Origin of the sequence: Polynucleobacter sp. AM-25C3 (genome assembly GCF_018882335.1) — a bacterium.
Taxonomy (GTDB): domain Bacteria; phylum Pseudomonadota; class Gammaproteobacteria; order Burkholderiales; family Burkholderiaceae; genus Polynucleobacter.
This window is the reverse complement of record NZ_JACVOS010000005.1, coordinates 115343-170285: the sequence shown is the minus strand read 5'-3', so window position 1 is coordinate 170285 and position 54943 is coordinate 115343. Positions and strand designations below refer to the sequence as shown.

At 45.9% G+C, this 54943-nt stretch carries 69 protein-coding genes (2 of these 69 cut by a window edge); 26 read left to right on the top strand and 43 right to left on the bottom strand.

Annotated features, from left to right (window positions below; all coding sequences use genetic code 11):
- From ICN12_RS05220 to ICN12_RS05210, 3 genes are all read right to left on the bottom strand, one after another.
- Window positions 1–1006: the 5' portion of a class I SAM-dependent methyltransferase gene (locus ICN12_RS05220; RefSeq protein WP_216271223.1), read on the bottom strand. 233 nt of this gene lie to the left of the window's left edge; the window shows 1006 of its 1239 coding nt (coding positions 1–1006); its start codon is at window positions 1004–1006; the stop codon falls past the left edge of the window.
- Window positions 1007–1030: 24 nt separating this feature from the next.
- Window positions 1031–1972, bottom strand: coding sequence for a GDP-L-fucose synthase family protein (locus ICN12_RS05215; RefSeq protein WP_216271221.1), 942 nt, complete (start codon window positions 1970–1972; stop codon window positions 1031–1033).
- A gap of 135 nt (window positions 1973–2107) precedes the next feature.
- Window positions 2108–3253 carry a hypothetical protein gene (locus tag ICN12_RS05210; protein WP_216271219.1) on the bottom strand — a complete coding sequence of 382 codons (1146 nt, stop codon included), beginning with the start codon at window positions 3251–3253 and terminating at the stop codon, window positions 2108–2110.
- A gap of 328 nt (window positions 3254–3581) precedes the next feature.
- Between ICN12_RS05210 and ICN12_RS05205 the strand changes: the two genes are divergently transcribed.
- Entirely contained in the window at window positions 3582–4514 is a 933-nt protein-coding gene (locus ICN12_RS05205) for a glycoside hydrolase family protein (RefSeq protein ID WP_216271217.1), read from the top strand.
- A gap of 19 nt (window positions 4515–4533) precedes the next feature.
- On the opposite strand, the gene ICN12_RS05200 is transcribed toward ICN12_RS05205, so the two are convergent.
- The 13 genes from ICN12_RS05200 to plsY form a co-directional block, all read right to left on the bottom strand.
- Window positions 4534–5337 (bottom strand): FkbM family methyltransferase, encoded by an 804-nt coding sequence (locus ICN12_RS05200; RefSeq protein ID WP_216271216.1) that lies wholly within the window; start codon window positions 5335–5337, stop codon window positions 4534–4536.
- A gap of 5 nt (window positions 5338–5342) precedes the next feature.
- The gene (locus ICN12_RS05195; RefSeq protein ID WP_216271214.1) at window positions 5343–6809 is read right to left on the bottom strand and encodes a hypothetical protein; all 1467 of its coding nucleotides are present in this window, start codon (window positions 6807–6809) and stop codon (window positions 5343–5345) included.
- Window positions 6806–7693 (bottom strand): hypothetical protein, encoded by an 888-nt coding sequence (locus ICN12_RS05190; RefSeq protein ID WP_216271211.1) that lies wholly within the window; start codon window positions 7691–7693, stop codon window positions 6806–6808. The genes ICN12_RS05195 and ICN12_RS05190 overlap by 4 nt, the downstream gene beginning before the upstream one ends.
- Before the next feature lie 55 nt (window positions 7694–7748).
- Window positions 7749–8627, bottom strand: a complete 879-nt coding sequence (locus ICN12_RS05185) for a DUF6492 family protein (protein ID WP_216271204.1) — start codon at window positions 8625–8627, stop codon at window positions 7749–7751.
- Entirely contained in the window at window positions 8620–9594 is a 975-nt protein-coding gene (fcl, locus tag ICN12_RS05180; RefSeq protein WP_216271203.1) for a GDP-L-fucose synthase, read from the bottom strand. Before fcl ends, ICN12_RS05185 begins: the two co-directional genes overlap by 8 nt.
- Window positions 9595–9634: 40 nt before the next feature.
- Window positions 9635–10765: a GDP-mannose 4,6-dehydratase gene (gmd, locus tag ICN12_RS05175; RefSeq protein ID WP_216271200.1), complete on the bottom strand. Its 1131-nt coding sequence runs from the start codon at window positions 10763–10765 to the stop codon at window positions 9635–9637.
- Window positions 10766–10822: 57 nt separating this feature from the next.
- Window positions 10823–11803, bottom strand: a complete 981-nt coding sequence (locus ICN12_RS05170; RefSeq protein ID WP_216271198.1) for a GDP-mannose 4,6-dehydratase — start codon at window positions 11801–11803, stop codon at window positions 10823–10825.
- A 20-nt stretch (window positions 11804–11823) separates the two neighbouring features.
- Window positions 11824–13353: a mannose-1-phosphate guanylyltransferase/mannose-6-phosphate isomerase gene (locus ICN12_RS05165; protein ID WP_216271196.1), complete on the bottom strand. Its 1530-nt coding sequence runs from the start codon at window positions 13351–13353 to the stop codon at window positions 11824–11826.
- Window positions 13354–13724: 371 nt separating this feature from the next.
- Entirely contained in the window at window positions 13725–14033 is a 309-nt protein-coding gene (locus ICN12_RS05160; RefSeq protein ID WP_216225898.1) for a high-potential iron-sulfur protein, read from the bottom strand.
- Between the two features lie 148 nt (window positions 14034–14181).
- The gene (locus ICN12_RS05155) at window positions 14182–14415 is read right to left on the bottom strand and encodes a hypothetical protein (protein WP_216271195.1); all 234 of its coding nucleotides are present in this window, start codon (window positions 14413–14415) and stop codon (window positions 14182–14184) included.
- 10 nt (window positions 14416–14425) lie between these two features.
- Entirely contained in the window at window positions 14426–15229 is an 804-nt protein-coding gene (folE, locus tag ICN12_RS05150; RefSeq protein WP_216271193.1) for a GTP cyclohydrolase I, read from the bottom strand.
- A 57-nt stretch (window positions 15230–15286) separates the two neighbouring features.
- Window positions 15287–15664 (bottom strand): MAPEG family protein, encoded by a 378-nt coding sequence (locus ICN12_RS05145; protein ID WP_216271191.1) that lies wholly within the window; start codon window positions 15662–15664, stop codon window positions 15287–15289.
- Window positions 15661–16329, bottom strand: coding sequence for a glycerol-3-phosphate 1-O-acyltransferase PlsY (gene plsY / locus ICN12_RS05140; RefSeq protein ID WP_216271189.1), 669 nt, complete (start codon window positions 16327–16329; stop codon window positions 15661–15663). Before plsY ends, ICN12_RS05145 begins: the two co-directional genes overlap by 4 nt.
- Window positions 16330–16424: 95 nt before the next feature.
- Between plsY and vapB the strand changes: the two genes are divergently transcribed.
- Together vapB and vapC are read left to right on the top strand one after the other, a co-directional pair.
- Entirely contained in the window at window positions 16425–16664 is a 240-nt protein-coding gene (gene vapB / locus ICN12_RS05135) for a type II toxin-antitoxin system VapB family antitoxin (protein WP_216271187.1), read from the top strand.
- Entirely contained in the window at window positions 16664–17068 is a 405-nt protein-coding gene (vapC, locus tag ICN12_RS05130) for a type II toxin-antitoxin system tRNA(fMet)-specific endonuclease VapC (RefSeq protein ID WP_216271185.1), read from the top strand. Before vapB ends, vapC begins: the two co-directional genes overlap by 1 nt.
- Before the next feature lie 190 nt (window positions 17069–17258).
- Here vapC and ICN12_RS05125 read toward each other — a convergent pair whose 3' ends face one another.
- The 4 genes from ICN12_RS05125 to ICN12_RS05110 all read right to left on the bottom strand — a co-directional run bounded on the left by ICN12_RS05125 (window position 17259) and on the right by ICN12_RS05110 (window position 19653).
- Complete coding sequence (locus ICN12_RS05125) at window positions 17259–17585, bottom strand: type II toxin-antitoxin system HicB family antitoxin (protein ID WP_216271183.1); 327 nt, start codon at window positions 17583–17585, stop codon at window positions 17259–17261.
- A 302-nt stretch (window positions 17586–17887) separates the two neighbouring features.
- On the bottom strand, window positions 17888–18787 hold the full coding sequence (xerD, locus tag ICN12_RS05120) for a site-specific tyrosine recombinase XerD (protein ID WP_216271182.1): 900 nt from the start codon (window positions 18785–18787) through the stop codon (window positions 17888–17890).
- A gap of 1 nt (window position 18788) precedes the next feature.
- Entirely contained in the window at window positions 18789–19064 is a 276-nt protein-coding gene (locus ICN12_RS05115; RefSeq protein ID WP_216271181.1) for a BrnA antitoxin family protein, read from the bottom strand.
- Window positions 19065–19167: 103 nt separating this feature from the next.
- The gene (locus ICN12_RS05110; RefSeq protein WP_216271180.1) at window positions 19168–19653 is read right to left on the bottom strand and encodes a YajQ family cyclic di-GMP-binding protein; all 486 of its coding nucleotides are present in this window, start codon (window positions 19651–19653) and stop codon (window positions 19168–19170) included.
- A gap of 79 nt (window positions 19654–19732) precedes the next feature.
- Here ICN12_RS05110 and murB point away from each other — a divergent pair, with 79 nt between their 5' ends.
- Complete coding sequence (murB, locus tag ICN12_RS05105; protein ID WP_216271179.1) at window positions 19733–20773, top strand: UDP-N-acetylmuramate dehydrogenase; 1041 nt, start codon at window positions 19733–19735, stop codon at window positions 20771–20773.
- A gap of 32 nt (window positions 20774–20805) precedes the next feature.
- On the opposite strand, the gene ICN12_RS05100 is transcribed toward murB, so the two are convergent.
- Together ICN12_RS05100 and xseA are read right to left on the bottom strand one after the other, a co-directional pair.
- Window positions 20806–22824 carry an NHL repeat-containing protein gene (locus tag ICN12_RS05100; protein WP_216271178.1) on the bottom strand — a complete coding sequence of 673 codons (2019 nt, stop codon included), beginning with the start codon at window positions 22822–22824 and terminating at the stop codon, window positions 20806–20808.
- 54 nt (window positions 22825–22878) lie between these two features.
- On the bottom strand, window positions 22879–24090 hold the full coding sequence (gene xseA / locus ICN12_RS05095; protein ID WP_216271177.1) for an exodeoxyribonuclease VII large subunit: 1212 nt from the start codon (window positions 24088–24090) through the stop codon (window positions 22879–22881).
- Window positions 24091–24404: 314 nt separating this feature from the next.
- On the opposite strand from xseA, the gene ICN12_RS05090 reads away from it, so the two are divergent.
- The 6 genes from ICN12_RS05090 (at window position 24405) to adk (ending at window position 28399) form a co-directional block, all read left to right on the top strand.
- On the top strand, window positions 24405–25055 hold the full coding sequence (locus ICN12_RS05090; RefSeq protein WP_216271176.1) for a MotA/TolQ/ExbB proton channel family protein: 651 nt from the start codon (window positions 24405–24407) through the stop codon (window positions 25053–25055).
- Window positions 25052–25498, top strand: a complete 447-nt coding sequence (locus ICN12_RS05085) for an ExbD/TolR family protein (protein ID WP_216271174.1) — start codon at window positions 25052–25054, stop codon at window positions 25496–25498. Before ICN12_RS05090 ends, ICN12_RS05085 begins: the two co-directional genes overlap by 4 nt.
- A gap of 40 nt (window positions 25499–25538) precedes the next feature.
- Window positions 25539–26630, top strand: a complete 1092-nt coding sequence (gene lpxK, locus ICN12_RS05080) for a tetraacyldisaccharide 4'-kinase (protein WP_216271172.1) — start codon at window positions 25539–25541, stop codon at window positions 26628–26630.
- Window positions 26631–26649: 19 nt separating this feature from the next.
- Window positions 26650–26829, top strand: coding sequence for a Trm112 family protein (locus ICN12_RS05075; RefSeq protein WP_216271162.1), 180 nt, complete (start codon window positions 26650–26652; stop codon window positions 26827–26829).
- A gap of 31 nt (window positions 26830–26860) precedes the next feature.
- Window positions 26861–27619 (top strand): 3-deoxy-manno-octulosonate cytidylyltransferase, encoded by a 759-nt coding sequence (gene kdsB, locus ICN12_RS05070; protein ID WP_216271161.1) that lies wholly within the window; start codon window positions 26861–26863, stop codon window positions 27617–27619.
- Window positions 27620–27733: 114 nt separating this feature from the next.
- The gene (gene adk, locus ICN12_RS05065; protein WP_216271159.1) at window positions 27734–28399 is read left to right on the top strand and encodes an adenylate kinase; all 666 of its coding nucleotides are present in this window, start codon (window positions 27734–27736) and stop codon (window positions 28397–28399) included.
- Between the two features lie 69 nt (window positions 28400–28468).
- Here adk and ICN12_RS05060 read toward each other — a convergent pair whose 3' ends face one another.
- On the bottom strand, window positions 28469–28771 hold the full coding sequence (locus ICN12_RS05060; RefSeq protein WP_216271157.1) for an addiction module antidote protein: 303 nt from the start codon (window positions 28769–28771) through the stop codon (window positions 28469–28471).
- Complete coding sequence (locus tag ICN12_RS05055; protein ID WP_216271155.1) at window positions 28772–29074, bottom strand: type II toxin-antitoxin system RelE/ParE family toxin; 303 nt, start codon at window positions 29072–29074, stop codon at window positions 28772–28774.
- A gap of 106 nt (window positions 29075–29180) precedes the next feature.
- Between ICN12_RS05055 and ICN12_RS05050 the strand changes: the two genes are divergently transcribed.
- Together ICN12_RS05050 and relB are read left to right on the top strand one after the other, a co-directional pair.
- Complete coding sequence (locus ICN12_RS05050; RefSeq protein ID WP_216271153.1) at window positions 29181–29354, top strand: hypothetical protein; 174 nt, start codon at window positions 29181–29183, stop codon at window positions 29352–29354.
- A gap of 21 nt (window positions 29355–29375) precedes the next feature.
- Entirely contained in the window at window positions 29376–29537 is a 162-nt protein-coding gene (relB, locus tag ICN12_RS05045) for a type II toxin-antitoxin system RelB family anti-toxin transcriptional regulator (protein ID WP_216271151.1), read from the top strand.
- Window positions 29538–29637: 100 nt separating this feature from the next.
- On the opposite strand, the gene nrdR is transcribed toward relB, so the two are convergent.
- Entirely contained in the window at window positions 29638–30084 is a 447-nt protein-coding gene (gene nrdR / locus ICN12_RS05040) for a transcriptional regulator NrdR (RefSeq protein ID WP_216271149.1), read from the bottom strand.
- 23 nt (window positions 30085–30107) lie between these two features.
- On the bottom strand, window positions 30108–31352 hold the full coding sequence (glyA, locus tag ICN12_RS05035; protein WP_216271147.1) for a serine hydroxymethyltransferase: 1245 nt from the start codon (window positions 31350–31352) through the stop codon (window positions 30108–30110).
- A gap of 76 nt (window positions 31353–31428) precedes the next feature.
- On the opposite strand from glyA, the gene tolQ reads away from it, so the two are divergent.
- Genes tolQ through tolB form a run of 4 tightly spaced genes read left to right on the top strand, consistent with a single transcriptional unit; the run spans window position 31429 to window position 34672 of the window.
- On the top strand, window positions 31429–32085 hold the full coding sequence (tolQ, locus tag ICN12_RS05030) for a protein TolQ (protein ID WP_216271145.1): 657 nt from the start codon (window positions 31429–31431) through the stop codon (window positions 32083–32085).
- Window positions 32086–32087: 2 nt separating this feature from the next.
- On the top strand, window positions 32088–32507 hold the full coding sequence (gene tolR / locus ICN12_RS05025; RefSeq protein ID WP_215305811.1) for a protein TolR: 420 nt from the start codon (window positions 32088–32090) through the stop codon (window positions 32505–32507).
- A 19-nt stretch (window positions 32508–32526) separates the two neighbouring features.
- Window positions 32527–33357, top strand: a complete 831-nt coding sequence (locus ICN12_RS05020; protein WP_216271143.1) for an energy transducer TonB — start codon at window positions 32527–32529, stop codon at window positions 33355–33357.
- 10 nt (window positions 33358–33367) lie between these two features.
- Window positions 33368–34672: a Tol-Pal system beta propeller repeat protein TolB gene (gene tolB / locus ICN12_RS05015; protein ID WP_216271141.1), complete on the top strand. Its 1305-nt coding sequence runs from the start codon at window positions 33368–33370 to the stop codon at window positions 34670–34672.
- A 10-nt stretch (window positions 34673–34682) separates the two neighbouring features.
- Here tolB and ICN12_RS05010 read toward each other — a convergent pair whose 3' ends face one another.
- Together ICN12_RS05010 and ICN12_RS05005 are read right to left on the bottom strand one after the other, a co-directional pair.
- Complete coding sequence (locus ICN12_RS05010) at window positions 34683–35171, bottom strand: RES family NAD+ phosphorylase (RefSeq protein ID WP_216271139.1); 489 nt, start codon at window positions 35169–35171, stop codon at window positions 34683–34685.
- Window positions 35168–35668, bottom strand: coding sequence for an Xre family toxin-antitoxin system antitoxin (locus ICN12_RS05005; protein WP_216271137.1), 501 nt, complete (start codon window positions 35666–35668; stop codon window positions 35168–35170). Before ICN12_RS05005 ends, ICN12_RS05010 begins: the two co-directional genes overlap by 4 nt.
- A 174-nt stretch (window positions 35669–35842) precedes the next feature.
- Here ICN12_RS05005 and pal point away from each other — a divergent pair, with 174 nt between their 5' ends.
- From pal to ICN12_RS04980, 5 genes are all read left to right on the top strand, one after another.
- A complete protein-coding gene (pal, locus tag ICN12_RS05000) occupies window positions 35843–36340 on the top strand; it encodes a peptidoglycan-associated lipoprotein Pal (RefSeq protein ID WP_216271135.1) in 498 nt (165 codons plus the stop codon).
- A complete protein-coding gene (ybgF, locus tag ICN12_RS04995; protein WP_216271133.1) occupies window positions 36340–37071 on the top strand; it encodes a tol-pal system protein YbgF in 732 nt (243 codons plus the stop codon). Before pal ends, ybgF begins: the two co-directional genes overlap by 1 nt.
- 29 nt (window positions 37072–37100) lie before the next feature.
- Window positions 37101–37841, top strand: a complete 741-nt coding sequence (gene queC, locus ICN12_RS04990) for a 7-cyano-7-deazaguanine synthase QueC (protein WP_216271131.1) — start codon at window positions 37101–37103, stop codon at window positions 37839–37841.
- 89 nt (window positions 37842–37930) lie between these two features.
- A complete protein-coding gene (locus ICN12_RS04985) occupies window positions 37931–38185 on the top strand; it encodes a type II toxin-antitoxin system prevent-host-death family antitoxin (RefSeq protein ID WP_216271129.1) in 255 nt (84 codons plus the stop codon).
- Entirely contained in the window at window positions 38172–38462 is a 291-nt protein-coding gene (locus tag ICN12_RS04980; RefSeq protein WP_216271127.1) for a type II toxin-antitoxin system RelE family toxin, read from the top strand. Before ICN12_RS04985 ends, ICN12_RS04980 begins: the two co-directional genes overlap by 14 nt.
- 1 nt (window position 38463) lies before the next feature.
- Here the strand turns inward: ICN12_RS04980 and ICN12_RS04975 are convergent, their stop codons facing one another.
- The 6 genes from ICN12_RS04975 to ICN12_RS04950 form a co-directional block, all read right to left on the bottom strand.
- The gene (locus tag ICN12_RS04975; protein ID WP_216271125.1) at window positions 38464–39084 is read right to left on the bottom strand and encodes a riboflavin synthase; all 621 of its coding nucleotides are present in this window, start codon (window positions 39082–39084) and stop codon (window positions 38464–38466) included.
- Between the two features lie 69 nt (window positions 39085–39153).
- Entirely contained in the window at window positions 39154–40269 is a 1116-nt protein-coding gene (gene ribD, locus ICN12_RS04970) for a bifunctional diaminohydroxyphosphoribosylaminopyrimidine deaminase/5-amino-6-(5-phosphoribosylamino)uracil reductase RibD (RefSeq protein WP_216271123.1), read from the bottom strand.
- A gap of 47 nt (window positions 40270–40316) precedes the next feature.
- Entirely contained in the window at window positions 40317–40865 is a 549-nt protein-coding gene (locus ICN12_RS04965; RefSeq protein ID WP_255537702.1) for a GspH/FimT family pseudopilin, read from the bottom strand.
- Window positions 40858–41187 (bottom strand): hypothetical protein, encoded by a 330-nt coding sequence (locus ICN12_RS04960; RefSeq protein WP_216271121.1) that lies wholly within the window; start codon window positions 41185–41187, stop codon window positions 40858–40860. The genes ICN12_RS04965 and ICN12_RS04960 overlap by 8 nt, the downstream gene beginning before the upstream one ends.
- Complete coding sequence (locus tag ICN12_RS04955) at window positions 41184–41810, bottom strand: hypothetical protein (RefSeq protein WP_255537701.1); 627 nt, start codon at window positions 41808–41810, stop codon at window positions 41184–41186. The genes ICN12_RS04960 and ICN12_RS04955 overlap by 4 nt, the downstream gene beginning before the upstream one ends.
- Window positions 41807–42079, bottom strand: a complete 273-nt coding sequence (locus tag ICN12_RS04950; RefSeq protein WP_216271118.1) for a hypothetical protein — start codon at window positions 42077–42079, stop codon at window positions 41807–41809. The genes ICN12_RS04955 and ICN12_RS04950 overlap by 4 nt, the downstream gene beginning before the upstream one ends.
- Window positions 42080–42220: 141 nt before the next feature.
- Here ICN12_RS04950 and ribBA point away from each other — a divergent pair, with 141 nt between their 5' ends.
- The 4 genes from ribBA (at window position 42221) to ICN12_RS04930 (ending at window position 46006) form a co-directional block, all read left to right on the top strand.
- Complete coding sequence (gene ribBA / locus ICN12_RS04945; protein WP_216271116.1) at window positions 42221–43360, top strand: bifunctional 3,4-dihydroxy-2-butanone-4-phosphate synthase/GTP cyclohydrolase II; 1140 nt, start codon at window positions 42221–42223, stop codon at window positions 43358–43360.
- Window positions 43361–43373: 13 nt separating this feature from the next.
- Window positions 43374–43892, top strand: coding sequence for a 6,7-dimethyl-8-ribityllumazine synthase (ribH, locus tag ICN12_RS04940; RefSeq protein ID WP_216271114.1), 519 nt, complete (start codon window positions 43374–43376; stop codon window positions 43890–43892).
- Window positions 43889–44392: a transcription antitermination factor NusB gene (nusB, locus tag ICN12_RS04935; RefSeq protein WP_370624940.1), complete on the top strand. Its 504-nt coding sequence runs from the start codon at window positions 43889–43891 to the stop codon at window positions 44390–44392. The genes ribH and nusB overlap by 4 nt, the downstream gene beginning before the upstream one ends.
- A 135-nt stretch (window positions 44393–44527) precedes the next feature.
- Window positions 44528–46006 (top strand): NAD-dependent succinate-semialdehyde dehydrogenase, encoded by a 1479-nt coding sequence (locus ICN12_RS04930; protein ID WP_216271103.1) that lies wholly within the window; start codon window positions 44528–44530, stop codon window positions 46004–46006.
- A 68-nt stretch (window positions 46007–46074) separates the two neighbouring features.
- Here ICN12_RS04930 and trmB read toward each other — a convergent pair whose 3' ends face one another.
- The 3 genes from trmB to ICN12_RS04915 are packed head-to-tail and all read right to left on the bottom strand — an operon-like array spanning window position 46075 to window position 48242.
- Entirely contained in the window at window positions 46075–46893 is an 819-nt protein-coding gene (gene trmB, locus ICN12_RS04925; protein WP_370624943.1) for a tRNA (guanosine(46)-N7)-methyltransferase TrmB, read from the bottom strand.
- 2 nt (window positions 46894–46895) lie between these two features.
- On the bottom strand, window positions 46896–47354 hold the full coding sequence (locus ICN12_RS04920; protein ID WP_216271101.1) for a DUF2721 domain-containing protein: 459 nt from the start codon (window positions 47352–47354) through the stop codon (window positions 46896–46898).
- Window positions 47355–47396: 42 nt separating this feature from the next.
- On the bottom strand, window positions 47397–48242 hold the full coding sequence (locus tag ICN12_RS04915) for an undecaprenyl-diphosphate phosphatase (protein WP_216271100.1): 846 nt from the start codon (window positions 48240–48242) through the stop codon (window positions 47397–47399).
- A gap of 120 nt (window positions 48243–48362) precedes the next feature.
- Here ICN12_RS04915 and ICN12_RS04910 point away from each other — a divergent pair, with 120 nt between their 5' ends.
- Window positions 48363–49973 (top strand): TolC family protein, encoded by a 1611-nt coding sequence (locus ICN12_RS04910; RefSeq protein ID WP_216271098.1) that lies wholly within the window; start codon window positions 48363–48365, stop codon window positions 49971–49973.
- A gap of 27 nt (window positions 49974–50000) precedes the next feature.
- Here the strand turns inward: ICN12_RS04910 and waaC are convergent, their stop codons facing one another.
- The 6 genes in view from waaC to ICN12_RS04880 are tightly spaced (at most 57 nt apart) and all read right to left on the bottom strand, a layout consistent with a single transcriptional unit that may run on beyond the window.
- On the bottom strand, window positions 50001–51059 hold the full coding sequence (waaC, locus tag ICN12_RS04905; protein ID WP_216271096.1) for a lipopolysaccharide heptosyltransferase I: 1059 nt from the start codon (window positions 51057–51059) through the stop codon (window positions 50001–50003).
- 41 nt (window positions 51060–51100) lie between these two features.
- Complete coding sequence (gene rfbC / locus ICN12_RS04900) at window positions 51101–51667, bottom strand: dTDP-4-dehydrorhamnose 3,5-epimerase (RefSeq protein ID WP_216271094.1); 567 nt, start codon at window positions 51665–51667, stop codon at window positions 51101–51103.
- On the bottom strand, window positions 51664–52602 hold the full coding sequence (rfbA, locus tag ICN12_RS04895; RefSeq protein ID WP_216271092.1) for a glucose-1-phosphate thymidylyltransferase RfbA: 939 nt from the start codon (window positions 52600–52602) through the stop codon (window positions 51664–51666). Before rfbA ends, rfbC begins: the two co-directional genes overlap by 4 nt.
- A gap of 10 nt (window positions 52603–52612) precedes the next feature.
- Window positions 52613–53575, bottom strand: coding sequence for a dTDP-4-dehydrorhamnose reductase (gene rfbD, locus ICN12_RS04890; RefSeq protein ID WP_216271090.1), 963 nt, complete (start codon window positions 53573–53575; stop codon window positions 52613–52615).
- A 7-nt stretch (window positions 53576–53582) separates the two neighbouring features.
- Window positions 53583–54641, bottom strand: a complete 1059-nt coding sequence (gene rfbB / locus ICN12_RS04885) for a dTDP-glucose 4,6-dehydratase (protein ID WP_216271088.1) — start codon at window positions 54639–54641, stop codon at window positions 53583–53585.
- A gap of 57 nt (window positions 54642–54698) precedes the next feature.
- A protein-coding gene (locus tag ICN12_RS04880; RefSeq protein WP_216271086.1) for a glycosyltransferase family protein crosses the window boundary here: on the bottom strand, window positions 54699–54943 show its end. It continues 979 nt past the right edge of the window; the window shows 245 of its 1224 coding nt (coding positions 980–1224); its start codon lies beyond the right edge, outside the window — the gene reads right to left on this strand; its stop codon occupies window positions 54699–54701.

The window sequence follows — 54943 nt, the reverse complement described above, 5'->3', positions numbered from 1 at the left end:
CATAGTATTGAAGTAATACATTACCTTTGGTAGAGGCCCCTAATCCACAGACTCGCTTGCCTTCTGACTTTGCTTTTTTAAGAAAATTCATTAGGTCATTTCTAGCTTGCTCAACCCGTACTTTAAAAGCGTCAAAAGCTTCGGTCGTATCTAATCCAAGCTTCGTTTCATCTGCCAATATTTTATTTAACTTTTCGTGATTAGGCTCATACTTTGAGTCAACCTTAGCGCAGGTAATTGAAAAACTACCCCCATTCACATCATTGAATTCAACATCCAAAACTTTCAAGCCTGCTTTTTCTGCAATCCATAAAATTTGCTTCACGGCATAAAACTCTAGGTGCTCGTGACAAATCGTATCGAATGAATTTGTGCGGAGCATTGCAGGAAGATAGCTCTGCTCAAAAATCCAAACACCATCATCTGCCAGGGCACCTTCAATCTCTTTAGCAAAAGCAACTGGATCTTCAAGATCGTAAAACATTGAAAAAGAGGTAATGACTTTTGCCTTCTTATCACCCAATGCTTTTGTAACCGCATCTGCAGAAAAAAACTCTGGAATTAAGCGAATTTCTTTTGGATAGTATTCAGAAAACTTTAAGCCCGTTGGATCAATTCCCACCAAATCATATTCACCCTGAGGGTAGGCGCGTAAAGTAGTCGCATCATTACTCCCAATATCAATAATGAGATCATTCTTTTGAAGGATATTCATCTCCAAGACATTGGCGACCTTTGAATGCAAATGCTTCACCATGCTGGCATTAAGGCCTGATCGATAGCCATAATTTAAACCATACATCTCGCTCAAGTCATAGCTTTGTCTTAGCTGAACTAAACCACAGCCATTCGAACTGGTGCACTTCACTAACTCAACTGCTCCACTAGTGACTTTTTCAGTTTTTGTTTTAGGAAATACTCCTGTTAGCGCCTGGTTCTCTAGCAGCATTAAAGAGGTTAATTGATTCTCTCCACAAATCCGGCAATTTGTAATTATCTTTATCATTTTCTTTATATCTACCTTAAGCAATTATGAGTCATGACTTCTTTGTAAAAAATCTCTATAAGAAAATGCAATCCCATCATTCAATGAAGTTTTTGCTTTCCATCCCAAGCCAGCCATTCTCGAGACATCCATCAACTTGCGTGGAGTTCCATCAGGCTTACTGGCATCAAACACAATTTGCCCTTGAAAGCCGATCACATCCATTACTGTTTCGGCTAATTCACGAATAGTCACATCTTCACCAACGCCAACGTTATACATACCTTCGTCGATTCTATTTTCCATCAAGAAAATACAGGCGTCAGCCATATCGTCAACATACAAAAATTCACGATAAGGTTTTCCGGAGCCCCACACCACTAACTCCGAATCGCCCCTTAACTTGGCCTCGTGCGCTTTACGAATCAAGGCTGGCAGCACATGGCTTTTAGCCAAATCATAATGATCGTTGGGACCGTACAAATTAGTAGGCATCACACTTACAAAACGTGTTCCTGCGCCTTGGTTATAGACATTACATAATTCAATACCAGCAATTTTTGCTATCGCATAGGGCTCATTGGTTTTCTCGAGTGGCCCACTTAAGAAATATTCTTCCTTAATCGGCTGCGGACAATCGCGGGGATAAATACAACTGGAACCTAAAAAGCAAAACCACTTGGCGCCCTCTTTATGTGCCGCGTGCATGACATTATTTTGAACCATCAGGTTCTCATAAATAAATTCAGCAGGGTAAGTATTATTGGCCTGAATACCGCCCACCATCGCCGCTGCTAAAAAAACGTATTCGGGCTTTTCTGATTCAAAAAAATGATTCACTGACGCCTGATCTAACAAGTCTAATTCTTGATGGGTGCGAACCACTAAATTGGTATATCCACCCGACTCCAACCGCCTGACGATGGCAGAGCCTACCAAGCCCCTATGGCCAGCAACGTATATTTTGGAGTCTTTTGGAATTGTCATCGGAATATCAAAGTGCTAATTAATTACTCATACTCAAAGGCTCAAGCCCGCTAATGCCCGATCCCGCGCACCAGTTTGCACTGCTTTCCGGGCGCAGGTGCACTTCGACTCTTGGGTAGCGACTCCTCACCCTTTTCATTTCGCGCCAACGCCCTTGATGTTGATCCAGACCCGCTGGCCTAGGAGGGCCACCAGCGCCAGAAAGAGTGCCGCGATAAATCCGGCCGCAGTGAACTTGAGCATGCCGGGCTTTTTGGCCGTTGGCGTGCCGTCCTGGAGCAGGCCCCAGCGGAACCTGGCCTCATAGGAGAGTAGGCTGGTGCGAAGGTCGTCCACGAAGGCGAAGGCCTTGGGGTCGGCGCTCTTGATCTCGCCCCGAAACTTGGCCTCAAGCGCCAGGAGCTGCGTGTTGAGCTCGAGTCCGTTGTAGCTCTTGTCGATGAGCTCGCCCGAGCGCTCGAGCCAGAGCTTGATCTGCTCCTGCTGTGCCTGGTGATCCTTGAGTCGGGACAGGCTCTCGATGTTGTTGTTGATGTCGGTGTTGATCGCGATGATCTGGGTGTTGATTGGGAGGTACTTGGCGCCGGAGTCCTTGGGGTCAAATGCCTGGATGGAGCTGCGGGACTCCACCGGGAATCGTTTGCCCAAATCCTCTAAGCTCTTAAGGCGGGTCTTTTGGTATTCGAGCTCGATCAGGGTGGAGTTCACCTTGGACTCGATCCTGGCCTGGGCGCCCAGGAAGTCAGCCCTCTGGGTCGAGAACAGATCGCGGATGGCCATGTAGGCCCCGCCCTCACGAAAGAACTGGGTGATTGCGTCCGCACTCTGGGTCGCCGACTCCTTGGAGCCGCCCGACCCCTGAATCACTAGGAACAGGATCGAATTATTGGCATCCTTGACCTCGGCCCCGAGGTCCTTGATGTCGGCCTTGGTGAGAGAGAAAACTGGAGTTAGGGCCTTTTTCCAGAACTCGGGGTTGCTCATGGACCTGTACTGGCCTACCTTGCCCTCGGGGGCCTGATTTTTTTCGAGGATTTCAGCGGCCAGGTTGGGGAGCGTGGCTTGGAGGGACTTGATTGACAGGATTCCGAGCCTCTCGTTATTGCGTAGGTTGATGCTGACCTGATAGGAGGCCACCAGGAACCAGAAACCTAAGCCCAGCACGGCTCCAGCTAGGGCGGCGGCGGCCAGTTTTTTCCAGGAATCAGATAGGAATGAGAGGATATCCAGGAGGGAGATTTCTGAGTCTGGGTTTTCCGGCCTTACATCTACTGACATCATCAACCTTATTGATATATTTGGGGGTTTGTTATGGATATTGTAAACAATTCAGGGGTCTTCCTCGCTAAATCGGGTTTATCCCTCAAAATCTCTTCATACAGCGTAAATTCTATTTATCGCTAAAAACCTACCTGAAGATAGAAACCGGCCCTTTCTGGGGATGGGCTTTGTGCGGCAGGCACTTTTGGCTCTCTGGGCAATCCTATATGATCGCAAGATTGACCAACTTTAATGCGTTCTAGGGCAAATTCCATTGAAAAACCCCATTCGAATCGATCACCTCCTGCTTAGGCTGATTTTTGGCCGGAATTGGCGTCAAAAACTCTGGATGTCTAAACGCGATAAATCAGAGCTGGCTGGGCGTATTGCCATGGCATCGGCACAGGTCTTAACCCAATCTTTTGATCTCGATCCCATCAAAATCAGCACATCGGGGCTTAATCCATCGGTAAATCCGAGCATTATCAAAACGCCATCCGGATACCTCATGGTAGCCAGATCATCACGTCTGCGCTGTTACGACGATGTTGACTACATTGAAAATAGCGCCAAAATTGATGACATTAACTATATCTACACCTTAGACAATGCATTTAAGGTGATTACTAGCTCTGCGCTAGACGAGCGTTTATTGCGAGATGCGGGCTTTTGCATCAAACATTGTATGAGCGATACCCGTTTATTTTATTGGCAAGATAAGCTTTGGGGGATTGGCGCAGCAGCCCAACTACAAGGGCAAAAAGAGGTAGTTAAACAAGTACTTTTTTGCATTGAAAAGAATGTAGTGGTTGATGCCATCTCCCTTGACTCCCCCACCGGATTTTCATTGGAGAAAAATTGGACACCCATAGTTCAGGATGGGGTCTTAAATTTAATCTATAGCTTCTCACCTTTAAACCTCATCAAAATTGAAGGTAGAACAGCGGTTGTTCAGGGAAGCCTTCGAAAGATCACCAACCATGATGCTAGGGGAGGCACCCAGCTCATCGAATATCAAGGCGGGTATCTGGGGCTAGTACATCAAGCACCCAATATGTGGAATGGCAGAAGATCGTATACCCACAGCTTTGTTTGGTTTACCAAGGACTTGGAGTTACTTGAAATCAGTGAGCCTTTTTATCTGCAAAGAAAAGGTCTCGAGTTTGCGGCTGGCATTTGCCAAGATGAAGGTGGAATTATCGTGTCTTACGGAGTGGCAGATCGCGCTTGCCGGGTTCTTAGAATTCCGGATAGAGTCATTGAGCGCTATCTGACAATTTAGAGGGTCTACCTAAGCAAGTCTAGGAAGATTTTTCCAGCATGGCGTCATTCACCATGATGCAATCGATTTCTACCATGTCGGGAAAGCCCCCACCATTATTGGGCACTAGGGATCCCAAGGTAAATCCAAGGGATTCATAAAAAGAAATGGCCTCCCTAAAATCAATGGATTCTTGATAGAGCTTTTGCACTGCCAACTCACTTTGCAGACCTAAAAAATTCGAGATGATGTTTTTCCCACCGCGAGCTACCCGAACATCAAAGCCTTGTGTATCCATTTTCAGAAATGGCCTTACAAATTGATATTGGGCCTTTAGTCGGGAATAAGCCTCTTCTAGCGTTTCTTTTTGCACTTGAATAATATTGATTGACTTATTGGCATCTTGAAAATTAGCATTTGCCTCATGACTTGGGGTACCCAATGAGCTAAATTGGTCGCCTTGCATAATATTAAATTCGCCAACACCCCCAACTTCATCAAGGGCAATTTGCTCAACCGTCCATAGCGGATCATGCAAGGCCAATTTTCTAATCTTATCCGCGGCAGAAGGGATGGGCTCAAAAGAAATAATCCGCCCTTGATACCCGACATGCTTTCTGAGCATCTGTGCATATTGCCCATTGTTAGCCCCCACATCAAATACACAGTCCACGTTTAAGAAGGGAAGCAATCGACTTAAGTAAATTTTTTCTGGCAGGGTGTGTAAATCGGCGCGGTTAAGTAAGGTGAGATTAAATATCTTTTCATCCAAGAAACGCTCTAACTTTTTAAACGGCTTAAAGCATCGATCCATCACCTGAGAAAGTATTGTCTGTTTTTGCATATTGCTTAATGGTTTGTAGGTGGAATTGGCTTCCCAATTCCACCTGAGTCATCGACGCGGGAAGCCGAAGAGATCTTTACCTTCAAACTCAAGGTTGAAGTAAAAACAATCAGGAAAATAAAGGCATTTACAAAGACTTCCGAGGAAATTTCTTTTACTAAAAAGACGGCGGATAGAATGGGCAAAGCCCAGCGTCCAATCAATAGCCAAGGTGCGGGCGATGCCTTGCTATTACTCCAAGTTAAAAGGATTGCTGCCCCCAATAGAAATAGGCCAGGAAGGCCGTATCCCAACGTAAAGTCTAGCCAGGCACTGTGACTCCAGCTCATCTCTGAATCGGGCCACTTTTCTTTGCAGAGCCTACCAAAAGATAAACTCAATAACCCATAACCCAGCGGCCGCTCAACTACAAACCGAGTGCCTACAATGGCCCAAGAAATTCGTTCATAGTTAGACGCACTCACGGGCTGACCCAAGTCGTTTAATGGGTAACCCTTCGCTTGGATACGGTTATAGCGCCAATTGTCTAGCCGATCCACCTGTTGAACTGCGACCTTGGTATCTGCGATCAGTGATAGCCATTGTGAATTTTGCTTAAAAGATCCCCATAAGATCCATGCAGAAGAGCATATAGCAAGCAAAAAGATGGCTAGAGTCAACCAAGAGAAATTGCGCACTACAGCCAAACCAATCAATATGAATGCCGTCAGCAATAAAGCCAGGCTAAAAAATGTCCCTAGGCGATCGTTTTCAATATAAAAAATGAGTAGCGTGAATGGAATACAGGCTAAATATAAGAAACTATTGAAAAAGCTGAAAGTCTTATTCTTTAAGCGCATCACCACCAAACCAATGCTGACTGCTACCGCAGGTAAGCAAAAGAAAACATACCATGCTCGCGAAATACCCATTTGACTGCCCATATGATCCGGATCTAGGATCAAATAAATAGGCACGGCAAAACCATATTTTTGACCCATCAGGGTAGTGCCCCACTTCACAAAATAAGTAACCGCCGGCAAGAGCAGTCCAATAAATACGATATTCCAATAACGCCTTGTTTTAACGGGATCATTTGCATAACTCAATAAGCCCAAGCCAAGACCTAAAGCAAAGGGGATGCTTAATGCTATTTTTTTCCAGATCTTGGTGTACTCAGCATATTGCCCCTCGTAATCCACTCCAATAAAAAAAAGATGGATGCTTACCCAAATCAATAGCAAGACCATGAGTGCGATGGGCGCAGCGCGCCGCTGGATCAAGATTCGCCAATTAGGAAAAATAATAAAAAGACTTAAAAATGCTCCTACGATTAAGCTGAAATTTCGAATAAAAATCGTGTTTGGAAGAATCCACACCCCATAGAGAATGGCAGACAACACACATAAGGCGGTCACCAGCACGCCTGAAGGGCGCCGAATTTCTAAAAGGTGATGATTGAGGTTTGCAGTCACTTGTACAGTGAGCCTCAATAATTGCAGTCAGACATAATCTTCTGGACAGTTGCCACAGCTGGTGGATGCCCATGGCGATCATACAAAAAGTAGCGCGGCCCGACATATAGATCATTGAGCTCTACAGGAATATCATCAAATAGGTGCCCATATGCGCGATCAACAAAGAATGCATTGGATCCAGTATGAGAATTGCAGCAAACCAACCTGTAATTGAATTTCTCAAGCAAACTATTAAAGCTGGCTAATGAGGCGCCAAAATAGTCGTCGCCCACCCATTCATGAGAGGGGTTGTAATCAATCTTGAACTCAACCGGTGGTGGAAATTTACCGTTGTATTCCACAATGAATAGTTTGGGTCTAAGTCCTGCATCTAGCATGGCTTCCGCTAGGTAAATATCATTGCCATCCAAATCAAGCGATATCACATCAACCTTATCCTGCTGCAGATTTGCCAAACCCCTCTTTGCCAGAGCGGCAACATTTTCCAGGGTAATCCACTCCTTAATATATTGAAATCGGTCCTGACTAGTTTTTTTGACATCAAATAATAATTCTTGAGCGCCGATCCAAATACCCTTCCAGCCTAAAGCGGCCAAAATGAGGGTGTTGTTCTCCATACCATCGCCAACGCCTAGCTCCAAATAGACACCGTCACTCAGACCATTGATTCTTCGGAGAATTTCTAAAGTAATGCCATCCTCATCGGTTTGGGAAAAGCATTTCTTTCCAAACTGATTCAGAGGGTTTTTGCTGGCTGCCTGCAGCGCCTTGGTTTGATCCAAGAGCTGGAGATTTTGAAAATATTTAATTGAATTTTCAAAATCTTTTAACTGATATGGCAAGTTGATTAAATTACGCAACTTACCTAAGAATTTCTTCTTACTATGAAGGGTAGACATGTATTCGTATTAACCTATGTATATTGATACTAGCTATTTGATAACTAGAAACCGTTTAGACCTTAGCCCCTGTTGAAGATTGCAGGCCCAATAAAAACCTTCTCATCGCCATCTTTAGCTGATTGCGAATACCCAATTTGAGATCCCATGCCTCGAAGCTAATAAAGTCATAAGAATTAGCTAAGCCGCGCCATACTGCCGCAGAAAGCTTGAGTGGATTGCCCACTAAACTTAATCCATTGCGATACCAAGGGCGGTCACTAATCACAATATCATTGCGATGGTGATGCCAGATCCAAGTTCCTAGGGTTTCAAACTCAGCAAATCCAGCGGGCTCTGATGGATCTACATAAGACAAAATGGCATCCATCCAAGGAAGTTGCGCATTTTTTTCCAAAGACTGAAACAATTCGCGTGCCCAAGCCACTTTCAGAACAAGGCTTTGCGCAATGAATGAAAATGTCTGCGTACGCTTCAAGCCTAATGCTCTCTCCAGAAAATCAAAATACGATTTTCTAAACTCTTCACCGCGGTAATAGACTAGCTGCCCATTAGTACCAATAAATTCCAAATTCTTTAAGGGGACGGTATCGGCATCCCATATCAATACGACATCACTATCCTTGTGAGTCAACACCGCAGCAATTTTGATGAACTGCTGTAAATACCACCCCACTCGATGTTGATTTGTACTATCTAGCATTTGGGCAATTCTTGCCTTGGCATCACCAACGTAATCAGATTCAGGCTTGACGTGGTATGGCGCGCAAGTCACCTTAGAAAATAGCTCAACCTCTTTATCTGGAACAATTACCAAATAAGAGTCCGCCTTGATAAATTGCACAACATGCTTTGCGGCCACAGTCCAGACGTCAATATCCTTGGAGGAGCAAACGGATATCACCTGAGCTATCACTGGCAATTGACTAGCCATCTCTGTGACCAGCTAAAAATTCAGCATAGGCATTCATCAAGCCCTGTGCTAACTCAACCCTCGGAGTCCAGCCCAATTGATTTAATTTAGAGGAATCCATCCACTTGCGTGGAGTACCGTCAGGCTTGCTGGTATCAAAAGCGATATTTCCTTGATAGCCAACAGCATTACCAACCGCTTTTGCCAAATCTGCAATCGTGACATCACTGCCATATCCCACATTGATATGACTTTCCATTGGCGATGTGTGCTGATCATAGATCGCCTTATCCAGATCCATCACAAATACCGACGCTGCAGCCATGTCATCCACATACAGAAACTCGCGCTTAGGTGTTCCCGTACCCCAAATCACTACTTCAGGTGCATTAGCCACCTTCGCCTCATGAAATCGCCTAATGAGCGCCGGAATCACATGGCTATTTTCGGGGTGGTAATTATCTCCAGGGCCATAGAGGTTGGTGGGCATGACCGAGCGGTAATCCACCCTATGGCTTTGGCCATACTGGCGGTTATAACTTTCACACATCTTGATGCCGGCAATCTTCGCAATCGCATAGGGCTCATTGGTTGGCTCTAACTTACCCATTAAGAGCGCATCCTCAGACATAGGCTGGGGAGCAAGCTTGGGATAAATACAGCTTGAACCCAAAAATAACAGCTTTTTTACACCACTAAGAAATGCCTGATGAATAACATTATTCTGCACCATCAGGTTGTCATAAATGAACTCAGCCGGATAAGTATTGTTCGCATGAATGCCGCCTACTTTTGCAGCAGCAAGATAGACTTGGTCTGGTTTTTCAGCTTCAAAGAAACTGGCTACTTGTGACTGATTGGTTAAATCCAACTCAGAATGCGTTCTGGTGACAATATTGTTGTAGCCCTTGGCTTGCAGATTGCGAACGATTGCTGAGCCCACCATCCCGCGATGACCGGCTACATAAATCTTTTGATTGAAATCCATGCTTGTCTATTTATCTTATTTCTGTATTGATATTTTGGATTTAATTCTCTTTACCAACCGCGACTGAGTAACCATGCTTTTCTAGTAAAGCATGCTGCTTGGCCTTTTCTAAATCATTTGCCACCATCTCCACAATCATTTGATCGAGGGTGATTTCTGGAACCCAGCCCAGCTTTGTTTTTGCTTTAGTGGGATCACCTAATAATGTTTCCACTTCAGTTGGTCGGTAATAGCGTGGGTCGATCTGCACAATCACATCACCTACTTTTAGTGCCGGGGCTTTGTCGCCATCAATACTAGCAACGATGGCTTTTTCATTTTCAGCAGTGCCTTCAAACTTGAGCGTAATGCCCAACTGTTTGGCGCTACGGATAATAAATTCTCTGACGGTGAACTGCACCCCAGTAGCAATCACAAAATCTTCTGGTTTGTCTTGCTGGAGCATCAACCACTGCATACGCACATAGTCTTTGGCATGACCCCAGTCTCGCAGGGCATCGATATTGCCCATGAACAGACATTTCTCCAAGCCCTGGGAAATATTCGCTAAACCACGAGTCACCTTACGCGTGACAAAAGTCTCACCTCGGCGCTTAGATTCATGATTAAAGAGGATGCCATTACAGGCATACATGCCATACGCTTCACGATAGTTCACGGTAATCCAGTAGGCATACATCTTGGCTACTGCATAAGGGCTTCTTGGATAAAACGGAGTGGTTTCTTTTTGGGGGATTTCTTGCACCAAGCCATAGAGCTCAGAAGTCGAGGCTTGATAGAAGCGGGTTTTCTTTTCCAGACCGAGGATGCGAATAGCTTCCAGCATCCGCAGTGGGCCCATTGCATCTACATCAGCTGTGTACTCAGGTGATTCAAAAGAAACAGCTACATGCGATTGCGCGCCCAAGTTATAAATCTCGTCGGGCTGGCATTCTTGAATAATGCGCACCAAATTACTGGTATCCGTCAAATCACCGTAGTGCAAGATTAAATCTGGGTGATTGACATGCGGGTCTTGATATAAATGATCGATGCGCTCGGTATTAAAAGAAGAGGCGCGGCGCTTAATACCGTGAACGATGTAACCCTTTTCTAACAGGAACTCAGCAAGGTAAGAACCATCTTGGCCGGTGATGCCGGTGATAAGGGCGACTTTTTGATTATTTTTCATAGCTTCAGTTTTATTATTTAGATCGATTAAATCAAGTTAAGCTTCTTAGAGAAGTCATTATAAAGATTGGTACATTCTTTTCACCACCTCAATACCCTTGGTGGAGGCCTTCCAACCCAATACATTTTGTGCCTTACTAGCGTCGGCCCTTCCAATTGCCAAATCGGTGGGACGAAACAAGCTGGGATCTTGGAGAACATGATCTTTCCAATTCAAGTTGGCTTGCTCAAATGCGGTTTTTACAAACTCTTCGAGAGTAATAGTGGTACCAGTGGCTATAACAAAGTCTTCTGGTTTCTCTTGTTGCAGCATCAACCACATCGCCTCGACATATTCTGGAGCCCAGCCCCAATCCCTAGCAATATCTAAGCGACCGAGCTTTAACCTCTCTTTGCTACCCTGAGCAATACGTTTTACCGCTCGAATAATTTTCTGCGTTACAAAGCGCTCTGGGCGCAAGGGAGATTCATGATTAAACAAAATACCAGTACAGGCAAATAAACCATATGCATCGCGGTAGTTATTCACCAACCAATAGGCAGATGTTTTTGCAACTGCATAAGGGCTCATTGGGTAAAACGGTGTCGACTCATTTGCTGGCTCGCCATGCGTATCACCAAAACACTCACCAGAGCCAGCGTGATAAATCTTAATTTGCCCGCTCTTCTCTTCCATTATTCGGCAACCCTCTAGGATATTGAGAGTTCCTAAGGTAATACTCTGAATCGTTTCAGCAGGTTGCTCAAAAGATAAGCCTACGGAAGACTGGCCCGCTAAATAGTAAATCTCATCAGGATTGCTCTTGCGCAAGGCAACCAACACACTCCGAAAATCTTCCGGAACCATCGAGATGTAACTAATCTGATCTTTGATGCCAAGTTTTTCAAGGTTCGAGAAAGAAGAGCCCTGTACGTCTCTGGAAGTACCAAAAACGGTGTAGCCTTTTTGCAAAAGCAACTCGGCCAAGTAACTGCCGTCCTGACCGCTTACACCGCAAATTAAAGCGGTCCGCTTATTTGTATTGCTGGACTGATTCATTGTCAGATTGGAAGCGCCCATTACTTCGAGCGCCCATAAGTATCTTCAAATCTCACAATATCGTCTTCACCAAGATAGCCACCCGATTGCACCTCAATAATCTCTAAAGCAGTTTTGCCAGGATTAGCCAAACGATGGGTTTGCCCCTGAGGAATGTAAGTACTTTGATTTTCAGTGAGCATGATGACCTTGTCACCATTGGTAATCTCTGCGGTACCTTTGACCACAATCCAATGCTCAGCGCGATGGTGATGCATTTGCAATGAGAGGCTTGCTCCAGGCTTTACCTGAATACGTTTGACTTTAAAACGTTCGCCTTCATCCACGCTGTCATACCAGCCCCAAGGTCTTGCGACCTTACGATGCAAGTTCTTCTCTTCACGCTGCTGTTGCTCTAACTGAATGACAATATTTTTAACATCTTGACTATTAGCGCGATCGGCCACCAATACTGCATCCGCAGTCTCAATAATGACCAAGTTATCAATACCTACGGTACCCACTAAGCGACTGCTAGCATGCACTAAGGAATTGTTGGTATTACTTAACAAGGTATCGCCACTAGTGACATTGCCCTTGTCATCTTTTTTACCCACTTGCCACACCGCATCCCAAGCACCTAAATCATTCCAGCCAGCATCGAGCTCAACCATCTTAATGGTGAATAATCCATTAGATCCAGGGCATTTTTCTATTACCGCATAGTCAATGGACTCGCTCGGAATCGACTTGAAGATCTCTTTATCTGGGCGCACAAACTCGGTATCGCCCGATTGATCAGAAGTTCTTGCGACCCAAGCAGTTTCTGTAGCACCCAAAATGTCGGGACGAAATTCTTTCAATGCGGCAAGCCAAGTGCTGGCACGCAAAACAAACATACCGCTATTCCAGAAATAATGGCCATTCTCTAAATAAGATTGTGCAGTTTTTGCATCCGGCTTTTCTGCAAATTGCTCCACGGCAAACTCACCATGGACACCTTGAGCGCCACCCTTCTTAATATAGCCATAACCGGTTTCTGGCGCAGTTGGCGTAATGCCTAAGATGGCAATCGTTTTCTTGGTCTCATCAGATACGACAACATTGATACAGTCTTGCAGTGCCTTAGTAAAGGCGGGACCATTTTGGATAGTTTGATCGGCAGGCGTAATTACCAAAATCGGATCAGATGCATTTTTCTCGCTTGCATACAGCGCAGCCAAGGTCAGCGCTGGAGCAGTATTGCGACCAGTTGGCTCTAACAATAAGGTTGCTTGTATATGGGGTAATTCACGTAACTGATCAAGCACCAGAAAGCGATGCTCTTCATTAGTGACAATCAGTGTTTGACCAATAGCCATATTTGAAGACTGTGAATTTCCAGCTCCCAAAGCATTTAATCGCTCTACCGCCTGCTGAAAGAGACTTTTTGTTGAATCGTCACCCGACAGCACCAAAAACTGCTTTGGGAAGCCTGAACGAGACAAGGGCCAAAGACGGGTTCCTGACCCACCACAAAGGATGACCGGCAAAACTTGAGTTGCTGGATTGGCGGAACTTGTGTTGGTCATGGGCAAATGTACAAAGCCTTTATGTTTTTTGTAAATAAGTCATGATTTTATAGGCTTTATTATCGCAATTTGGCTTTATTGGAGTTTACATAGCCCCATAACTTCATTGAGGAGCGCTCCCAAGCTCTAAAAAGAGAAATGGCGAAAAAGACCACACCTATGGCCTCCAGAATTGCATCACTTCGGTAGTGATAAATGCGCGAAATTCATTTCAAGTTACTGTTTTTAAAGAATTAATTTAGACTATTAGTATAGCAAGCGCTAAGCTCAATCTTAGGAGCGCACTAAAGCTGATTTAGAAAATAAAATGGCACCCTAGGGTGCCATTTGTACTAATTGCCATCAATAGAGGCAATTTAACTTCTTAGCCATTAAGCCTTCTTAGCGTAAGCAGAACACCAGCCTGCGCCAGCTACTTGCTTGCCTGCAAATAGTGAGCAACCACCAGCAGCAGAGCCAGCTTTACCTTGGTACAAAGCACAGTTATCGCACTTTTGACCAGCAGCATACTTTGCAAACTTTGCTTTATCTACTTTTGAAGCATCAGCTTTGTAACCCAATGCAGCAGCTTGTGGATCGGTTTCAGCAACCATGGCTTGGGCTTGAACTTTACCGTTCAAAGCCAATGTACAAGCACCAGCAGCGGACAAAATCATAAATTGGCGACGACTATTTTTCATACGTTCTCCAGAGAGTGAAAGACAACAAAATATGTAACTCAATGGATCATAGAACAGAAGAGTTTACTCAGCTATAGGGAATCTAAGTAGTTGATTTATTTGAATATTTTATTGAGAACTATTCTCAAATTGAATTTGCCGCGCAGAACTAATGCCAGCCCTTTAGATTCATACAAGAAATGCGTTGCTTGATATGGGCGCCTGACCCAGCTTCTGGATAGGACTGGGCGCAATCTATAGCATCTTGACGAAAGGCTGCCTTGTTGTTTTTAGCGGGGTCGCTGTTCACATCGGGATATAAAGAGCATCCCCATAGGAACATCCCCACCAAAAGTCCGATGGTGGTCCCGAGTAAAGCTCTCAGTAGCTTAGGGAATGCCATGCCTATGCCCCTACCTCTTATCAAGAAGAGATAAAAACTCTCTACGCAAGTTAGAGTCTTTAAGGAAAGCGCCACGCATCACGCTATTGACCATCTTTGAATCACGATCTTTCACGCCACGCCACTGCATGCAGAAGTGATCTGCATCCATCACGATCGCCACACCAATTGGCTTAATTTTCTTCTCAAGCATATCGGCCAATTCCACTACTGCCTCCTCCTGGATTTGCGGCCTACACATGACCCACTCCGTTAAACGGGAGTACTTTGATAATCCAATCAGTGCGGACTCTTTGCTCGGCAATACCCCAATCCAAATGCGGCCCATGATGGGGCAAAGGTGATGTGAGCAAGCACTACGAACAGTGATCGGGCCGATGATCATCAACTCATTCAAGCGGCTAATGTTTGGGAACTTGGTTAAGGTTGGCTGCTCTACATAGCGGCCATTAAAGACTTCTTTCACAAACATCTTGGCAACACGACGACTGGTATTTTGAGTGTTGTGATCACCTTCTGTATCGATCACCAAACTCTCTAATACTGCCTGCATCTTTTCAGCGACTTCATCTACTAAGCCCTCTAATTCTCCTGGCTGAATAAACCTGGAAATATTGTCATTCGCATGAAAGCGTGCTTTTTGAGCCTCGATACGGCGACGGATGACCACGGACAAAGGGGTGCCAGCATCACTTTTTACGCTAGTCACTTTTTTAGCAGGTGCCTTCTTAGCTACTGCCGTCTTTTTCAATACTTGCTTTGTTGCTAGCAATTTCTTTGTGGGGGTCTTAGCAGGAATTTTTTTAGTGGCCATAGATCAATTGCGTCTCGTGAGTTTCTAAATTACTTTTTTAGCTTTTATTTACAGTTTTCAGATGGATATCTGAAAGAAGATGGTCACCACACAAACAATACCAATCAACCAAACAATCGATCTTGCCGTAGACCAGTTAGCAACATAACAAATGAGGTAAGCGATGCGTGCCACTACAAAGCCAAGAGCGAGTAAATCTACTCTAAGCTGAGGTGCATTCCCTATGTGCGCGATGATTACTGCCGCAAAAAATAGCGGGAGGGATTCAAAGAGATTGGCTTGAGCCGCATTAGCACGCGCCCGAAAACCGGTTTGCTTTGCCAGCCACTGACGCGGTGCGCCATTGTCATAAGCCTCAAAACCTTTTTTAGCGATACCTGCAGCTACATAGGGCAATAAGCCCATGAACAGCACGCAAGCAAAAGCAATGGTCATGATTGACCTTGAGTGTTTGTATCAACCTGAGCTTGTGCTTTATCTTTTTTAGAGCCAATGCGTGACTCCGTGCCATTCAGTAATTTTTGAATATTGCTACGATGCCGCCAGATGAGTAAGAAGCAAACTACTAAAAGTGCAATGCCCATTGGCTGAAAGCCAAACAAAAACACAAAGTAAACAGGACCAAACACGGCAGCGGCCAAAGCAGCAAGAGAGGAGTAGCGTATAAACATCGCCACGATGATCCAAGTAGCCAAAGTAGCTGCACCTAAGATCCAATTGATGCCAAACAAGATGCCGCAGGCGGTAGCAACCCCTTTACCACCCTTAAAGCCATGAAATACTGGAAACAAGTGGCCCAAGAAAACCGCAATCACCACGCCGCATAAAACCCAGGATCCCAAAGTAGATGTTAGGGACTCATCACCCAATAGAACTCTAGCCAACATCACAGCTAAGTATCCCTTCAGCGCATCGCCAACCAAAGTCAGCACTGCGGCCAGCTTATTGCCCGTCCTCAGGACATTAGTGGCGCCAGGATTACCAGAACCATAAGAATGGGGATCGGGCAAACGCATGCATTTGCTCACCACCACCGCGAATGAGATCGAGCCTATGAGGTAGGCAATGGGTATTAATAGCAGGTCTAAAGTGAAAGTCATGTTCATATCTTAAACACTTCTCTTGGGAATGTTTTTTGGCATACTAGCCTTGCTTGAAATACTATATACTACTGCTATATACAAAAGGATATGCCATGTCAATCACCATTACGACAGTGTTTACCAATAATCGCAGTCAAGCTGTTAGATTGCCTGCCCAAGCCCGCTTACCCGATGAAGTGAAGAAAGTCATTGTCCGCATTCGTGGTCGTGAACGCATTATTACGCCCCTTGAAAATACCTGGGATAACTTTTTTCTAAGCGGGCCATCCATATCTGACGACTTTATGAACCAGCGTGGAGAGCAAAAACCTGCAGAGCGAGAAAGTCTGTAATGCTCAAGTATTTACTCGATACCAATATTGTGATTTATGTACTTAAACGTAGGCCAATTGAAGTGTTGAAAATATTCAATACAAATGCAAGTCGAATGGCAATTTCTAGCATCACCCTATCCGAGTTAATGTATGGCGCAGAAAAGAATTCAAATGCTGCTCAGAATTTAGAAGCAATTGAAGAATTCATAAGCCATCTCGAAGTCATTCCGTATGATGCAAAGGCATCTCAACACTACGGTCAAATTAAAGCAACGTTAGAGAGAAAAGGTGAAATTATTGGTGAGAACGATATTCACATTGCCGCCCATGCAATTAGCCAGGGGCTCATTCTAGTGACGAATAATTTACGAGAATTTAAAAGGGTTTCAAACCTAGCTCTAGAGAACTGGGTTAAGCCCTAGATCTGCAGGAGCACTTCATATACTCAGTTAAGCGCTCCTAGGGTGATGCTGCTGAAGTATCAATTGAAGACCTTCCCTAGCTTCATGGGTATAAATCTGGGTAGCAACACAAGCAGAGTCTTGGAGCTAAGAATGACTTACGCGCTTACTTACCTATGAAGTGCGCAGGGGTAACAGGCATGAGACTCAGTCACGCCGCCTGCAGCACATCAGAGACCCAAGCATTAATACTTTTTCCAGACGCCTGCGCAACTCTCGCCACTTTTGCATGAATTTCAGGTGAAATGCGCAACAGCAACTTTCCAGAATATGGTTTTTGTGGCTTTACACCATGCATCTCAGACATAGTGATATACCCATCAACCGCTGATTCGAAGGCTTTAATTAGCTCTGAAACAGACTCGCCATGAAAAGAGACGATGTCCGTAATGCCAGTCAAGTGGCCAACAAAAATACGGTCATCGGCATCAAACTCAACATTGGCGGAATAATTTTTATAACTTAGCGGTTTGTTCATGGCTTAACTCCTATTAGAACCAAAAAACTTTGAACATCTTTTACATGATACCTCTTTGCTTCTTTGCCAGGATGAGGCCTGTGTAAATCTAATCGATGATTATTCATCAAAAAACTTACCCTTGAACCGTCGCCCTCACCCTCACCCTCAACGCATTGACTACCGACTGCCACTAACAATAATTCAGTCTTTCTCCACTCTATTGCTGCTGAAGTGGGTTTGGCAAACACTGCTTGGAGGGTTTTCTGGTGCCTGCTATTCATCGCTTAAGTGATATCACAAAATGATACCATTTAGAAACCTCAGCCTCTAGGATGATGCTGCTGATGAATCGACTTCAGACGCTCTCTAGCCACGTGGGTATAGATCTGAGTAGTGGATATGTCAGCATGACCCAAGAGCAGCTGCACAACCCTTAAATCCGCCCCATGATTGAGCAAATGGGTTGCAAATGCATGGCGAAGGGTATGGGGAGATAAAGCGACAGGGATATTGGCGATAGTGGCATAGCGCTTAATCAGCGCCCAGAATGCCTGCCGAGTCAGACCTGTTCCCGTATGCCGGCCCACAAACACCGCATCTGAAGTTTTGCCCTCTAATAAAGGTGCTCTAGCCTCCGCTAAGTAGCGTCTTAACCACTGCCCTGCTTCGCCACCAAATGGCACTAAACGCTCCTTGCCACCCTTACCGTTGACGATTCTGACAACGCCCTCATTTAAGCCCAGCGCTACCGTCTTTAGTGAAACGATTTCTGAGACACGCAAACCGCTGGCATACATCAATTCGAGCATGGTGCGATCACGCAAGCCCAAAGAGGTCTCGACATCGGGGGCATTGAGCAAAGTAGTTACTTGATCTTCACTCAAGGTCTTTGGAAAGCGCAAAGCTTGTTTTGCCGCACGCAAACCAATACAGGGATCACTCTTGACTAAATTGATTCGTAAAGCATGACGGTAAAACCGTTTAAATACCGTGAGACGTCGATTAGCGGTAGTAGCCTTATCTGCACGACGATGGGCAATATAAGCCGTAAGATCTTTTTCGGTAACGCCGTAAAGATCAGTACCAGAGTCTTTGTAAAGCCACTGAGCCAAGAGCAATAGATCTCGACGATAGGCTGACAAGCTATTTTGTGCCAGCCCATCCTCCAACCAACAAGCATCACAGAAGCGCTCGATGGCTTCTTGGCTTGTGGGATGCATGTTATTTTGTCGCCTCTTCCAATTTTTCCGCCAGCCAAATCTTCATCAAAGACTGGTACGGAACATCCATCTTATTAGCCTGCAACTTAACGCCCTCTAGGAAGCTTTGAGATAAGCGCAAGGATATAGAAGCGGTTGTCAGCTTCAAATTGGGCATAGTCACCCGCTTAGCTTTTGACAAATCAAAGTAATCAGAAGCATCATTTTTTTCCCAAAAAATTCGCTCTTCTTTTTCACTTGTAAAGCTTGGTATGGTCAATTTACTAGGCTTTTTCATAACAGGCCCTTTCTCTCTTACTCATGGATCGCGCAGAAACAATGCGAATTAAAGTGTCCCAATTTCGCAAGGTAAAAATAATTGATAGCCCATCATTTACACATTAGTCACGGAAATTATTAAAGGCTAAAGGAGCTTCAGTAACTTCTTTCTTGAGCAAAGCCATCGTTTCTTGCAAATCATCACGCTTAGCACCAGTAACCCGCACTGCGTCACCCTGAATACTCGCCTGAACTTTAATCTTGCTGTCTTTAATGATGCGCACCACCTTTTTAGCCAACTCTGAAGTAATTCCTTTTTGGATCTTCATCGTTTGCTTACGCTTGTCGCTACCGATAGTCTCTTTTTTATCGTCTTTTAAATAACGTACGTCTACGTTACGCTTGGCCATCTTGCCATATAAGACATCGCGAACTTGACCTAATTTGAAATCATCATCACCAAACAAAATGAGGGTTTCATCCTTTTGCTCTACACGGCTATCAGAGCCTTTGAAATCAAAGCGATTGGTAATCTCTTTATTAGACTGCTCGATTGCATTTTTCAACTCAATCATGTCTGGTTCGCAAACTACGTCAAATGTTGGCATATCTACTCCTTAGGTCATATCTTGGTAATCTTGTTGGGCACTTTGCCTGCGCAAATACGATTGCGAATAAGATTGTGGCATGAACTCCGCACAAAATGCGCCTCTCTCGCCAAAATTGACCCCCAATATGGGGCTGAAAGACCGCAATACCTTTGGCTTTGAGGTTAGCGCTGAATTAGCGTACGAGATCAGCGCCGCAAATGAGCTCCCATCTTTAATGGCGGATATTCAGGAAAAGAACTTAGCTTGGCGGGTTCTGGGCGGTGGTAGCAACGTGATACTTCCAGCGAGCTTGCCTGGGGCAACATTACTCATGAATATTGCCGGTCAGAAAATCCTTCGGGTCGATGAGCAAAACACCTATATTGCCGTAGGGGCAGGCGTCAATTGGCATGAATTTGTCTCTTGGACTCTAGAGCAGAATGTTCCTGGCCTCGAAAATCTAGCCCTCATCCCCGGGACCGTAGGGGCAGCGCCAATACAAAACATTGGAGCCTATGGAGCGGAAGTTGCCGACTTTATTGACAGTATCGAAGCGTTCGATACCGGGGCCCATGCCTTTGTCACTCTCCCAAAAGAAGCATGCCACTTTGCCTATCGCGATAGCTACTTCAAGCAACATCCCCAACAATATATCGTGACAAAGGTCGCTTTTAAAATCCCCAAAATCTGGGCACCTCGCCTTCACTATGCAGATTTAGCTAAACAATTTATTGATAGCAATACAGCACCAAGCGCGCAAGATATTTTCCAGGCCGTCTGCACAATTCGGACACAAAAATTACCAGACCCCAAAGTGATTGGTAATGCAGGAAGCTTTTTTCAGAACCCTGTTGTCCCCAATACTCTGTTCGAAGCGCTACAAAAGCAATTTCCAGAGATGGTGTCTTACCCAGATCAATCAGGCATGCGCAAGCTTGCTGCTGGATGGCTCATTGATCAATGCGGGTTCAAAGGCCAAACAATGGGATCTGTTGGGGTCTATCAAAACCAAGCCTTGGTGCTGGTCAATCATGGTGGCGGCACAGCCAAAGATATTCTCACTCTTGCCCAATCCATTAAGGACAAAGTGAATAAAGTATTTGGCGTGCAACTGGAGATTGAGCCCAATATTTTCTAAAACATGAATTTAGAGAAATCCCTTGGAAGCAATTAAGGACTTTGAGCTGGTCCTAATGTCGGCGCTTTGGTTGGCGCGGCTACACCAATAAAAATCACCATTCCATCGCCACCAGGATTGCTAAGGTCAGATACAGCACTTGGCTTCCAGTTATTCGCGGCCCAAATATTTCCAGCCATATCTGCATTAACCGAGGTTAACCTCATCAAAGGACGATAGGATGGGAGCGAGCCCGTGCCATATAAAGGCACTCCAGAATTTAATAACACCTGGCTGCCAGCTGATGGCAAGGTGTACCCAGTAGCCGGAGAAATAGCCGTACCCGTTGAGACCCCAACCGGGCAATTTCCAGTCGCCCCACACAACTGCACAACGCTATAGGGGACCTGATCCAGTGGCAAAGCTACATCTCCAAAATTAGCCACCCATGGATTGCCTTTAGCATCGATTGAAATACCCCATGGTCCGTTAATTCCTTGACCGGTATAGGTGCCAATGATTGTGCCGCTGGAATTGATCTCATACACGGTGGAATTGGCTCCAGCAGCAACCCAAGCATTTCCCAGGGAATCAACTGCTACCCCCTTAGGATTGCTTCCTGCTGGGAGTATGACTGACGCCAACTTAGAAATTGTTCCATTAGTAATTTTCAGCTTAGAAACGGTATCTGAACCGGTATAGCTAACCCAAGCACTGCCATCACTTGCAATGGCCACCCCAAAAGGCTCGGTATTACTATCGGTATAACTAGCAGCATTGCTGGCACTACCGTTGCGATATACCACTACTGAATTATTTCCATAGCTGGCCATCCAAATATTATTGGATTGATCAACTGCAATACCTTGCACCCGTGAGAGTCCATTTGTATAACCAGTAGATGGCGACACTGGCACACCTAAAGACGAAAGCTTGGTAACGCTGCCACTACTAGGGAAGCTATTACCCCAACCAAAATTACCCGACCAAATATTGCCTAAGGTATCGATGGCTATTCCGAAGCCAGAGCCCAGGATTCCGCCACCGGTAATTGGAGAATTTGGAGTATTGAGCAGGCCTGTAGCAGGCTTGCCGTTGGGTTGAAGCACCATTAAGCAATTCGAAGAATTGGCTGTGGGTTGAAGCACATTGTTATTAATCCAAGCATAGCCATTAACATCAAATGCCACATTGGCAGGGCCACCAAAGGGGCAATTGGAATTGCCGCTGTTATTGACTTTAAGGGCCATCGTCCACGCTTGCAGCTTTTGAAAGTTGAGGCCACTAGGACCTTGGTTAGCTGTCAGCGCTGGTGAATACGCATTTGTAGCATTTACCAAATTAAAAATACCCGTGACATTATTGGCGGGATTGAGAGCAATATTGACAGCAGCTTGCATGGTGTTCGTTGGCAATGCGGCATTAGATGCAGGTGTTGCCGCAAACAAAGCAGTGCAAGCATTACTCAAGCCCTGAGTACACGCAGCTAATTTATTTGCAAGACTTCCGAGCGCACTCCAGGTATTGGTCTCATATCCATTCGGTGATGTTTGGATCACTATTGAGGCTGAACCAGATTCGGCAGCAACGAGATTCTCAGCCATGCCCGCTGCAATGCTTAATGGAATTGCTGAACCCGCTATAGAGAGATCGCTTTGCAGGAATTGAGCAAAAGCATAAGCAGTGGCTACAGTGGTTAAGTCATTAATTTTGACGGCGCTCAATGGACCGCTCCCCAGACTCGCTATTAATTGGATGCCTGATGACTTGGTGGCAACCGCATAGTAAAGAGCTGGATTGCTATTGGTGTTGGTATTGCTAACGGGTACTTTGGCAGTAAAGTTACCCGCTCCATCTGTGGTGGTTTGCACGACTAATATTGGGGTGCCGGTTTGGGCTTGGTAAATAGAAACTGTTGCGCCCCCAATTGCCACCGCTGGAGCACTTCCACCCGAGCTCACTGTTCCATTAATAACCACATTGTTGGGGGTGGAGCTGCCGGTGCAGGAGCTCAGCAAGATAGCTCCACAGCCTGCCACTACAAATAGCGAAAAAGTTCTTAATAAAGTCATAGTGTGTTTGTACAGAAAAAATATCAAAACATCAAACTAATTCATAGCGGTTCATCAATTCACTTCAAGCTTAGAAAACTCCACCTCTACCTGACCTTCAGCCAGGCGCACCTGGAAGCCCTGCTCGGTATTGAGTTCCTTGGGGTTGCGTACTGCATGCATCGCTTGCGCTTCCTTGCTCAAAATAACTGCATAGCCACGCTCTAGGGTTCGTTGTGGGTTGAGCATTTCTAACTGAGATTGGTAATGCCCTTGGTTGCGTTTCCAAGCATCTACGCGCACAAGCCACGCTTGATTTAGTCGCTGCTGCCAGCTCGTGATTTGCTCACGCATGCGATCAGGATTAGGCAATGCATGGCTTAATCTGAGTGCCAGCTGATCCAAGGTTTGCGCTTCACGTTCGATGCGCTGATTGATTCTTTGTAAGAGTGCCTGCATGATGGCATCTAACTCTTGCAACATCTGATCGCGACGTGGTGCAGCCAACTCTGCCGCGCCCGTAGGAGTGGGTGCACGCAAATCAGCTACAAAATCCGCAATCGTGACATCGGTTTCATGACCAACACCACTGACAATCGGAATGGGGGACTGTGCAATAGCGTAAGCCAACTTCTCATCATTAAATGCCCAAAGATCTTCAATACTGCCCCCACCCCGCACTAGCAAAATTACATCGACTGCATTTTCTTTTTCGGCAGATTTCAGAGCGGAAATAATTCCTGCTGGCGCATCTGGCCCTTGCACTAGCGTTGGATAAATCACGATTGGGATATGCGGCGCTCTTCTTGCTAAAGTGCTCAGCACATCTTTTAGTGCTGCAGCCTGAGGCGAAGTAATAATGCCAATCGATCTTGGATGGGTCGGGATGGGGTGCTTGTTCTCGACATCAAATAGCCCTTCTTTTGCCAGCTTAGCCTTGAGCTTTAAGAAGGCCTCATAAAGACCACCCATGCCTGCGCGACGCATACTTTGCACTGTCAGCTGAATATCGCCCCGCGGAACATAAAACCCGAGATTTGCGGCGAGCTCCACCAAATCCCCAGATTGCGGCATAAAGCCAACCTGGCCATTACGGCCACGGAACATCACGCAACGGATCTGGCCTTCTTCATCTTTTAGTGAGAAATACCAGTGCCCACTGTCATAAGCCTTGAAATTAGAAATTTCCCCGCTAACCCACACGGTATCAAAGCGCTCCTCTAAAGAACTTGCAATGGCGCGGTTTAAATCGCCAACACTCAGAATTTCTCGTGATATTTCCGACATTTTTTCTCTTTTTCTACACAGCTATGAGGTCTATTGGTGAATAAATATCCACAGAAGCCCATACAGCCTAGGTCTGAGCTCTATAAGTAAGTAATTACTGACCCAAAACGTCTCATAAAACCCACAATTAATCCGTATCTCATTGATTTATATCATCAATTCTTAAGCCCCATCTTAAGGGGATTTCACCAAAATGGGGTGTCATCACCATCAATCAAGTACTTACAAGGCATTTTCTAAAAAGTTTTACACAGAGTTATCCACAGGATGCCTTTGTTAAAACCCATTTTCAATTCAGCTAAAGTACTGAGCTTATGTACTCAATCTTACTGTCTGCTGGTTGGCCTATTTGGCCCCTTCTCATCATCTCCATTATCGGGCTGGCGATTGTCATTGAGCGCGCCTGGTATTTGCGCCAAATTCATATCTTTCCAAAAGACAGCCTTGAATCGGTATTTGGGCTCGCTGATGCTATTTCTCAGCAAAAAACTGCTTCAGCCATCTCTGCGTCGGAGATTAGCGCAATTAGCCAGCTTTCCCCAGTGGGATCGCTCTTTGCGTGCCTCCTTCGTGAAAAAGTTGCAGGTAGCACTGCAGATTCAGCGCTAGAAGAGTTACAAGCCAGCGCACAGTCCGCCTGGTTCAAGCTTGATCGCTACTTAGGCGCTCTAGCTACGATTGCCACGGTTGCCCCTCTACTAGGACTCTTTGGCACAGTCGTCGGTATGATTGAAATCTTCGGTAGTCAAGGCGCAATTAGTGGCGGTGCGGGCAGCCCACAACAACTTGCTCATGGCATCTCCGTTGCCCTGTACAACACCGCTTTTGGATTACTGATTGCCATTCCTGCTTTAGCAGCCTGGCGTGGCCTACGCGCGATGGCTAATCAACGCCAACACGAGTGTGAAGAATTTACCCGTCAATTATTTAAAAAACTCTATCCGCACTCTGCCAATACCAAATGAGTTGGCTAGACAACAAGCTTCAGTACCGCGGCCAGTTTTCATTGGGGGTGCGCTCAATCCCAGTTGAGCCAGAAATCAATCTCATTCCCTTTATTGACGTGTTGCTAGTAGTGCTGATCTTTTTAATGATCTCTACAACCTTCACTCGTTACCAAGAGCTGGCGATCACGCTACCAACAGCCAATGGTGCAGCAAGCCAATCGGAGCTAAAGCAAATTCATATAGCAGTGAGTCGCGATGGGCGTTTTGCTATTAATGGCAAAGTGACTGACCGCAGTCAACTCAGCAATAGCCTCAATGTTCTCAATAAAGACAACGCAATCCAAGTAAATATCGATGCAGATGCAAAAGCACCGCACCAGGCAGTCATGAGCGCCTTAGAGGCTGCACGCGACGCCAATCTATCTAATATTGTGTTTAGCAGTCAAACTACTAAAAAGTAAATAACTTAAGTAAAAAATTGAGCTAAACAAATCGCCCCTCATGTCATCCCCTAAAAAATCTTCTTTCTTAAATAAAGCGCCCCAGTTTTGGGAAAGACGTGGGCCAACAAGTCTGATACTTTGGCCTTTATCTAAGGTTTACGGTTGGGTAAATGAAGCTTTGGATCTAATCAATGATCTGAACCTAGGTAGGCGCAAACCACAAGCAGTACCAATCATCATTGTTGGCAATATTCGAGTAGGTGGCACTGGTAAGACGCCTATCGTGATTGCACTAGCCGAACAACTCGCACGCATTGGATGGAGGCCCGGGATTATTAGTCGGGGTTATGGTGCCTCAGCACTGAGTACGCCCCTCCAAGTGAAGAGTGATTCCAACCCCCAAAAAGTTGGCGATGAACCAGTGCTGATTGCTAAGCGTACCCACAATCAATTTCCGATCTGGGTTCATCCCAAGCGAGTGCTCAGTATTCAGTCTCTACTAAAGCATGATCCCGCAGTGAACGTGATCATTAGTGATGATGGACTGCAACATCGCAGCCTTGTTCGCTGGCCCGCACGTGAGGGTGGTCGCGATATCGAATTCGTAGTCCGAGATGCACGCGAAGAAGGCAATGGTTTCTTACTGCCTGCGGGACCTCTACGTGAGCCAGCTACTCGCGAACGGGATGCTACTTTAATGACTGGATCAAACACATCTTCTAGCCACATCGATGAATATTTTCTGGGGCGGCGGGCTTTCACACTAGCCAGCCATTTAGGTAGGCCTTATCAACTTTTTAATCCTAGCAATACTCAATCGCTGGCTGTCATTGCAGACACTTACCTCCCAAACAAGATTACCGCTGTTGCAGCCATTGGTAATCCACAGCGCTTTTTTGATGACTTATTAAAGCAAGGCATTGCAGGTAAAGGTATTGGCTTAGCCGATCATGCTAGCTACAGCCCTGAGTTTTTCTCCTCCATTAACGCTGAATGCATTCTGATTACGGAAAAGGATGCCGTAAAATGTTCTGCAATACACGATGAACGTATTTGGGTGGTTCCGATGACTTTAGAAATACCCAATACATTGGCGGACTGGTTGCAGTCTATATTGCTAAGGCCTGATCCAAATCAATACACTTTATAAAAGATAGCAAAGATCAAATATGGATAAGCGATTACTAGAGATTTTGGTGTGTCCTTTATGCAAAAGCACTTTGCATTTAGATGCTGAAAAGCATGAGCTCATTTGTAAAGCAGATCGTTTGGCTTACCCCATTCGCAATGACATTCCGGTCATGTTGGTCGATGAAGCCCGCAGCCTTTCTGCTGAGGAATGCAACTAATTCAAGCCTTCTCGATTGAATTCAAAAATACATGAGCAATCAGCCTCCAGAATTTTTAGTAGTAATACCCGCCAGACTTGGCTCAACCCGTCTGCCACGTAAGCCTCTAGCAGACATTGGCGGTAAGCCTATGGTGATTCGCGTAGCGGAACGCGCCCAACAATCACACGCACAAAGCGTAGTGGTTGCGACCGACTCGCCTGAAATCCAAGCAGCTTGTGACAAACATCGTATTGAGTGTTTGTTAACTAGCCCAAATCACCCCACCGGCACAGACCGCATTGCTGAAGTAGCGCAACTCCTTAAACTTCCCGCAGATACTTTGGTGGTGAATGTGCAAGGCGATGAACCCCTCATTCCACCAGAATTGATTAATCAAGTTGCCCAAACTTTAGCCGACCATTCGGCTTGTGCAATTTCCACTGTGGCAGTCCCCATTACCGATACTGCCGAGATCAATAATCCCAATGTGGTTAAAGTGGTTCTCAACAAAGCTGGGGAAGCCTTGTATTTCTCAAGATCCGCCATTCCGTTTGTGCGCGACCCTGAAGCAGGGGTGCCAGTCACTCACTTGCGACATTTAGGCATTTACGCCTACCGGGCTGACTTTTTAGAGGCCTACACCCGCCTTGAACCCGCTCCACCCGAGCAAGCCGAGGCCCTAGAACAGCTTCGCGCCCTCTGGAATGGATACCGAATTGCGGTGCACACCGCCAGTGAAGCCCCGCCAGCAGGGGTAGATACCCCAGAGGACCTGGAAAGAGTGCGGCAATTGCTAGCTCGCCCCTAGGCCAATCAGCCAAAGTCTCGGTAGTTTGAAACTTCTCGGGGATAATCCTAGGCAATAAGTATCCAGGTTCCCAACAAAATACGGGACAATGTCAGCTCTTCTAAGGGGAAAACAATGCGGTTGATTCTGCTCGGTGCACCAGGTGCTGGAAAAGGCACACAAGCTCAGTTTATTTGCGAAAAATTTGCTATTCCACAAATCTCGACAGGCGATATGTTGCGCGCTGCTGTGAAGGCCGGAACTGAACTCGGCATTGCTGCTAAAAAAATTATGGATGCCGGCGGCCTTGTTTCCGACGAAATCATCATTGGCTTAGTTAAAGATCGCTTAACCCAACCAGATTGCGGCAAGGGTTATTTATTTGATGGTTTCCCAAGAACCATTCCACAAGCACAAGCCATGAAAGATGCTGGCGTACCAATCGATTACGTTCTAGAAATCGATGTACCGTTTGATGCCATCATCGATCGTATGAGTGGTCGTCGCGTTCATCCAGCATCAGGTCGTACTTATCACATCACTTTCAATCCGCCTAAGCTTGAAGGCAAAGATGATGTGACTGGTGAAGACTTGATTCAGCGTGATGATGACAAAGAAGAAACGGTTCGCAAGCGCTTACAAGTTTATAACGATCAGACTCGTCCACTAGTGGAGTACTACTCTACCTGGGCAACTCAAAGCAATGCTGCCGATAAAGTGAAAGCACCTGCTTATCGTAAGGTCAGCGGCACTGGTAGCGTTGATGACATTGCTACTTCTATTTTTGCGGTATTGAAGTAAGCGAGGTAAGCGATATTTTTCGCATATTACGAATATAAAAATGGACTGCTTTGGCAGTCCATTTTTTATTTACGCATGAACACTCAACTTCATTCCTAATGCATGTATTACCTTTGCAACAGTTTCAAATCGTGGGCGAGCCTCAATCTTTAGAGCCCTATAAAGAGATTCTCTTGTAACGCCACTCTTTTTAGCAATATCACTCATTCCTTTTGCTCTTGAAATATCACCGATTGCAGCCACGAATAAAGCGGGATCACCATCTTCCAAGACGGCGTTTAGATATCCAGCAATATCCTTTTCTGTTTTTAAGTAATCAACAACATCAAACTTCGGCAACTCACTGATTTTGATCTTTTTCATTTTTGCCATTTATTTCTCCATGGTCAGAAGTATTTTCTTAACCTTCTTAATGTCAGCTACTTGGGTCGTCTTGATGCCGCCTCCCAAGACAATCACCACCACTTGCCTATGCAGTATGTAGTACATACGCCAACCAGCACCAAAGTGTTCCCTCATCTCCCAAATCCCGTTTGAATTGGATATTGGGGCGACATCCCCAAAGCTACCCAAGGCAACCTTACGAAGTCTTGCCAATAATCGCCCTCGAGTTAAGGGGTCACGAATAGCGGCAAGCCACATCTCGAATTCAACTGTTTTATTAATTTCATACATGCTGAAATTGTAATCAATTGGTTACAGTATACATGCAAAGACCATCTAAAGAAAATAGCTATTTATTTGAATTTAGAGGGCTGCATTTCGATGCTAAATTCTAGGCATGACAGATAAAAAATCAACCAGCAGAATTGTTGATGAAATGGATGAAACCATGCGAGGACTTCATCGCTGTGGGGCTTTATCCACGAGAGAGTTAGAAAAATTTATAAAACATATTGAAGAGAAAGCTAAGCAAGACAAGAGTTTTGATCCAATCAAGTTTAATAAATTTTAACTCTCAAAATATTTACTTCAATTGCGCAGCAAAACTCATTTGAGTCAGGCAGTTTTTGCTCTGGCAATCAATACGAGCCTATCGACTATTCAAAAATGGGAAGCTGGAGATAAAAAGCCAAGCGGAACATCCCTAAAACTCTTATCCCTGATTGAAAGAAAGGGATTGGAAATCATTCTGTAAGGCATTTATAGGAATCTTATGCAAAGTTATGCTTTTTACATAACTTTGCATAAGATTCCTATAAATTAGAAAAATAGTCCAAAAGGCTACTAACAAAGCCCTATTTCAACTCTTTGAGCGCACTCTCAAAAGATTCGATATCCGCAAAACTTCGATAGACTGAAGCAAAGCGAATGTAAGCGACTTTGTCTAAGCGCTTGAGTTCACGCATTACCAATTCGCCAACGCGCTCGCTCGGGATCTCTTTTTCACCAAGGCTAAGTAGTTTTTCTTCTATGCGGGCAATTGATTCATCAACAGAGTCTGATGAAACTGGGCGCTTGCGTAAGGCCAGCTTGATTGAGCTAGCCAACTTATCGTGACTGTAATCAACACGACTACCGTTCTTCTTTACGATGGCTGGAAGAACTAGCTCTACACGCTCGTAGGTTGTGAATCGCTTGTCGCATTTTGAGCAACGACGACGACGACGAATCGTATCGCCCTCGTCCGACACCCGGGTATCTAAAACCTGGGTGTCGTCGTTATGACAGAAGGGGCAGCGCAATGAGTGCTTTCTCTAGCTTAGGCTTAGCCGTAAACCGGAAAACGCTTAGTCAACTCAGCAACTTGGGCACGCACTTTAGCAATATTCTCAGAATCATTTGGATTATCCAAGACATCAGCAATAAAGTTACCCACTTGCTTTGCTTCAGCTTCTTTAAACCCGCGAGTAGTCATTGCAGGTGAGCCCAAACGAATACCGCTAGTCACCATTGGTTTTTCTGGATCGTTCGGAATACCGTTCTTGTTGCAAGTGATGTGTGCTTCGCCCAACACGCGCTCAGCTTCTTTACCAGTCATCTTCTTGGCGCGTAAGTCCACCAACATTACATGGGAGTCTGTACCACCAGAAACAATGCGTAGACCACGTTCGATTAAGGTTTCAGCCAAAGCTTTAGCATTGGCAACCACTTGCTTTTGGTAATCCTTAAAGCCAGCTTCTTGCGCCTCTTTAAATGCGACTGCTTTAGCAGCAATCACATGCATCAAAGGACCGCCTTGTAAGCCTGGAAATACTGCAGAGTTAATTGCCTTCTCGTGCTCTGCTTTCATCAAGATGATGCCGCCGCGGGGGCCACGCAAACTCTTGTGAGTAGTTGAAGTAACAATATCAGCATGCGGTACTGGATTTGGATATACGCCAGCAGCTACCAAGCCTGCATAGTGAGCCATGTCCACCATGAAAATCGCACCCACTTCTTTAGCTAATTTACCGATGCGTTCAAAATCAATCTTTCTTGAGTAAGCAGAAGCACCGGCAATAATTAATTTTGGCTTGTGCTCGCGAGCTAAACGCTCCATTTGTTCATAGTCAATCTCTTCATTCTTATCCAAGCCATAAGCGATTGGGTTAAACCACTTACCGCTCATGTTCAGAGCCATACCGTGAGTCAAGTGACCACCTTCAGCCAAGCTCATCCCCATGAATGTGTCGCCCGGCTTTAAGAAAGCCAAGAACACTGCCTGGTTAGCAGAGGCGCCACAATGCGGCTGTACGTTCGCCGCTTCTGCGCCAAATAAAGCCTTTACACGGTCAATCGCCAATTGCTCAGCCACGTCCACAAACTCACAACCGCCGTAATAACGCTTACCTGGATAGCCTTCAGCGTACTTATTGGTCAACTGGGAGCCTTGGGCTGCCATGACTGCTGGGGAGGTGTAGTTTTCAGAAGCGATGAGTTCAATATGGTCTTCTTGACGCTGATTCTCATTCTGAATCGCTGCCCACAATTCTGGGTCAGTTTTGGCTAAAGTATTTTGGCGGTCAAACATGGTGATAATCCTGATGAAGTTGTATTGCTGAGTGAATTAACTTAGTAAAATCAACCTACATCATACAAAATCCACCATGACCTCCACACAAGACCTCTCATTCCTCTCCCTAGTCCTTAATGCCAGCCTATTAGTCCAGTTAGTAATGTTGTTATTAATGGGCATGTCTGTAGCTTCCTGGACCATCATTTTCAAGAAAACCGCCATTCTGCGGGGCGTCAGGCGCGATACAGAGCGTTTTGAGCGTGACTTTTGGTCAGGTGGCGACCTAAGCACCCTCTTAGAAGCTGCTCAGCGCAATACCCGTAGTGATGCGGTTTTAGAGCATATCTTTGAGGCTGGCATGCAGGAGTTCATGAAAGTTCGTGAAATCGATGCCGCCCGCCGTGCCATGAAAGCGACCTATCAGCGCGAAATGGACATGCTGGAAGCCAATCTACCCTTCTTAGCGTCTGTAGGCTCAGTCTCCCCCTATATCGGCCTCTTTGGCACCGTTTGGGGCATCATGCACGCTTTCCGTGGCCTAGCCAACGTTCAAAATGCCACTTTGGCAGCTGTTGCCCCAGGGATTGCTGAGGCATTAGTTGCAACTGCAATCGGCCTCTTTGCCGCTATTCCTGCAGTAGTTGCCTATAACCGCGCCGCAACCGATGTGGACCGCCTAGCGATTCGCTTTGAAACCTTCATCGAAGAATTCACCAACATCTTGCAACGTCAGACTGCAGGCAAATAAGTATGGCCGGATCTCTCAGAAAGTCTTCCAAGCGTCGGGCGATGTCCGACATCAATGTGGTGCCCTACATTGATGTGATGTTGGTACTGCTAGTCATCTTCATGGTGACAGCGCCAATGGTTAATCCTGGCGTCGTCAATTTACCCACTGTCGGTGGCGCAAAAGTGCAATCCTTGCCGCCCGTCTTTTTAACCATTGATGCCAATGAAAATGTCATCGTTCGCAAAGATGGCGACCCCGTTCAGACTTTAAATAAATTTGAGCTCGGTGCCTTTGCAAGATCACAAGCAGAAAAATCTGCTGAGCAACCAGTCGTTCTAGCTGCCGATAAATCCATTAAATATGAAGTGGTGATGGAAGTGATGTCTAAGCTCAAAGAGAACGGCGTGAAACGTGTTGGTCTTGCTGTAAAGAGCCAGTAAGCACCCCTGCATTGTTTCCATGAATAGCGCGCAAACTTTTCACTCAGACTTTACTCGAGGACGTCTGACGAAAAACGAAAGTACAAAACGTGCTTTTAGTTTTTCATTGGCCGTGCACTTAGGCTTGCTTGCATTTCTGATGATTGGCATTAGCTGGAATAACTCCACACCTTCGGGCGTAGAAGTAGAACTGTGGGATGCTAGCCCACAAGTTGAAGCGCCCGTGGTGCCTGAAGTCAAGACAGAGATGAAAGAAGAAGCGGCTGATATCGCCATTAAGAAAAAACCGGTCGAAAAAGAACCTCCTAAAAAAGAAGTCGTGAAAGAAACACCGAAACCAGCTGCTCCACCTAAGCCAACTCCGCCTAAGGAGAAAGAAAAAGAGAAGCCCAAAAAACTTGAGCCAGTTAAGAAAGTAGAAACTCCAAAACCAGCTGCATTGACGCCTGCCCAAATTAAAGCCAATGCAGAGTCCGATAAAAGGCGCGAAGCCAATATTGCTAGTCTGCGTGGATTGGCGGCAAAAGATGGTGGTACCGGTGGATCTGTCGGCAGTGGTGTTGGTGGCGGGGGCAATGCACCTCCTGGCTGGAGCGATAAAGTCATTAAGAAGGTGCGTGCCAATATCACCTTTAATGCAGATTCTTTTAAAGGCAATAAACAAACTATCATTCAGCTTAAGCTCGCTCCAGATGGAGCTATCCTGAGCAGAGTAATGACTTCAAGCAGTGGTGATAATGCTTGGGATCAAGCGGTCTTAAGCGCAATTGATGCTACCCAAAGCCTACCAAAAGACGACAATGGTCAATTTCCAACTCTGACACCTGAACTTAAACTCAAACCGAAGTAAATTACTAGACATGATCAAAAACATCGCACGCTCTTTTATAAAGATCCTTCCGTGGATTGTGGTTCTCGGCTTTGGCGTAAGCAGTCTTCCTAGTCATGCACAGATGAGCATTGAAATCACTGGCGTAGGCCAATCTCTTTATCCAATCGCGGTAATGCGCTTTAAAGATGAGAACAAATTACCCACCAATATCACCGACATCATTCGTCAAGATTTAGCGCGCAGTGGTTACTTCAAAAATACTGAAAACGGCAACGCTAGCGAAAGTGATGAAGGCACACCAAACTACAAGTCTTGGGCAGCTCGCGGAGCAGATGCACTCGTAGTGGGTTCAATAGTGCAGACTAGCGCCTCTCAGTTTGAAATTCATTACAAATTATTTGATATTCGCAAGTCTCTCAGTCTTGGTGGCCTCAACCTTAATTCGAGCGCAGACAATTTGCGCGCTGTGGGCCATAAGATTGCAGACGACATCATCTTCAAACTATTGGGTGAGCGTGGCATCTTCTCTACTCGACTCTCCTACGTCATCAAAGAAGGCAAACGCTATCGCTTGGTGATCTCTGATGCGGATGGTCAAAATATTCGCAATGCCATGAGCAGCGGAGAACCTATCATTTCTCCATCATGGTCACCTGATGGCAAAAAAGTGGCCTACGTTTCTTTTGAAGATCGCAAACCAGTCATTTACGTTCATGAACTGGCAACTGGTCGCCGTATTTCTCTCTCGAACCAAAAAGGAAATAACAGTGCGCCAGCGTGGTCGCCTGACGGTAAAAAACTGGCGATCTCCCTGTCAAAAGATGGCAATACCCAGATCTACGGCATCAATGCCGATGGCACAGGTCTGCATCGCCTCACTCGTGGATACACCATTGATACAGAGCCACAATATTCAGCTGACGGTCGTTATATCTACTTCACCAGTGATCGTGGTGGTAATCCGCAGATTTATCGCATGAGCGCTGAAGGTGAACAAGTTGAAGGGGCAAAACGCGTCACCTATAAACAGGGCTTTGTCACCTCGCCGCGGATTTCACCTGACGGGAAATATTTAGCCTACATCGCCAATGTTGGCGGAGCCTTCCGCCTCTACATCCTCAATCTGGCTACCGGCGATTCCCAAGCATTGACTGACGGCACCAGCGATGAGTCGCCCTCATTTGCAGCAAATGGTCGCTATGTCCTGTATTCCACTAAGGTCGGCGGCAAGCGGGTCTTGGCTGCCGTATCCGTGGATGGCAACTCTAAACAGGTGTTGAGTATTCCAGGGTCTGATGTCCGTCAGCCATCCTGGGGTCCATTTATGGACTAGAGTGCATTGATTAAGGTTGGCCTACTAAGCGCGGGTCGTAAGAAAATTTCTCAATTTTCTTTGCCTTAATCAGCTTCACATCCGGGTGCAGGGGATTAATCAACACATTGCTTGCTTGTGGAATAACAACTGAGGGGACAAACAATAAGGCGCTAGCATTTGATTGCAGCCATTTCTGACCCCTCTCAATGCTGGCAGTTCCCGCTGGCAATGCATCCCAACCAATCCCGGCGGTTTTCATATTCAGCCTCTTAGCCAAATCCCACACTTTTGTCGGGATATCAATCCGCACCAGATAGCGAGTTAAGGGCAAGCCTTGCGCATTGATATGCACTAAGGTTTCCAAACAAGCAAGAGCAATCGATTCAGAGGTATATAAAACTGGTGTCCCTTTTTTATTCCATCTTCCACCAGATTTTTTTGCTCCCTCTCCACTCAGGTCATCCGCTTTGAACGAAGGTGTGTCAACCGCAATTCTCCAAACAGCCTGAACACTCATGCGTATGCCCCAGTTTGAATTTTGGCAAGGAGGTCTGAAATCATTTCTTGACCGGAAACCGTATCTAAGTAAGCCGATGGCTTCTCACCACCTAAAGCTGGAGAAGGCTTTTCAAGCCAATTTGCCACCCACTTCGCAGCGTTAAAACCCTCTGGATTTCCTGACTCAGAAACAATGGACTCTACTTGGCCAACAAGCTTAGCCATACCAATTAAGCGCTCGCCCTGCTCTATAGGCAACATTTGGTTTGCGACTGATTTCTTATCAATAGTTGACTTCGGTAAATTCAAGAACTTGAATAAAGTTTCTTTTGTAATACCCATCGAATCAGAAATGACATTGATATATCGAGCGGGAATCCCATCACGAATTAACTTAATGCGATCCATAGGCTCAACTCGATAAATGGTGGCAAAAGATAAATCCAGATGGGCAAGGCTCAATTGGGGCTTGCTAAGCACTTTCGTTGCAACCTTTTTTGGGATCACGCTAGGCATGTTAAATTCCTCATTTGAGGATTTATATTATCTCAATTGAGGAAAAAAGGAAATAAGCGAAGCGTATTTATGTACCTATTCAGCACACTTTCCATTCAAATTCTTCAATCTTAGGGGCATAATATTGGCTATTAGCTCATTTAATAGCTTCATTTGTAGGAAAAAGGACAGATCATGAAGATTTCTATCGCACGCCGTGCCGCAACCCTCACCCTCGTTGGGGTAACAGCATTATTTTTAGCTGCTTGCTCAAGTGTCAAATTGGATGACGTTGATGGCGCCAATGGCGGCAGCGGAAATTTTGGCTCACAACCATGGAATGATCCAAGTAGCCCACTCTTCCAACGTAGTGTGTATTTTGATTTCAATGAATACACCGTTCAGACTAAATATCAAAAACAATTGTCTGCACACGCCAGCTTCTTAAAGGCCAATTCAAAGCAAAAGATCATCATTCAGGGTAATACCGATGAGCGCGGTACAGCAGAGTACAACTTAGCTTTAGGTCAACGTCGTTCAGATGCAGTTCGTAAATCACTGAACTTGATGGGCGTTTCTGACGACCAGATGGAAGCAGTGAGCTTTGGTAAAGAAAAGCCAAAAGCTGAAGGTGATAACGAAGCCGCATGGGCAGAAAATCGCCGCGCTGACATTGTTTACATTACAAACTAATGCGTAGCCTTTCACACTCTTTTAAACAAACGCTCTCACGAGCGTTTTGTTTAAGTGCCACCGCTCTTTGCTTAGGTCTATCAAGCAATGCTTGGGCACTCTTTGCCGATGACGATGCACGTAAAGCAATTTTGGAGTTACGTAAAACACTCGCAACGACCCAGCTGGACTTACAAAATCAGATTGAGAAACTCAAAGCAGATAACGCTGAGCTTCGCGGTAAGGTAGAGAACCTAGAGAAGCAAGGCGAAGATATCAGCACAAGTCAGAAGACTTACTACCAAGATCTCGATACCCGCTTAGGCAATTTTGAGCCACGCACCATCACCATTGAGGGCGTGAGTGGCATAGTGCAACCGGGCGAGAAAAAAGCTTACGACGAGGCCTTAAAAGCTTTCCAAGCGGGCAATTTGAAAAAGGCAGATGAAGGCTTCTCAGCCTTTGTCAATCGCCACCCTAAGAGCCCCTATGTTCCGCTAGCACTCTTTTGGAGTGGTAACAGCAAATATGCCAATAAAGATTACTCGGGTGCGATTGCACAGTTACAAAGCCTGATTAAGCGCTACCCAAGCCACCCACGCATTCCGACTGCGATGTTGACCTTGGGTAATGCGCAATTGGAAAGTGGCAACAAAGCTGCAGCCAAGAAAACCTTTGGTGAAATCATCAGCAAGTATCCAGATACTGAAGCAGCAAAAGACGCGCAGCAATTAATTGCCGCTACTAAGTAATTTAGAAACTAACGCTTCAATATTTTTCCATGTCTAAGTTATCAGCTGCTTTTCAGAATATCGCCCCACGCAAACCCAATGCACCGGCCGTCATTTTGTTTTCTGGGGGATTGGATTCCAGTACGATTCTGGCGCTGGCAAAAGATCTGGGTTACGCACCATATGCTCTGTCAGTTGGCTATGGCCAACGCCACTCATCCGAACTGGCAGCAGCAAAACACATCGCCAAGAAGATGGGGGTTATCCGTCATGAGGTAGTGAATTTAGACCTTACGCGTTTTGGCGGCTCAGCCCTCACCGACTCCTCTATTGATATCCCCCTTACCCCAGGCAACGATCATGAAATTCCCGTCACTTATGTACCGGCCCGCAATACGATTTTGCTTTCGCTAGCCTTGGGTTGGGCTGAGTCATTAGGCGGCTTAGATGTTTTTTATGGCGCTAATGCCGTGGATTACTCTGGCTATCCAGACTGCCGACCAGAATATGTCGCTTCATTTGAAACGATGGCGAATCTAGCTACTAAAGCTGGTGTAGAGGCTATCAATAATGACAATCGCTTTCGGGTTCATGCACCCATCATCAGTATGAGCAAAGCAGAAATCATTCAACTGGGCGTCACCTTGGGTGTCGACTACTCACAAACTGTGTCTTGCTATCAAGCAAATGATTTGGGTGAAGCTTGTGGGGAATGTGAGTCTTGCCGCCTAAGACAAGTAGGCTTCAAGCAAGCTAACCTGAGTGATCCGACGCGCTATCGTCGTCTATAAGCCCCCACCGCATCAAAGCCCTTCCCTTTTCAGGGTTTGACTTTTTGTAAAAAAAGCATAATAATGCACCAAATTATGGGCAATTTATTATGAGTATTACACAAACAATTCACGCAAAAACGACTGTCAGCATGACAGACCTCAGGCGCAATCCAAGCAAAATCTTGGAAATTGCCGGTGACCTACCAGTGGCAGTACTTAATCACAATAAGCCCGAGGCCTATCTCTTATCAGCAAAAGCATATGAGGCATTGTTAGATTTATTGGATGACCTCTCCCTTATCAAAACGATTAAGACTAGAAGTGGCGGAAAAACTGTAAAGGTTAAGCTTGACGACCTTTAGCATTGAGTTTCATGTACTAGCCTTAAAAGAGTGGAAGAAATTAGATAATTCAGTTCGTAGCCAGTTCAAAAAACAGCTTGAAAAACGAATTCAAAATCCTAGAGTGCCGTCAGCAAAACTCCATGGAGATTTAGATGATTTCTACAAGATAAAACTCGCAACCCTAGGGTATAGACTGGTATACGAGGTTATCGACCATAAGCTGGTCATATTAATTGTTGCCGTTGGAAAACGGAATCAATCTGAGGTTTACCAAAAAGCAAGCAGTAGAAAATGAACTACTGAGGAGCTTGCGTTTCCATCATGCGCGCAACATAACGTGCAATCAAATCTACTTCAAGATTAACTGCATCACCTTCCTTGAGATTCCCAAGTGTTGTACTTTGTAAAGTATGGGGAATGAGGTTGATATCAATTACACAGGAATTTGCCGTGTCTTCGGTTTTATTCACAGTTAACGAAACACCGTTGACAACAATCGATCCCTTATAGGCCAAGAATGGCGCCAGCTCTTTGGGCGCTTCGATCTTTAGCAACCAAGAACCATAAGCATCGTCAGCAACAGCGGCAAAATGTGCCACCTTCCCCATACCATCAACATGCCCACTTACTAGGTGACCACCCAAGCGATCATTTAAATGCAACGCCTTTTCTAGATTGACTGGGCCCACTTTGTCTAAGCCAACCGTCTTATTTAAAGACTCGCGTGAGATATCTAAAGCAAAAGTATTGCCAGTAAATTCTGTTGCGGTCATGCATGCACCCTGAATAGCAATGCTATCGCCCAGCGCAACATCATTGAGATACCCAGAAGGTACTTCTACTACCAAGTGCAGGCCATCGCCTTTAGCTTGAGCGCTTTTAATTTGACCAACAGCGGTAATGATTCCAGTAAACATAGTGGGATTGTAGATGGGGTTTATGAGTAGGCTTTAAATCGAATGCACTTGCTGCGTATCTTTTTTGGTTTATTTCTTACAGAGGCGCAAACGAAGATCGGAACCAAACAGGCTTTGATCGATAAGTTGCCAATCCTGACGCTGATCCAAAGATGTCAATGGGGAGATGTTGGCCATCCCAATACCCTCACCCATGAAGAAAGGTGCGTAATAGAGCAAGAGCTCATCAACGCAATCTTCTCTCAGCAGGGAGCCATTCAATTTAAACCCTGCTTCAACATGAATTTCATTCATATGACGCTCTTTTGCTAAATAGGCAAAGAGCTTGGGCAAATCTACTTTGCCATGGGCATTGGCCATCGCAATCACCTCAATACCCAGAGCCTCAAATACTCTCGCCTTCTGTTGACTCTCCTGAGAATCCAATGAAGCGCAGACTAATATTGCACCCGCCTGATCTAAATTCTGCAATACCTTGGCATCGAGTGGCGTCTCTAGTTTGGAGTCGACAATGATTTTCCAGGGCTGGCGCTCAGTCTCGACATCTCTGACGTTGAGACTTGGGTCATCCTCCCTCACCGTACCAACCCCAGTCAAAATGGCACAGGCTTGAGCGCGCCAATGGTGACCATCCGCTCTAGCTAGCGGTCCGGTTATCCATTGGCTTTGACCATTCGGCAAAGCCGTCTTACCATCCAAACTAGCAGCCATTTTCAAGCGGACCCAAGGCAAGCCCCGAGTCATCCTAGAAATAAATCCCTGGTTTACGGCTTGAGCCTCAGACTCCAATAAACCGCAACGCACATCAATGCCAGCGGCCTTTAATCGCTCAAGCCCTTTGCCGCCAACAAGAGGATTGGGGTCTGACATCGCTGCAATCACCATAGCCGGCTTGGCAGCAATTAAAGCGTCTACACATGGTGGCGTTCTGCCCGTGTGGTTGCAAGGCTCCAAGGTCACGTATACCGTTGATCCAACAGGGTCAAAACCATTAGAAGTTACATCGGCCAATGCCTGAACCTCTGCATGGGAGGCACCCACTTTTTGGGTATACCCACGGCCAATGACTTCGCCGCCCTTAACGATGACGCATCCCACCCGAGGATTGGGGTTGGATAGATATAAGGCTTTTTGAGCTTCGGCTAATGCCTCGCTCATAAATTGGCGGTCGACTGCGGTGTACATGGGTCTATTAAAACCGATTGCGACAGAAAGCGGCAAATTTACCGACCTTACCTACAGGCTTTTGCATCCTTAATAGGGTCACAGATTCTCCAGCGACCCCCACTGCTCAATATCAACTGCCGCTCCAGCCGTGAATCTTGGTCATGACCCAATACCAATCGGTTGGCTACAAACCCACCTTGGGCTATTTTAGCTGCCCCCGCCGCATTGAAGGCAATCCCCCGCCTAGAAGAATGGGGGTCGATAAATTGTTTACCCCCACCCTTGAAATACACCGGTGCAATATCGCCTTGAGAAAACCAAAGCCGCTCAAGGCAGGTAGATTTTGGTTGACGATCTTCACAGCCACTTTTAACTACCCAACCCTCTTCCCACAGATTGTCTTTTGCAGGAGAGATCTGTACTGACATCCCCAAAGTAAGTGCTTGCGCTCTTGCAAATTGGGCATGCGCAATAAAACGTCTTGCAATGATGTCAATTTCTCGAGCAGCCATTTGTTTATGTAATAAGGGCATTGCCGAAACGGCAATGATGGCAATAATCAGTACGACTGCCATCAACTCCAGTAGACTGCTGCCGCTCTCTTTCTTATTCAAAGTTCTGCCGCCAATTTAAGCGTGTTGCCATCTGGGTTTTCTCATCCAAAAATACAAGCACCTCCAATCTTGGCCGTCCTTTGCTAGATATCAGCCATAGATTTTTTCCAGTAGATTGAATATGGCAAGAAGCATTGTCTAGAATGGCAATCTTGGAAAGATGCTGCTCGCATTCCAAAATTGCTTTTTCAGCAGCAATAAATTGTTTATGCGTCTCCACAAAAGTATTGGCGCCAATAATCTCAAGCGCAGCTAAGCGCTCTAAGTGCATCACTAATGAAGATAGCAAGATCAAAAGCGATAAGACCCAGGCAATAATCACAGCAGATTGCGCGACGCAAAGGTGCGCTCAAATTCTTTGTTGATCGAGCGGCCATCAGTCATCAGCAGTCTTACCCTAAAGGCTCGGCCTGTATTGGCTGGTAGTTCCTCGATTGCCAGCAGATCTACGCCATTCATAAGAGTTGTGTTTTGCAATCGCCCTTGTCGATCCAAGGATTGGCAGATCAAAGACCCTCCATTTAGCCGCATATCTTTCGGTACAGACGCTTGCCGATCCACTAAAAATCCCTGCTGAGTCATGCCATTTTTGGTGCGCTCTTTTGACAAGGTATTACCAATGCAGTCAAAATCAATCCCCGAAGAGAGTTGGTATTTCACCAGCAATTCATCAGATCCCTTGTATCCGCTATTTTTTTGAACGCGGATGAAATCACTCGACGCGGTATTTTTTCTACCAGATGAGATTGGTGATTTTGCATTCTGATAACCCGCCATCCGTATCGCGCGGCCAATCAATTCCAGGGCACGATCCGCTTCAGTAGCAAGGGACTGGGATTTTTCATACTCAACATGCTTGGCAATGAATTCACCACTATTTTTTATCAAGGGTGCGACCAATACTAGAGATAGGGCGAGACCGACGAGACACTCCAATAGATTCATTTGCTGGCTTTCTTGAGACTGGGTTTGCATTGTTCAATCGGGGGGGCAGAAAATACAGAAATCTCGTGCTGGTCCACCTCTTTTTTCATTTTTACCCGCTGCTCTTGTAGCTGCCCTAAACGCAATATTTGGTACTGATAGGAATTACCTAGGGCGATCCAACTTGTAGTGACTAGTCCCATGGCTATCAGAACCTCAAACAAAATAAATCCTTTGGCCTGTCCCCCTAATTCGCTGACGATGATCAATTTCTGAATAGACTCAGGCATAAAGCATTTTCTCGAGAATAAGTCGGCGAAAAAATGCTTTTAATAGGTCCCAGTCGTCAGAAATGGTGGATATAGAGGAATATTTCAGGGGATCTAGAACTGCAGCCCTAAAACCCCCTCCTCAGCTTAAAATAGAAGGCTATGCAAAATACCCTCGCCTCCACAGAAGAAATTGTTGCTGAGCTCAAAGCTGGCAAGATGGTCATTCTGGTCGACGAAGAAGATCGCGAGAATGAAGGTGATTTAGTACTCGCTGCCGATCATGTCACTCCAGAAGCCGTGAACTTTATGGCCAAGCATGGTCGTGGCTTAATTTGCCTTACCTTGACGCGCGAACGCTGCCAACAAATCAACTTGCCTTTAATGGTGAGGGATAACGGCACCTCGATGGGAACTAACTTTACTGTTTCGATTGAGGCAGCCAGCGGAGTTACCACTGGCATCTCTGCAGCAGATCGCGCGCACACTATCAAGACGGCAGTTGCCGCAAACGCAAAACCCAATGACCTGGTTCAGCCAGGTCATATCTTTCCATTAATGGCTCAGCCCGGTGGCGTACTCATTCGCTCTGGACATACTGAAGCCGGCTGTGATTTGGCCTCTATGGCTGGTTGCTCCCCCACCGCTGTGATTTGCGAAATCATGAAAGATGATGGCAGTATGGCGCGATTGCCAGACTTGCTCGAGTTTGCAAAAGAACATCAATTAAAGATTGGCAGCATTGCTGACCTCATTCAATACCGCAGTCAAAATGAAAGTATTGTGGTTCGCGAAGGTGAACGTGAGTTCAACACTCCCTGGGGGAAGTTCCACGGAATCATCTACCGCGATACGCCAAGCTCTTGTATTCATTTAGCGCTGGTACACGGCAAGCCCTCAGAAACTGAAGAGACCTTAGTGCGTGTTCATGAGCCTGTAACGGTAATCGATTTCCTAGAAGCCGATGTCAGCACCCACTCTTGGCCTCTTGCTCAGGCTTTGCAGAAATTAGCATCAGCCCCAGCAGGTGTAGCCGTCCTATTAAATGCCTCTGGTATTGCATCACCCAACGATGCTGATTGGTTAGCGCAGTTTCATAAACTCAACGGCACTCATGCTGAATCAGCAGAAAAACCCTTAACCCGCAAAACAGATTTCCGCAGCTATGGCATCGGCGCACAAATCCTGAAAGATATCGGCGTTGGCAAAATGCGTTTGCTTGCTAACCCCAGCCCGGTTCCAAGCCTCTCCGGATACAAGCTTGAAGTAACGGGCTATATCCCCTTTGAACCCAATCAATAAGCAATCTCAAGTTATGACCACATCTAATAATGAACAAGCTGTAGGCGTTTTAGAGGCCGATCTCAATGGCCAAGATCTTCGTGTAGGGATCGTACAAGCGCGCTTCAATGAAGAGCACTGTGTTGCCTTAACAACTGCCTGCATTGAGGAGCTCATCAAGCTGGGTGTATCTCAATCCGACATTAAGCTGGTCACCGTACCGGGTGCATTGGAAATCCCATTCGCACTCCAAAAAATGGCGGAAACTGGCGAGTTTGATGGTTTAGTTGCTCTTGGCGCAGTGATTCGTGGCGAGACTTACCACTTTGAATTAGTTTCTAATGAGTCTGCCTCGGGCATCACCCGCATCTCCATTGATTCTGGCCTGCCGATTGCTAATGGCGTGCTCACCTGTGAAACCGATGAGCAAGCGCAAGTGCGCGTTCAAGTGAAGGGTGCTGATTGTGCCAAGGCTGTAGTAGAAATGGCTAACCTCGCTTTAGCCCTTACACCCGATATTGATTTTCAAATCAATCCTTCAGAAGAGCAATGATTGATATGACAAAGAACCCCGTTAATCCACAAACCCCGGTAGCTAGTGCGCCTAAGCGCTCCTTGACACCACGTCGTCGCGCCCGTGAATATGCTTTACAAGGCGTTTACCAAAGCCTGGTAATGCGTCGTGCAGGCAGCCTGCCCAATGCTGCAGCTATCGCCAAACAGCTCGCCGAGGACCCAGGCTTTCGTCGTTGCCAGCATGATTTATTTCAGGGAATTTTTTCTGGGGTATTGGAGCACACTGATGAACTGGAGGGCATTATTACCCCAGCCCTTGACCGACCCATTAATGAGCTCTCTCCAGTGGAGCATGCTGCATTACTCATTGGCACTTATGAGCTAGCGATCGACTTAGCCGTTCCCTATAAAGTGGCCATCAATGAAGCTGTTGAACTCGCCAAAACTTTTGGCGGTACTGATGGCCATAAGTATGTCAATGGCGTTCTGGACCTCTTAGCCCAACAATTGCGTAGTACTGAGATGCAGTCTAGCTAAACCAAGCTCCACTCATAATTACCCCCTGCACTTCCAATGAAGTCCAGGGGGTTTTATTTTCCCGGAACCATAATGCAATCCAAACTACACTGGGGGATAAAATAAAAACAGACCGCTACACCAAGAGACTTCGTCATGCAAAAAACTGATATCCGCAACTTACTCAAAGATCCAAGTCTATTTAAAGAGGAAGCCTTCATTAATGGCGCCTGGTTTAAAACTGGCTCAGGAGGAACTTTTGCAGTTCACAATCCTGCTACTGGAGAGCTCATAGCTGAGGTAAGCAATCTTGAGCCACAAGATGCCGAGCTAGCCATTCATGCTGCAGAGCAAGCCTTTCAGTCTTGGAAGAGCAAGACCGGAAAGGAGCGTGCCAATGTAATGCGCAAATGGTTTGATCTCATCATTGAAAATACCCAAGATCTCGCTACCCTCATGACATTGGAGCAAGGCAAGCCCTTGGTTGAGGCAGCAGGTGAAGTGGCTTATGGTGCTTCTTTTGTAGAGTGGTTTGCTGAAGAAGCAAAACGAGTTGCCGGAGCCATTCCGAGCACTACCTGGAGTGATAAGCGCATGATCGTCATGAAACAACCCATTGGGGTTTGTGTGGCGATCACTCCCTGGAATTTCCCAATTGCGATGATTACGCGCAAGATTGCACCAGCAATGGCAGCTGGCTGCACCATTGTGATCAAGCCAGCAGAGCTGACCCCGCTGAGCGCCTTAGCACTTGCCGAACTTGCCCAGCGTGCCGGCGTTCCTGCGGGCGTGATTAATATTTTGACGGCAGATTCTGACCACTCGATTGTCATTGGTAAAACACTTTGCGCTTCGACCACGGTTCGCCATCTTTCATTCACAGGGTCAACTGAGGTTGGGCGTACCTTGATGGCGCAATGCGCCCCTACGGTAAAAAAATTGGGTCTAGAACTCGGTGGTCATGCACCTTTTATTGTTTTTGAAGATGCCGATATCGATGCAGCTGTTTCAGGCGCGATGGCATCCAAATACCGCAACTCGGGGCAAACCTGTGTCTGCGCAAATCGTTTTTATGTGCACAAAAAAGTTCAAGGTGAGTTTGTTGAAAAATTTGCTAAAGCGATTCAGTTAATCAAGGTTGGCAATGGTATGGAGCCCGGTACTACTCAAGGCCCCCTCATTGAGCAAGCCGCATTAGAGAAAGTAGAAAGGCATGTAGCCGATGCACTAAGCAAAGGTGCCAAGCTCATAACTGGTGGTAAGCCCTCTGCTTTGGGTGGCACTTTTTATGAGCCCACTATTTTGTCGAATGTCACCAATGACATGCTCATCACATATGAAGAAACCTTTGGACCAGTGGCGCCTATCATTTCTTTTGAAAGCGATGAGGAAGTAATCAGGCTGGCCAACAATAGTCAGTTTGGATTGGCCTCCTATTTTTACAGTCGTGATATTGGTCGCGTTTGGAAGGCTGCTGAAGCGCTTGAGTACGGCATAGTTGGCGTCAACTCCGGAATTATTTCAAATGAAGTGGGCCCCTTTGGTGGTGTGAAGCAGTCAGGCTTGGGGCGCGAAGGTAGCATCTATGGCATGGATGAATACTTGGAACTCAAATATGTTTGCCTGGGACTCTAGAAGTAAACACTAAAGTCCAATCGATAAAGCTGCTGATTAGCAACTTTATCGATTAACTAATTCTTATTTTATTTTTTCTTGTAAACCAAATCCCATACGCCGTGACCAAGCTTCAGCCCTCGGTTCTCAAACTTAGTAATAGGCCTATAAGCAGGTCTCTCAACATATCCCTGGTGTTTACTATTTAACTGCTCTAAGGTGGGCTTGAATTCTTTGCTGATATCACCATCCAATACAGCATCCTCCGCCGCAAAGGTTTCAATATCAACGCGCTCGCTAGAAGCATTTTCTATCGCTTGCTCGGCATTCAAAACCAAAAGCATTTGCTCTGCATAGTTATGCCAATCTGTTGCCAAATGCAAATAGGCGCCTGGCTTTAAACGAGAAACCAATAATTTAACAAACTCCGCCTGAATCAAGCGGCGCTTGTGATGGCGTTTCTTATGCCAAGGATCTGCAAAGTAAATATGAATGCCATCTAAAGAGTTCGGTGCAATCATATTTTCTAAGACTTCAACAGCATCGTGACGGATTAAACGCAAATTAGTGAGCTGATTCTCGCCAATCAATTTGAGTAAGGCGCCCACTCCGGGAGGATGCACTTCAATTGCTAGAAAATCATCATCGGGACGCAAGGTAGCGATTTTGGCAGTAGTCTCACCCATTCCGAAACCAATTTCTAATATCTTAGGATGAGATGAGCCATTGAATGCTTGATCCAGATCCAAAACAGTTCCCTGAAATGGCAGTAAAAACTGAGGGCCCAGATGATCAATGGCGCGTTGCTGACCAGCAGTAGTTCTACCAGCCCTTAAAACAAAAGAGCGGATACGATCGGTTCTTGGAAAATTCACGAGAGAGATGCCTTCATTTATCGCTTCTTTAATTTCTACTTTGGGAAAGGCGTATTCCAGCCCGCTGAACGGTAGGCATAAACCACTTCAGCTAACACGATTGAAAGTGAAGTCATAAACGAAACTAATCCCAGCACAAAGGTCCAAATCACATAAGTAGTTTGCAATGACCGCACCGCGCCTGCCTGAAAGAAAAACAACTCTAGGACAGTTAATGAAATAAATACGCCGCTTAATACATTAAAGAAAATAGCGGCAGTACAAAGACGACCTCGAATTTTTGCCTCATTCGCTTCCTTCATCATGTGCTTCAAGATGGCTCCATCTGTTACTCCACCCTCCTGAATTCGAAACTGAATTGCGCGCATACGATCCACCGAACGCGCCAAGCGCGCTGAAATCGCATTAATCAGGGTGGCTACTGCGGTCAAGAGAAATACTGGGGCTAAAGCCAGTTGAATATTATTGGTAATCGCATCAATGGATACGTCCATCACTTCTCCAATCAATCTTAATTAATGTTGTAGGCCTATTTCTTAATGAGACCAAGCGACTAAGCCGCTATACGCACTCACTAAAACCAATAAACCAAAGACAATGCGGTACCAAGCAAATGGAATGAAGTCATGCCCTGCAACATAGTGAATTAACCAACGAACACAAATAAAGGCAGAGATAAAGGCAGAGATAAAACCGATCACAATCGCCCAAGTAAATTCACCTGATAAAGATACGGGGTTTTTCCAAAGTTTGAGCAACTCGTATGCAGTTGCACCCCCAATGACAGGGATAGCCAAAAAGAATGAAAACTCAGTGGCAACTGTGCGAGGCAAACCAAATAGCATGCCGCCAATAATGGTTGCACCCGAACGAGATGTTCCCGGAATCAATGCGGCGCACTGAGCCAGGCCAACCTTCAATGCATCTAGAGGACTGAGATCATCCACCGACTGAATATGGTTTTTTCTCGCCATCACTTTTTTCTGGCGGTTCTCGGCCCAAAAGATGACGAGCGCGCCCACGATAAAGGCGCTAGCAACTGGGATAGGGGAAAATAGCACTGCCTTAATATACTTGCCAAATATGAAAGCCAAGCCCATTGCTGGAATGGAGGCAATCAATAGATTAAGAATGAAACGCCTTGAGATAGCGCTCGTTCGGGCAGTTGAAGCAACCCTCCAGAGCTTTTCACGAAACTCCCAGCAGACTGCCAGAATGGCGCCAAACTGAATAATGACCTCGAAGGCCTTACCGCGCTCATCATTAAAATTGAGCAAGTCCCCAACCAAAATCAAGTGACCCGTACTGGAGATTGGCAAAAACTCAGTTAAGCCCTCCACTACCCCCAGTATTACTGCTTTACCTAGCAAAATTAGATCCATAGGCGCAATTTTATAGGCAGATGGAGACCTCTCTGGGATTTGGCAAAATCCGCTCTAAATCCAGCGCTTTGCGCAAATAAGCCTTAAACTTCAAGGCACATTGAAAAGTATCCGAATTAGATGACCCACACACGCTTTCGCCTCTCTCAGATAACCATTTTTGGTTTAATCCTGAGCCAGGCTCTCGGACTCAGTGCACCAATCAAGGCCTTTGCGCAAAGCCCCATTGGCACCAAACCGGTGTTACCAACACCCTTAAGTGCACAGTCCTTTACGGGCCTAGAAATACCTCCACAAATGGTGGTCATGCCAAAGCAAGCCATTCCCACTGCTGGAGCACCATCGAATGTGAGTGGCAATGGAACAAACGCCAGCCAAGCAACAGATTTAATCCGTCTATATCAAGAAGCAGCCTTTAGCGATCCAGTCCTCAATACCGCCCGTTTTAACTACCAGGCAAGCAAAGAGCTCTACTGGCAGGGCTTGTCCTTCTTACTCCCACAGGCGGCTGCTGTACCTGTTGGAACTCGCTACTATCAACATACCGCTGGAAATCAGCCGGCTAGCACTCCCTATGTCGGCTCTCGGGTATATGACCAGAAAAGCTATACGGTCACTCTGACACAGCCTGTATTTAACATTGCCGCCCTCGAAGCATTTAAGCAGGGCGACTTAAATACCAAAATTGCGGATATGCGCTTTTACTTGGCGCAACAAGATCTCATCATCCGCGTTTCACAGGCTTACTTTGATGCATTAACCAGCCAAGATAATGTTGAGCTTTACCGCAATAAAAAGAGTCTCATCAAGCAACAATTAGATATTGCTCAAGCAAAGTTTGATGCTGGCTTAGCCACGATTGTTGATGTCAATACAGCACAAGCTGCATTAGATCTTGCAAATTCTCAAGAGATTACTGCTCAAGCAGATCTGATTGTTAAACGGGGTGTCTTAGAACAATTGGTTGGTCGACCTGTAGGCGCCTTGAAACCATTGACCAAAGAAGCCAAGATTGACGGCGTACTCAAGGATCCTCGCTCTAAATCTAAAGATAGTAATGGCATCCCGATTGCAGATAGCGTTAATCCGCAACTGCCAAAAGGCCAAACTCTAGAAGACTGGATTCACCAGGCTGAAAGTGCCAACTTCAATGTTTTGGCAGGTCAGCTCTCTGTTAACTTGGCTGAAAGTACGTTCAAAGCCTCCCAGGCTCTGAACTACCCTTCCGTTAACTTTATTGGTACTGCGGGCTACAACACCTCTAACGGAACAGCCAATAGCTTAACTCCGTCACAGACGAATATTTATAACAACACCATTGCCTTGCAAATGACTATTCCTTTGGTATCGGGTGGCTTTAATAGTTCTGTGATTCGTCAGAATGCCGCCTTATTAGATGCAGCTAAATCTAATTACGACAATGCTCGCCGTACTGCTGCGCAAAGCACCCGCGCCGCTTTTACTGGTTTCTATGGCGGACTCGCTAGCGTTAAAGCATATGAGGCTGCAGAACGCTCATCTACTTCGGCGCTGGAATCTAGCAAGTTAGGATTTCAGGTTGGGACATTAATCAATATCGATGTATTGATTGCCCTAGATACCGTGATTACCACTCGCTCACAACTACAGCAAGCACGCTACAACACCATTCTCAATGCAATTAAGTTAAAAGCCCATGCAGCGGCACTATCTGATGAAGACCTGATCTCCATCAATACCTTACTACGATAAGAATTGAAGCAGTAAAGAAATGAAAAATTAGGCTTGCTGTAGAAGCTTTAAGGATGCGTCAAGAACTTCTTGAACACTTGGTGGATTTTGTATATCACCCACATTACCAATTCGATTCGACCAATAGCCCTCAGTCTTCCAGCGTGGTGAGTCACAATAAATTTCCACAGTCGGCTTATCGAGTACGGCTGCTAAATGCGTCAGACCAGTATCTACGCCTACCGTTAAGGCTGCACCAGAAATCACTGAAAAAGCCTCTTCAATTGAAAATGCGGGTGGCACAAAAGCACCTGGGATTTGATTGGCAAGCGCAATACTGACTGCCTTTTCAGTTGGACTTCCCCACGGAAAGGCCACTTGATAGCCGCGACTGGCAAGATCCCTGCCTAACTCAATCCAGCACTCATTAGGCCAACGCTTAGCCTCTCGAGCCGTTGAATGAAAGCACAGCACGTAAGGAGATCTCAAACCCTCAACAAGACTCTTGGGAATGCTAGCTACAAAACCGCTTGGATAGAATATTGGCGTAGTAGAACGCTCAAGCAGTGGCCAATCCAAAGCGGAGGACATCACCCAACGAGAACGATCTACTGCATGACACTGGAATGGCACTTGTACCGATTGGCTGTAAAAGGATCTCGCAAGCGGCTCGTATCCCGAAAACTCGGTCGCATTGGCAAGTCCGGCTATCACCGCATCCGGATTCTTCTTGGCCAAGGAGCAGACGATGGCAGATTTCAATAAGCCCTGAGTTTCAATCAATACATCATAGGTAGATGATTGAAGCGATTTTCTAAATGCAAAAAAATCTTTCCATGTGGCCAGACTAAAAAGATTCTTTTTCCAGCGACGCAGTCCAAAGGGAATGATGCGATCAATTCCCCGGAAGCCATCTCGTGATAACAAGGGCTCCAAAAGATGAACATACCCCCCTTCCACTACCCAATCAATTTGCGCATCAGGCAAACGGGCACGCAAATCCCAGACGATTGGTAAGTTATGCAGCACATCCCCAAGAGATGAAAGCTTAACTAGAAGAATCTTGGGGGTTGTAAGCGAGGGAGAACGGGTAAAGGCATTGCTCATATGAGCATTATCTTATCTTTTAGAAACAAACCCACAGTCAATTAAAACTTGGGGGCGGCATCCCAAGATAAGCCTGCAGCATCTTTAGCATTCATATTGGGAGCAATACCTGAAGGCAAAGTCCACTCAATACCGACAGTTGGGTCATCCCAAGCCAAGCACGCCTCACTTAGAGGGTGATAGTAATCAGTCGTCTTGTAGAGGAACTCTGCCGTTTCAGAGAGCACTAAGAAACCATGAGCTAAACCAGCCGGAATCCACAACTGCTTATGATTTTGAGCGCTCAGCTCAACACCAGCCCATTTACCATAAGTAGGCGAGTTTTTACGAATATCCACGGCAACATCAAATACACTGCCCGCAACCACTCGCACTAATTTCCCTTGCGTTTGCTCTAATTGATAATGCAAGCCGCGCAAAGTCCATTGGCGCGAAAATGAATGGTTATCCTGCACAAACTCCACATTCAAACCAGTGGCAGCAGCAAAGTCCTGGGCATTGAAGGATTCAGTAAACCAACCCCGCTCATCACCAAACACCTTTGGCTCGATCACCAGTACATCATGAATAGCCGTAGGCGTGACTTTCAATTTCAAGGGGGCGCTCATCCAATTGTCTTCTTATGAGACAAGGCTACTGGTTGTGCGGCGGTATTAAGCTCATTCAAAATTTTGCTCAAATATTGGCCATAACTATTCTTACTTAATTGAGTAGCCACTTTTTGCACTGTCTCAGCACTAATCCAACCCTGACGGTAGGCAATCTCTTCAGGGCATGCCACCATCAAACCTTGACGCTTTTGGAGGGTAGCGATAAAACCTGCAGCATCCAATAATGAATCGTGTGTGCCAGTATCAAGCCAGGCAAAACCGCGACCCATGATCTCCACGCTGAGCTCATTTTTTTCGAGGTAAACGCGATTGACATCAGTGATCTCTAGCTCGCCACGGGCACTAGGCTTAATAGAAGAGGCGATATCGCACACTTGATTGTCATAGAAGTACAGGCCCGTTACGGCATAACTACTTCTCGGCTTGAGTGGCTTCTCTTCAATAGAGAGTGCCTTGTAGTCTTTATCAAACTCCACAACACCATAACGCTCTGGATCATTGACGTGATAAGCAAATACCGTGGCGCCACTATTGCGGGCATCGGCACTATCGAGTTGATCCACCAATTCATGGCCATAAAAAATGTTATCGCCCAACACTAGTGCGCTGGGGTTATTACCAACGAAATTTTTACCCAGAGTAAAAGCTTGAGCCAATCCATCTGGTGAAGGTTGGACACAATACTCAATATTCAGACCCCATTGCGAACCGTCGCCAAGCAACTCAGAAAAGCGCGGCGTATCATGCGGCGTGGAGATCAATAAAATATCGCGTATCCCGGCGAGCATTAAGGTTGTTAGGGGGTAATACACCATTGGCTTGTCATAGACAGGCATGAGTTGCTTAGAAACAGCCTGAGTCACTGGATATAAGCGTGTGCCCGATCCGCCCGCCAAAATAATGCCTTTGCGATTCGTTTGATTTGCTGCCATAGCGCTCTTTCTAAATAAGTCCATCTTGTGCCAAGCTGGAAACATAGGCCTGAACAGGCTCACTCCATGGCTGATTTAATTGCTGTAATTTTGACATATCGCCACGTCCCTCAAATACTTGACGCAGCTTATCTGTCGACATCCTTGAATTCATAGGTCTTGGGGCAGGTAGCGGGTATTCAACAGCGAAAATAGGCTTGATAGCGCTTGGGTTGGCTTTAAGACTGGCGCCAGCATCAAGAGCCGCTTGCGCCGCTAAACACGCCAAACCATACCAAGTAGTTTCTCCAGCAGGAACGGCATGATAAATACCTGATGGAAATTTCTGAATAGTGAAATCTTGGTTGATAGCCAAACCTAAGCTCACCTGAGCTAACCACGAGGCACTCGTTGGCACACCATATTGATCATGAATAACTTTGAGCTCTTCACGTTCTTTAGCCAAACGCAAAATGGTGCGTATGAAGTTGCCACCCTCACCGTAGACCCAACTAGTCCTGAAGATAGCGTATTGACCCCCTCCACTGCTACTAGAAAATACTTGAGTAATCGCTTCTTCTCCAGCAGCTTTACTTTTGCCGTATACCCCAAGCGGGTTGCGGATGTCACTTTCTAGATAGTAGCCATACTTCTCGCCATCAAATACATAATCTGTGGAGTAATGCAAAAACGTCGCATTGTGATTAGCAGCGTATTGCGCCATAATCCCTGGCGCTATTGCATTGATCCCAAAAGCTAAATCGCTTTCTGTCTCCGCTTTATCTACAGCTGTATAGGCAGAGGCATTAATGATGAGATCAGGCTGAAATTGAGCGAGCAATCGACTAAGTGCGCCTTCATCAGCAAGGTCACATTCAGCCCGACCCACATACTGAATGACTGACTGCTGAGCCACCCCAGCAACACGTGAATCCAATAAAGCTTTAAAGGCTTTTCCTAATTGGCCATCCCTGCCAAATACGAGGATCTTCATCTGTTTGTTAGTTGTACTGCTTGGAGAGCCAGTCGCGGTAAGTGCCGCTAACTACACCCTCAATCCAAACGGGGTTGTCCAAATACCACTGAACAGTCTTACGGATTCCCGTATCAAAGGTCTCTGCAGGGCGCCAAGCTAACTCACGCTCTACCTTGCTTGCATCAATAGCATAGCGACGATCATGCCCAGGGCGATCTTTAACATAAGTAATTTGATCTACATATGACTTGCCATCGGCACGAGGTTTTAACTCATCCAAAATTGCGCAGATAGTTTTAACCACATCAATATTGGCCTTTTCATTCCAACCGCCGATATTGTAAGTCTCACCCAATCGACCTTTGGCTAATACCTCACGAATCGCAGAACAATGGTCGCCAACATAGAGCCAATCGCGAATCTGCTGACCATCACCATAAATTGGTAGCGGTTTACTATTAAGCGCATTCAGAATCACCAAAGGAATCAACTTCTCTGGGAAGTGATATGGACCATAGTTATTGGAGCAATTAGTAGTGACAACTGGGAATCCATAAGTATGAAACCATGCACGCACTAAATGATCAGAAGCGGCCTTAGAAGCAGAATATGGACTATTAGGCTCATATGAATTCGTTTCTGTAAATGCGGGATCGGTAGCGGAAAGTGAGCCATAAACTTCATCAGTTGAAACATGATGGAAGCGAAATGCCTTCTTTGCAGAGTCATCTAAACCATTCCAATACTCGCGAGCACATTCAAGAAGATTAAAAGTACCCACAATATTGGTTGTCACAAATTCAGCAGGGCCATGAATTGAGCGGTCTACATGGCTCTCAGCAGCAAAATTGACGATAGCGCGAGGTTGATACTCTTTCAGCAGCTTAGCGACCAATTCTTTGTCGCCAATATCGCCATGGACAAAAATATGACGCGGATCGTCTTTCAAGGGAGCAAGCGTAGCCAAGTTACCGGCATAGGTCAGCTTATCTAGGTTAATAACGCCCTCATTACTTGGCACCTTTAGCCAATCAAGGACGAAATTTCCGCCAATAAAACCGGCGCCACCAGTAACTAAAATCATTTTTTACCCTATTAATCAGACACTTAAATGCCTACTGTTAGACAGGGGCACGCAAGATTATTCTAATAATTTTAACTGATCTATCAGGGACTTAGCGCGATGAAGGGTTGTGTGTGAGGCAAATACCTCCCGCTGTGCATAAAGGGCCTTTTCAATCCCTAAGCTGGGATAGTGCATCAACTCCTTGAATAATTCATCGTATTGAGTGGGTGACTCTGCAATAAAGAAAGACTCCGATCCGAAAATCTTATTCAGAAGCATAGGATGGTCAATCAGTTGCGGAACCCCGCACGCCGCCAGTT

Coding starts and splice junctions, on each gene's coding strand:
- ICN12_RS05050 (WP_216271153.1), top strand. CDS start 29,181: ATGACAGATAAAAAATCAACCAGCAGAATTGTTGATGAAATGGATGAA.
- tolQ (WP_216271145.1), top strand. CDS start 31,429: ATGACCTCCACACAAGACCTCTCATTCCTCTCCCTAGTCCTTAATGCC.
- ICN12_RS05185 (WP_216271204.1), bottom strand. CDS start 8,627: ATGGCTAGTCAATTGCCAGTGATAGCTCAGGTGATATCCGTTTGCTCC.
- ICN12_RS05075 (WP_216271162.1), top strand. CDS start 26,650: ATGGATAAGCGATTACTAGAGATTTTGGTGTGTCCTTTATGCAAAAGC.
- pal (WP_216271135.1), top strand. CDS start 35,843: ATGAAGATTTCTATCGCACGCCGTGCCGCAACCCTCACCCTCGTTGGG.
- ICN12_RS04920 (WP_216271101.1), bottom strand. CDS start 47,354: ATGGACGTATCCATTGATGCGATTACCAATAATATTCAACTGGCTTTA.
- xseA (WP_216271177.1), bottom strand. CDS start 24,090: ATGTCGGAAATATCACGAGAAATTCTGAGTGTTGGCGATTTAAACCGC.
- ICN12_RS05200 (WP_216271216.1), bottom strand. CDS start 5,337: ATGCAAAAACAGACAATACTTTCTCAGGTGATGGATCGATGCTTTAAG.
- ICN12_RS05170 (WP_216271198.1), bottom strand. CDS start 11,803: ATGAATCAGTCCAGCAATACAAATAAGCGGACCGCTTTAATTTGCGGT.
- waaC (WP_216271096.1), bottom strand. CDS start 51,059: ATGAGCAATGCCTTTACCCGTTCTCCCTCGCTTACAACCCCCAAGATT.
- ICN12_RS05055 (WP_216271155.1), bottom strand. CDS start 29,074: ATGTATGAAATTAATAAAACAGTTGAATTCGAGATGTGGCTTGCCGCT.
- ICN12_RS05165 (WP_216271196.1), bottom strand. CDS start 13,353: ATGACCAACACAAGTTCCGCCAATCCAGCAACTCAAGTTTTGCCGGTC.
- ribBA (WP_216271116.1), top strand. CDS start 42,221: ATGCAAAATACCCTCGCCTCCACAGAAGAAATTGTTGCTGAGCTCAAA.
- ICN12_RS04910 (WP_216271098.1), top strand. CDS start 48,363: ATGACCCACACACGCTTTCGCCTCTCTCAGATAACCATTTTTGGTTTA.
- ICN12_RS05090 (WP_216271176.1), top strand. CDS start 24,405: ATGTACTCAATCTTACTGTCTGCTGGTTGGCCTATTTGGCCCCTTCTC.
- ribH (WP_216271114.1), top strand. CDS start 43,374: ATGACCACATCTAATAATGAACAAGCTGTAGGCGTTTTAGAGGCCGAT.
- tolR (WP_215305811.1), top strand. CDS start 32,088: ATGGCCGGATCTCTCAGAAAGTCTTCCAAGCGTCGGGCGATGTCCGAC.
- ICN12_RS05085 (WP_216271174.1), top strand. CDS start 25,052: ATGAGTTGGCTAGACAACAAGCTTCAGTACCGCGGCCAGTTTTCATTG.
- ICN12_RS05020 (WP_216271143.1), top strand. CDS start 32,527: ATGAATAGCGCGCAAACTTTTCACTCAGACTTTACTCGAGGACGTCTG.
- adk (WP_216271159.1), top strand. CDS start 27,734: ATGCGGTTGATTCTGCTCGGTGCACCAGGTGCTGGAAAAGGCACACAA.
- ICN12_RS04985 (WP_216271129.1), top strand. CDS start 37,931: ATGAGTATTACACAAACAATTCACGCAAAAACGACTGTCAGCATGACA.
- nusB (WP_370624940.1), top strand. CDS start 43,889: ATGATTGATATGACAAAGAACCCCGTTAATCCACAAACCCCGGTAGCT.
- rfbC (WP_216271094.1), bottom strand. CDS start 51,667: ATGAGCGCCCCCTTGAAATTGAAAGTCACGCCTACGGCTATTCATGAT.
- ICN12_RS05110 (WP_216271180.1), bottom strand. CDS start 19,653: ATGCCAACATTTGACGTAGTTTGCGAACCAGACATGATTGAGTTGAAA.
- kdsB (WP_216271161.1), top strand. CDS start 26,861: ATGAGCAATCAGCCTCCAGAATTTTTAGTAGTAATACCCGCCAGACTT.
- folE (WP_216271193.1), bottom strand. CDS start 15,229: ATGGCCACTAAAAAAATTCCTGCTAAGACCCCCACAAAGAAATTGCTA.
- ICN12_RS05010 (WP_216271139.1), bottom strand. CDS start 35,171: ATGAGTGTTCAGGCTGTTTGGAGAATTGCGGTTGACACACCTTCGTTC.
- ybgF (WP_216271133.1), top strand. CDS start 36,340: ATGCGTAGCCTTTCACACTCTTTTAAACAAACGCTCTCACGAGCGTTT.
- ribD (WP_216271123.1), bottom strand. CDS start 40,269: ATGTACACCGCAGTCGACCGCCAATTTATGAGCGAGGCATTAGCCGAA.
- ICN12_RS05100 (WP_216271178.1), bottom strand. CDS start 22,824: ATGACTTTATTAAGAACTTTTTCGCTATTTGTAGTGGCAGGCTGTGGA.
- rfbB (WP_216271088.1), bottom strand. CDS start 54,641: ATGATTTTAGTTACTGGTGGCGCCGGTTTTATTGGCGGAAATTTCGTC.
- ICN12_RS04915 (WP_216271100.1), bottom strand. CDS start 48,242: ATGGATCTAATTTTGCTAGGTAAAGCAGTAATACTGGGGGTAGTGGAG.
- ICN12_RS04975 (WP_216271125.1), bottom strand. CDS start 39,084: ATGTTTACTGGAATCATTACCGCTGTTGGTCAAATTAAAAGCGCTCAA.
- ICN12_RS04955 (WP_255537701.1), bottom strand. CDS start 41,810: ATGAATCTATTGGAGTGTCTCGTCGGTCTCGCCCTATCTCTAGTATTG.
- ICN12_RS05125 (WP_216271183.1), bottom strand. CDS start 17,585: ATGAACAAACCGCTAAGTTATAAAAATTATTCCGCCAATGTTGAGTTT.
- fcl (WP_216271203.1), bottom strand. CDS start 9,594: ATGGATTTCAATCAAAAGATTTATGTAGCCGGTCATCGCGGGATGGTG.
- plsY (WP_216271189.1), bottom strand. CDS start 16,329: ATGACTTTCACTTTAGACCTGCTATTAATACCCATTGCCTACCTCATA.
- ICN12_RS05160 (WP_216225898.1), bottom strand. CDS start 14,033: ATGAAAAATAGTCGTCGCCAATTTATGATTTTGTCCGCTGCTGGTGCT.
- vapC (WP_216271185.1), top strand. CDS start 16,664: ATGCTCAAGTATTTACTCGATACCAATATTGTGATTTATGTACTTAAA.
- ICN12_RS05210 (WP_216271219.1), bottom strand. CDS start 3,253: ATGATGTCAGTAGATGTAAGGCCGGAAAACCCAGACTCAGAAATCTCC.
- ICN12_RS05155 (WP_216271195.1), bottom strand. CDS start 14,415: ATGGCATTCCCTAAGCTACTGAGAGCTTTACTCGGGACCACCATCGGA.
- gmd (WP_216271200.1), bottom strand. CDS start 10,765: ATGAAAAATAATCAAAAAGTCGCCCTTATCACCGGCATCACCGGCCAA.
- rfbA (WP_216271092.1), bottom strand. CDS start 52,602: ATGGCAGCAAATCAAACGAATCGCAAAGGCATTATTTTGGCGGGCGGA.
- vapB (WP_216271187.1), top strand. CDS start 16,425: ATGTCAATCACCATTACGACAGTGTTTACCAATAATCGCAGTCAAGCT.
- ICN12_RS05215 (WP_216271221.1), bottom strand. CDS start 1,972: ATGACAATTCCAAAAGACTCCAAAATATACGTTGCTGGCCATAGGGGC.
- ICN12_RS05115 (WP_216271181.1), bottom strand. CDS start 19,064: ATGAAAAAGCCTAGTAAATTGACCATACCAAGCTTTACAAGTGAAAAA.
- murB (WP_216271179.1), top strand. CDS start 19,733: ATGAACTCCGCACAAAATGCGCCTCTCTCGCCAAAATTGACCCCCAAT.
- ICN12_RS04930 (WP_216271103.1), top strand. CDS start 44,528: ATGCAAAAAACTGATATCCGCAACTTACTCAAAGATCCAAGTCTATTT.
- xerD (WP_216271182.1), bottom strand. CDS start 18,787: ATGCATCCCACAAGCCAAGAAGCCATCGAGCGCTTCTGTGATGCTTGT.
- ICN12_RS05190 (WP_216271211.1), bottom strand. CDS start 7,693: ATGTCTACCCTTCATAGTAAGAAGAAATTCTTAGGTAAGTTGCGTAAT.
- tolB (WP_216271141.1), top strand. CDS start 33,368: ATGATCAAAAACATCGCACGCTCTTTTATAAAGATCCTTCCGTGGATT.
- ICN12_RS05205 (WP_216271217.1), top strand. CDS start 3,582: ATGTCTAAACGCGATAAATCAGAGCTGGCTGGGCGTATTGCCATGGCA.
- rfbD (WP_216271090.1), bottom strand. CDS start 53,575: ATGAAGATCCTCGTATTTGGCAGGGATGGCCAATTAGGAAAAGCCTTT.
- lpxK (WP_216271172.1), top strand. CDS start 25,539: ATGTCATCCCCTAAAAAATCTTCTTTCTTAAATAAAGCGCCCCAGTTT.
- queC (WP_216271131.1), top strand. CDS start 37,101: ATGTCTAAGTTATCAGCTGCTTTTCAGAATATCGCCCCACGCAAACCC.
- ICN12_RS05005 (WP_216271137.1), bottom strand. CDS start 35,668: ATGCCTAGCGTGATCCCAAAAAAGGTTGCAACGAAAGTGCTTAGCAAG.
- ICN12_RS05145 (WP_216271191.1), bottom strand. CDS start 15,664: ATGACCATTGCTTTTGCTTGCGTGCTGTTCATGGGCTTATTGCCCTAT.
- glyA (WP_216271147.1), bottom strand. CDS start 31,352: ATGTTTGACCGCCAAAATACTTTAGCCAAAACTGACCCAGAATTGTGG.
- ICN12_RS05060 (WP_216271157.1), bottom strand. CDS start 28,771: ATGGCAAAAATGAAAAAGATCAAAATCAGTGAGTTGCCGAAGTTTGAT.
- ICN12_RS04950 (WP_216271118.1), bottom strand. CDS start 42,079: ATGCCTGAGTCTATTCAGAAATTGATCATCGTCAGCGAATTAGGGGGA.